The organism is Grimontia kaedaensis (genome assembly GCF_023746615.1).
Classification (GTDB): domain Bacteria; phylum Pseudomonadota; class Gammaproteobacteria; order Enterobacterales; family Vibrionaceae; genus Enterovibrio; species Enterovibrio kaedaensis.
In genome coordinates, this window is the sequence record NZ_CP082275.1 from 3,167,589 (window position 1) to 3,225,259 (window position 57,671).

Below are 57,671 nucleotides of genomic sequence, written 5' to 3' on the forward strand. Positions count from 1 at the left end.
CCTGGCCAGCTCTTGCCAACAACTCGTTAGTCGATGAAAAGTGTTTGCAGCCCAAAAAACCACGATGCGCGGAGAGCGGAGAAGGGTGCGGCGCTTCCAGAACGTGGTGACGGTTGCGATCAATCACCCGCCCTTTCTTGCGGGCATGGGAGCCCCACAGCAGGAACACGACGCCTTCACAATGTTGGTTTACGGCTTCTATCACGCGATCCGTAAAAGTTTCCCAACCTAAGTGGGCATGAGAATGTGCGTTACCTTGCTCGACCGTCAGCACGGTATTAAGGAGCAACACGCCCTGATCCGCCCAGCTTTTGAGGTATCCATGCTGTGGAATGGTGAAACCTGGAATATCCTGAGCCAGCTCTTTATACATGTTCACCAGCGAGGGTGGCGTTTTGATACCGGGCAGGACTGAAAAACAAAGACCATGCGCCTGATTAGGACCGTGGTAAGGGTCTTGCCCCAGGAGCACTACTTTCACATCTGCCAGCTCAGTAAATCGAAAGGCGTTAAACACGTCTTCTTTCGGTGGAAATACCACCGTGCCCTTTTGTCGGGCTTCCGCCACATAAGCCATGGTATGTTTGAAATAGTCCTGTTCCTTTTCCTGGCCAATCACATCGTGCCAGGTCATCGCCTGTGTCATGCCTTCCCCAATCCTCTCTGTTCTGTAACGTTCGCTATTCTACGCAGAAACACGCTCAGATGCTGTGACTTCAAACTGACGCAGCAAACGGATTTCATCAGCCCACGCTTCCGGTTTGATGGTTTCCAGAATCAACGGGATGCCATCGAAGCGATTGTCCTGCATGATGACCTCAAAACACGGCAAACCAATCTCGCCCTCCCCCAGGGCCTGATGACGATCAACCCGGCTACCAAAAGGCGTTTTAGAATCGTTGAGGTGCATACCACGCAGATACTGAAAACCTACTGTGTTATCAAACTCAGTAAAAGTCGCTTCTGCCGCGCTGTGAGTGCGAAGATCATACCCTGCCGCAAAGGCATGGCAGGTATCAATACAGACACCAACACGGGATTTATCTTCCACTTGCGAGACAATCGCCGCCAGTTGCTCAAAAGACCATCCAAGATTGGTCCCCTGACCCGCCGTGTTTTCAATCACAGCAACGACCTCTGGCACGGCTTGATGTGCCAAGTTGATGGATTCAGCAATCAGTAAGAGACAAGCTTCCTCACTGATTTTCTTCAAATGGCTGCCCGGATGGAAATTCAGCAAGGGAAGTCCGAGTGTCTGGCAACGTTCCATTTCATCAATAAAGGCGGCGCGGGATTTCTCCAGCTTTTCTTCTTCAGGTGCACCCAAATTGATGAGGTAAGAATCATGTGGCAACACTGCCTCAGGAACAAAGCCATACTTTTGGCAATTTGACTTAAACGCAGAGACATTTTTCGATTCTAATGGCTTTGCCTGCCATTGTCTTTGATTCTTGGTGAACAGTGCAAAGGCATTTGCACCGATCGCTGCTGCGTTAACTGGGGCATTTTCTACCCCACCGGAAGCGGATACATGTGCTCCGATAAACTTCATCTTCTCTCTCCAGGCCGAAACCGTAACCGAAAACATTTTAAGTTACTCATACCATAAAGTCCGGTTTGGTTTGTCTTTCGTTCTAGCACCCTGAGTCTGTGCCATCACTTGGCTTTTATATAAAAACAGTATGTATTCTGACTCGAAGAACCACTCAAAATGTAGTAATAAAACTACATACGTAATTTGAGCGGAATATCATGCTGATAAAAATATGTTTTAAACCAGATATTTAATATTTTATTGATTCAAGACAAAAAATATCAGCTCGGAATTTCGCATATTTTGATTGTATTTTGACTAAAATCAAAATAACCATATAGAAAGTAAGCTATACAAGTACCTAGCTTATCAATTGATGGAAAATTAAAACCACCAAGCCTATCAAAAGGGGAAGAATTATGATCACTGGTATTCAAATCACTAAAGCGGCAAACGACGACCTGCTGAACTCTATCTGGCTTCTGGACAGTGAAACCAACGAAGCACGTTGCGTTGCAGCAAAAGCAGGTTTCGAAGCGGATCAGGTTATCCCTGCAGCAGATCTGGGCGAGTACGAAAGCCGTGAAATCGCTATCGAAGTACCTGCAAAAATCGAAGGTGGTCAGCACCTGAATGTTAACGTTCTGAAGCGTGAAACACTGGAAGACGCTGCTAAGCACCCAGAAAAATACCCACAGCTGACTATCCGCGTATCTGGCTACGCGGTGCGTTTCAACTCTCTGACTGTTGAACAGCAGCGCGACGTTATCGCACGTACTTTCACTAACACTCTGTAATCCGCTAGTCGAAACATAAAAAAACCGGCCAATTGGCCGGTTTTTTGTTTTCTATCTCATGAGATTAGCCAGCGACCTTCATCAAGTATTCGCGCAGCTGTGCAAAATCTGCATCCTGCTCAACAGACAGCAGTTCCATCGCCGCATGTTTTGCCAAAGGGCCTGGCAGCGGAATGTCCTGACCTAGGATCTCATCGACGGACTCTTTGAACTTCGCCGGATGTGCGGTACACAGGAACAGGCCATGCTCGCCATCCTGCAGTTGCTCGTCCAACACACGGTAAGCAATCGCACCGTGTGGCTCACACAGGTAGCCGCCATCAAACATCGCTTTCAGTGTTTCTGCAGTTTGCTCATCGGTCACTGCACCTGCGCCCAGCTCGTTCAAACCCCAGCCTTGGCGCTGGCAAAGCTCTTCAATGCGTGGCCAGTTGTTTGGCTGACTCACGTCCATCGCATTTGACAGCGTTGGGATAGTCGGCTCTGGCGTCCACTCACCGGTTTGCAGGTAACGTGGCACGGTATCATTCACGTTGGTTGCTGCAATAAAACGTTTGATTGGCAGGCCGATCGCTTTCGCCAGCAGACCTGCAGTCAGGTTACCGAAGTTACCACTTGGCACTGCAACCACAAGGTTTTCGCGTTGTGCTTTGGAAAGCTGCGACGCAGCTTCAAAGTAGTAACAAATTTGCGCCATCAGACGGCTGATATTGATCGAGTTTGCAGAGTTCAGGCCGATCGCAGCGCGAAGCTCTGCATCATCAAATGCGTTTTTCACCATCGCCTGACAATCATCGAAAGTGCCATTGATAGCCACAGTGTGGATGTTGCCACCCAGAGTACAGAAGAGTTTCTCCTGCAGAGGGCTGATCTTGCCTTTCGGGTATAGGATAACCACATTGATGTTTTCCATGCCGTAGAACGCATGGGCAACAGCAGCACCGGTATCACCAGAAGTGGCAGTCAAAATGGTTACTTTACCGCCGTCAGATACTGCTACCAGCGATTGGGCCATAAAACGTCCGCCGAAGTCTTTAAACGCCAGCGTCGGACCATGGAACAGCTCAAGTGCACTGATTTGATCGGTTACTTTCTCGACCGGGGCCGGGAATTGGAAGGCATTTTCCACCATGTCACGCACGGTTTCTGATGACAGTTCGTCACCGATGAATGCAGAAAGAATATCGCTGCTGCGGCTGACAAAATCTTTATCCAGCAGCGCATCAACGTCGTCAAATTTTGGCAGTTCGCTTGGAAAGAACAGGCCCTGATTGCGGCCAAGACCCTGTTTCACGGCTTGACCGAACGATACCTGCTCGTCGTTTTCTTTGATGTTGTAAAGCTTCATAGTTCACTTCCTGTCACTGTCGATCCTTTCACATCCAATCGACAGATGTGGACAAATCCTTCTTCGTTCTGAACGTAATTTTCCTCTAGCCACTTCGCTACGCGCTCTGCCACGGCTTTGTCATCCGTAATGCTAAACAGCGTCGGGCCGGAACCTGAGATACCGGTCGCCAGTGCGCCAGCATCTTCCGCGTAATGTCTAGCTTCGGCGAAGCCTGGCAACAACTTCTCGCGGTAAGGTTCTGCAACCACGTCTTTGATCATGCTCGCAGCAAGTTGTGGCTGGCCAGAATAACAGCCATGGATGAAGCCTGCCAGATGGCGACCGTGATTAATCACATCCTGACGGCGATATTGTGCAGGCAAAATCGCACGCGCTTCAGCCGTCGGTACTTTGATACCCGGATAAGCCATCACCCAGTACCATTCGTCAAAGCAAGGCACTTCCTGGCTGATGATCCCCATTTGCTCTACCATCAGCTGCAGACCGCCAAGGTAACAAGGCGCCACATTGTCATAGTGGAGGCTACCGGAAATCGCCGCTTCCATCTCGCCCATCAGCGCCAGCAAAGTGGTTTCGTCCAACGCTTCATCATGGAACTTATTCAGGGCATCCAGAGCAGCAACGATAGAACAAGCACTGGAACCCAGACCTGAACCAATAGGCATGTTCTTTTCGAGCGTCATGGTGACGTTACGAACAGGCAGTCCCAACTTTTCCATTTCACGGGAGAAGACCACGAAGCTCTGATACACGATGTTTTCTTCCTGCTCTTTCGGCAGCTTATCAACAAAGCTACCAACGCAGTTCAGGGTAAATGGCACATCACCGCCATCTTCCACTTTCACACGATCGCCAAGCAAAGTGCCGTCGATGGGCGACACTGCGGCGCCCAACACATCAAAGCCTACACTGACATTACCGATTGAAGCCGGTGCGTAAACAACAACGCTCATCTTATACTCCCAGTTTCCAGCCAAGTGTGCGCATCAAGTCTGCGAACACACCTGCAGCTGTTACGGCAGTACCTGCACCGTAACCTCGCAGTACCAATGGGATCGGCTGGTAGTAACGGCTATAGAAAGCCAGCGCGTTCTCGCCCTCTTTAATCTTAAACATTGGGTCGTCAGCATCCACGGCCTGAATTTTCACTGAACATTGACCGTTTTCGATGCTACCGACGTAGCGCAACACTTTGCCTTCGGCGCGTGCATCGCTAGCCAATTTCTCGAAGTATGCATCTGCTTCTGGCAGTTTTGCCATGAAGGCTTCCACATCACCTGAGGCGTCAAAACCCGGTGGCAATGCCGGCTCAACTTCAACATCTTCCAGTTCAAGGTGCATACCCGCTTCACGGGCAAGGATAAGAAGCTTACGCGCCACGTCCATACCAGAGAGGTCATCACGTGGATCCGGTTCAGTGAAGCCGCTCTCACGTGCTGCTGTCGTTGCTTCACAGAAGCTTTGGCCTTCGTCGAGTTTACCGAAGATATGAGACAGAGAGCCTGACAGGATACCGGTGAATTTTTCGAGCTCGTCACCTGCTGCAATCAGGTTCTGGAGGTTTTCGATGACTGGCAGACCAGCACCCACCGTGGTGTCATACATGAACTTACGACGGGTCGCACGTGCAGACTTACGTAGCTGCTGGTAGTACGCCATGCCCGCAGTGTTGGCTTTTTTGTTCGGCGTGATGACGTGGAAACCCGCAGACAAGAAATCTGCGTATTGATCCGCAATACCCTGTTCAGAGGTACAGTCGATAAATACAGGGTTGATGATGTGATTTTGCTGAACCAGACGCACCATACGAGGGAGACTAAACGGCTCGTCCGCTTTCGCCAGCTCATCACGCCAGTTGTTCAAGTCGATACCTTTGCTGTTCAGCAACATACCGCGGCTGTTTGCCATGCCGCAGACACGGATGACAATCCCCTGGTCGGCCAGTTTCGCCTGCTGGCGTTTCACTTGCTCAACCAGCTCGCCGCCGACACCACCAACACCGACCACAAACACATCCAGGTAGTGGTTAGAGTTAAAGAGGTTTTCGTGACACGCTTTCACCGCTTCAGACACGCTGTCATCCGGGATAACCGCAGAGATTGAGCGCTCAGAAGAACCCTGCGCAATCGCGACAATATTGACGTTCACTTCGGCCAATGACGTAAAGAACTGAGATGCCACGCCTTTCGAGGTGCGCATCGCGTCACCTACTAGCGAAACAATAGCTACGTTGTCAACGAAGTCTACAGGCTCAAGCAAACCGTCTTTCAGCTCCAGCTCAAAACTTTCCTGAAGAGCACGCTGTGCCATCGGCTTGTCTTCCGCTTCGATACAGAAGCTGATGCTGTATTCAGAAGAAGATTGGGTAATAAGAACAACAGAAACACCCGCTGCTGACATGGCACCAAAGACGCGAGCTGCCATACCGACCATGCCTTTCATGCCAGGACCTGATACGTTGACCATGCTCAGTTTACTCAGGGTGGTGATCCCTTTCACTGCCAGGTTGTCTTCGCCGCTGTCATTGCCGATCAAAGTGCCTGCACCCTGTGGGTTTGCAGTGTTTTTGATCAGACAAGGAATGTGGAAACGTGCGATTGGAAGAATGGTTTTTGGGTGAAGCACTTTGGCGCCAAAGTAAGAAAGCTCCATAGCTTCCTGATAGCTCAGAGACTTAAGCAGGGTCGCATCTGGCACCAAGCGAGGGTCACAGCTGTAAACGCCATCCACATCAGTCCAGATCTCACAACATTCAGCGCGAACACAAGCAGCCAGCACTGCTGCTGAGTAGTCAGAACCATTACGGCCAAGAGTAACCAGTTCACCTTGCTCATTAGACGCAGTGAACCCTGGCATCAAACCGATGTGTGCAGCAGGAATGGGCTCTTTTTTGAAGCGGTCGGAAGAAACTTCGATATCCACCATGGCTTCAAGATAATCACCTTTTGCATGAAGGTATTTTACCGGATCAACTTCAAAAGTGTTGTAACCGCGGGCTTGAAGCAGTGCAGACATGGTCGCAATAGAAAGGCGCTCACCCTTACTGATGATGCGAGCATAGATGTTGTCTGGGCATAAACCCAGCAGCGCAATACCATGGATATATTGCTTCAACTGATTCACAGAGCGCTCTAGTTTGTCATAAAGCGTAGCTTTATCGATGCTTGGCTCCATTTCTTCCAAACCATCAAACAGGGCAGAGAAGATCTTCCTGATCTCGGCAACCTGAATCTCGGCTTCGCCATGTTTAACTGTGTTATCAATCACATCAACCAACAGGTTTGTGATCTTAGCAGGCGCGGATAGTACCGCAGATACCTCACTTTGGCAGGTATTGCTGGTGATGATCTCAGCTGCGCGGCTGAATCTATCAGCATTTGCCAGCGAAGTACCACCAAACTTTAATACTCGCATCCTTTCCTCCAATTCCTTCCAGAACTCGCAAATTCAAAAATAAAGGGGTTAAAAAAAGCCCGTACCTTGTTGGGTACGGGCTTCTTTTTAAAATTCTGTGCATGTCAGCCCGCACCCGCACCAATGGTGTTGGTAATAATGGTGATAATGGTTGTAGTGCCGACTGTTTTAAGCATGGCTTTTTAACCTTCCGTGCTGCGTTTTTATAACCTTTACCGAACAAGGGTATCAAGGTCAACAAAAATTTAAGTTATCCCTCAAAAAAACGCTTCAATTCGCAACTCTTAACTAACGAATTTAAAAGATGAGAAACCGCACCATTTACCAGCATCTTCCTTGCTAAGAGTGGTTAAGGCAGACATAGTTACCTGAATTGGACAGAAAATCAGCAACCGCGAAGGAGGGAACCATGGCAGTTGCGATGGAGGAGTTGGTCGCCCAGACCATCTTACAAGGCTCTGATGCCATGTATGGACGATTTTTGGATGTCACCGCTGGGGCACAGGAAAGGTTTGAAGCGCGCGACTGGAAAAGCGTGCAAAAAGCCTTGAAAACCCGCATTAACTTTTATGACCATCACGTGGGTCTTGTCAGCCAGCAATTGAAAACCATGCTGGGGAGAAAACACGCCACTCGCTCCTTCCTAATGGCGGTCAAAGCGGAATACAGTCGCCTATTGGACGACTATCCTCGCTATGACATCGCGGAAAGCTTCTTTAACTCTGTTTATTGTCGGATGTTCGACCATCGCAATATCCGTCGTGAAAAGCTCTTTGTGAACAGCTCACAGGGCGGCCGTATTCCTAAATACCCAACCCCACTGCTTAAGCGTTATTCATCCAATCAGGATCTTATTCAGACTATCGAGCGCATTCTGAACGATACGCCCTTTACTCTCCCTTGGGTGAATAAAGCGCGCGATGTACACCGTATTGTCGAAGCATTACAAAGAAGGTTAGGACCACAACTGACTGAAGTGACCATCGATATGGTTCGCGAGCCTTTCTATCGTAATAAAGCCGCCTATCTGATAGGACGCATTGATATGGCGAATCAGGTGCGCCCACTGGTATTGCCTTTATTGGTGAATTCGAAAAATGAGCTTTATGTCGACGCCTGTATTGCTGACGCTGATGAACTCAGTGTGATCTTCGGCTTCGCTCGCTCCTATTTCATGGTTTTCGCGCCTGCGCCTGCCGCATTGGTCGATTTTCTCAACCAATTGATGCCCCATAAAACGCCAGCCCAGCTCTACACGGCAATTGGGTGTCAGAAACACGGTAAGACAGAGCTCTACAGGGAATTCCTTCACCATATCGAATCTTCTGACGATCAGTTTGTTATTGCTCCGGGGATCAAAGGCATGGTCATGTCGGTGTTCACCCTGCCTTCTTATGGCTTCGTCTTTAAGATCATCAAAGACAGGTTCGCGCCACAAAAAGACATTACTCACGCCGTCGTCAAAGAAAAATACCGCTTGGTTAAAGAGCATGACCGGGTTGGCCGCATGGCCGATACCCTCGATTATCGCAACTTCATTTTCCCAAGAGAACGTTTTAGCGAAGAGCTCATCGAAGAGTTACTTGAGGTTGCACCATCACTGATCAAACTCACCAAAAATGAAGTCCACATTCGTCACCTATATATGGAACGTCGGATGATCCCACTTAATATCTATCTTGAGCAGGCAGATGACGACGAATTGAGAAATGCTGTTCAAGAATATGGCGACGCAATTAAACAACTTGCCGCCGCAAACATCTTTGCCGGGGATATGCTATTCAAGAACTTTGGTGTGTCGCGCCACAGCCGTGTCATTTTCTACGATTACGATGAGATTTCTTATCTCACGGAAGTGAATTTCCGCAAGATCCCACCACCACGGTTTCCAGAAGACGAAATGGCGGCAGAACCATGGTACAGCGTCGGAGAATACGATGTGTTCCCGGAAGAGTTCCGTACCTTCCTGCTCATCAATCCGAAAATCCGTGCCCTGTTCGAAGAGCTGCACTCCGATCTCTTTGAGGCGGATTATTGGAAAGGGTTACAGGAGAACATTCAGCAAGGCCAATTTAACGATGTGTTCCCTTACAGTGACGACTGTCGATTCACCAATCAATAAAAATGAGACGCTGAGCAATCAGCGTCAATTTTTCATCGCCATTTAGGCACGCCACTTGCTTAAATATTAAACGCCTCATGATGATGGCAGAATTTTGCCACATTCAAAATATCGCGTCGTAAACGTTTGAATTTAAGGGCAAGGTGAGAGAGCAGCCGGAAAACCTGAAACTCTCTTTATCAAAAACAAAACAGGTGAACTAGACTGAAAACTCAGTCTAATAAGAACGAATCGGGGAAGGTGGCATAATGAAAAAAATCCTACTCGCCGTCACCCTGCAATCAGTGGCTCTTTTGGCATTCGCGCAGGGTTCGTTACCGCTGTATGAATATTCCGACGACAACCAGAAACCTTGGTTTTCGAGCTCCATTACAACTGGCAATCAAAGCTATGACAGCTGGACTGTCAGCTCTGGTTATCACTATCCCGTGCTCAAAAACGTGAATGTGTATCTGGGTACCGAAATGACCACGGAAACCGACCACACTGCCAGCAGTAAAGGGTTACTCAGTGGCATCCAATATAACTTCAATGAAAAGCTCAGCATTGGCAGTACTGTGCAAGCTGAACGCGTCAATGCAGAAACCTTTGGTGTGGTAGGAATGAGCAGCAAGTTACGACTGACCGATAAGCTCAACTTGGAAGCCAAGTTCGACTACAACCTGAACCAAACACCTGCAGCCTCCGCCAATTATCAACTCGGCGTGGGTTATCGCTTCTAGAGCTACTGAACGTATTGAGAAAAAACCGCCGATTGGCGGTTTTTTAGTTTTCTGGCTTCACCTTAGATTTACGATGGCTCACCAAATTCAATCGGATGCTGACTGATCATCACGCCATTGAGATCGGCGAAAAGGTAGTTTCCGGGCGAAATAGGTATCCCTTCAATACGTAGCTGCACATCTTCATCACCCAACCCACGTTTTTCCGTTTTGATGGGACACACACCTAACGCTTTCACACCCAAAGCCATTTCGCTCAATGCGCCCGCATCTCGCACCGCGCCAAAAATCACGATGCCTTCCCAGCCATTCTCCACAGCACGTTCAGCGAGCAAATCTCCCAACAGGGCTTTGTTGAGATTACCGTGTCCATCCACCACGAGAACACGGCCAGCACCAGGTTTACCCAAAATGTCGCGCACCTTTGAATTATCTTCGTAGCAACGCAGGGTTTCCACCCGACCGGAAAATACCTTTTTTCCGCCAAAATCGCGCCACTGAACCGGAATCCACGATACCTCATCGCCGTGTGCATCACTGATATCAGGTAGTAAATCTTCCATGCTTCCTCCTATCAAGTCTTGGTATCAAGCTAGCAAGATACGCCCACTTCGCCTCTCCCAAATTCTATAAAGCTGGCATGGCTCACTCAAACTTTGGTGTTAGTGACAAAGCAGGAACACGGAAAGGTCAAATTCGGATGGGCGGACGGCAAGTGGCATAACTGTCAGATATAATACGAAAAAGCATACGTGCAATGATGCGCATTTTCCTCATTTTGAGCAGTGACCCGCCAAGTGCTATCAACAGGAGATAGTTGACCGGTATGCAACAAAATGGTCTGATAAAAGCGTTTTTACACAATATTCACACCTGTGGTAATAGTACGAAAAAGTTAATTCGAGTTTGTAAAATTTAGCGAAGTTTTTGCACTGGAATTCCATCAATTGCGACCACAGAAGGCGAGATTGACGTATATCAATAAAGATTGAAAAAAGTTGCGTTGATTTATTACTAAATATTGTTAGCACGCTGTTAAATGAATACAATCAGCGCTATCCAAAGGATTAGCTGGTCAAAATGAGTTGACCAGTAGTATGCAGGGCGAAAAATCGCAACTGCAACCAGCTTCTCTAGGGATGGCGTTTGTATCAGGAAAGTATGCTCGTAAATCGCATCAATCGGTTTGATATACTTTTCCTGTTTGTAAATTTTCTTCACAGGGTCGATAAGACACTGTGGTTGATTGGGGAGACGCTTTTTCGCTGTCCCCAGTACCAGATTCCTTAAAGAAATTAGGTAACGCCAATGCAAACCCCTCACATTCTGATTGTTGAAGACGAACACGTAACTCGTAATACGCTAAAAAGCATCTTCGAAGCAGAAGGTTATACCGTTCTGGAAGCCAACGATGGCGAAGAAATGCATCAAGTGCTCTCTAACAATCAGGTACACTTGGTCATCATGGACATCAACCTGCCTGGTAAAAACGGTCTTCTGCTCGCTCGTGAACTTCGTGAGCAAGGTGACATGGCGCTGATGTTCCTGACCGGTCGTGACAACGAAGTTGATAAGATCTTGGGTCTGGAAATCGGTGCGGATGATTACATCACTAAGCCATTCAACCCACGCGAACTAACCATCCGTGCTCGCAACCTGCTGACCCGTGCAATGAGCCAAGGCGCACTGCCAGAAGACAAGCGTTCTGTTGACCGCTATGTATTCAATGGATGGACGCTGGATATTAACAGCCGTTCACTGGTTAGCCCTGACAACGAGCAGTACAAACTGCCACGCTCTGAGTTCCGTGCACTGCTGCACTTCTGTGAGAACCCGGGCAAAATCCAAACCCGTGCAGATCTTCTGAAGAAGATGACTGGCCGTGAGCTGAAGCCACACGATCGTACTGTTGACGTAACTATCCGTCGCATCCGTAAGCACTTTGAGTCTTTCGGTGACACCCCGGAAATCATCGCGACTATCCACGGCGAAGGTTACCGCTTCTGTGGTGAGTTGGAAGAAATCTAGTTTCTTCGAAAAGCTTATAAAAAAGGCCTGCAATGCAGGCCTTTTTTGTTATCTGAAAAGTCTTTTATTAAACGCAATTTGGGCTCCTTCTCAGAACTTATGCGCGGCTAAACCTCATTAGAGTAATCCTCAAGCCATTGTTTAAGCACTTCCAGATCCTGAACATAGCCTTCTTTGATTTCATCAACCCAATCAGAAATGTTCTCCCACCAGGCTGGTAACTCCGGTGATTGCGCTTTTTGCGCTACTTTCTGAATGTGTTTCAGGCCGATTGAGCCCGCTGCACCTTTAATTTTGTGCGCTTCGCTGGCGATGCCGTCCTGATCTTTCGCCGTCATATTGCTGTCGAGGATCTGAATATACTCAGGCATCAGCTCTTCAAACATCTTGATGCTTTGGAACACAGGCTCTGGACCGACAATATCCACGTAAGAGGTCAACATTTCCAGATCCAGAAGCTTATCAAGCATCTCATTGCCAGGCTTCTTGCGTTTTTTGACTTCAGCAGCTTCGGTTGCGACCGGGCATTGCAGTGCCAAACGCTCAATCACCTCAGCCACAGCGGAGACACTGATCGGTTTGCTTATTGCGTCATCCATGCCGTTGTTGATGTATTCAGTCTTGTCCTTGATAACATTTGCCGTTAGCGCAACCAGAGGAGGTAGTGCCTCGCCGCTGTCTCTCAGTGTCTTGGTAATATCGAAGCCCGTCATATCCGGCAATTGGATATCGAGCAGCAACAAGTCGTACTCAGATTGTGGGAACATATCCAGCGCTTCTTGACCACTTCGCGCGATATCTACTGAATGACCCAGGCTTTCTAACAGGTTGGTGGCTACCGTGATGTTCAGTTCAATGTCTTCCACCAGCAGAATGCGCAGCGGGCTATGCGCCGATGTCACTCTCTCTTTGTTTAAGACCACTTCGCAAACTGGCACTTCCAACGTCACGGTAAAATTACTACCTTCACCCACTTCGCTGTCTACTGTGATATCTCCATTCATCAAGCGGGCGAGTTTACGGGACACTGCCAGACCAATCCCCGTGCCTACGGCGTGTAGATTGTCTTCTCCTTGCTTCACTTGGTAATACATGGCGAAGATCTTGTCCTGTTCTTCCTGCGGTATACCGACGCCGCTGTCTTCCACATCAAACTGCAGGTGCGCCACATCACCTTCAATATCGCAACTGACTGTGACGTTCACAGCGCCCTGTTTAGTAAATTTCACAGCATTGCCGACCAGATTCCATAGGATCTGGCGGAGGCGAGTAGCGTCTACTTTCACTGCTGGCGGCAAGTCAGTCAGTCTATCCAGTGTGAAGCGAAGGCCGTTTTGCTGTGCCATCAACGCACTGATGTTTTCAATCTCAGAAACAAAATCCGGGAAGTCCAACGGCTGTGGCATAAGCTCCAAACGACTTCGGTCTGACTTATCCAAATCAATGATGTCATTGAAGATATTACCTAGCGTGATCGCACTGACATGAATAGTGCGCAGGTAACCGAGTTGCTCTTCAGAAAGACGGGTTTCAAGCAACATTCGGCTTAAGCCGACAATACCGTTCAGCGGTGTACGCAACTCGTGACTAATCGTAGAAATAAACGCTGTCTTGTCACGGCTCGCCTTCTCAAGGGCGTCTTGATAACGCTTACGCTCAGTGATCTCGCGACCAAAACCTACCAAGCCAAGACGACGGCCATCACGGGAGTAAAACGGCAGTTTACGCAGCTCAAAGTAGGCCTTGCGACCATCCTTATATTCCAGCCACTGCTCGTAAGTCAGGGAAACATTGCTGTCGAAAACTTGCTGATCGGTTTCTACCACCTTACTGGCAATATCCTCGCGGTAAACATCCCAAGGCGTGAGTCCTACCAGCTCTTTTTCTTTCTTACCCGTCAGATCTTCCATCGCACGGTTACAGCCCGAAAACTGGCCTTTCTCATTGCGGTAATAAATCAAGTCCGGTGAAGCATCGATAAACGAACGCAGCAACGCGGTTTGTTCTGCCAATTCCACCTGCGCTTTTTCACGCTGATAGACCTCGTTCTCGAGATCTTGCATGGCTTCTTCGCGCGCTTCTTCTGCACGCTTACGCTCTTCAATCTCCAGGTTCAGTTGGGTGATGTTCTCAGTCAGTTGACGGTTAAGCTCCATGTCACGCGCACGCATTTCTTCAAGCTTGGAAACCAGTTTTGAAAGGCGCTGTCGGGATTCCTCTAGCTGATCCACCACAACAGAAAGGAAATACACCGCCCAAGGCGTGATAAGCAGGCCAAAAAAAACAGAGCGAACGATATCAGCATCATGCACCGTACCATTCAAAACAAGAGTAATGCCTACTTGAACTATTACCGCGAGGGCAACAAGAGCCAGCGCCAGCAGCATACTGAACCGAACCAAGCCAAGCTTGACCAGCAGATCCACGTAGTACTGCGCTAAAAGTTTAATTTGCTTCATTGAACGTCCAGATCAACATAAATAGGGGAAGGCTGAATCAGCCTTGAGTCAGCATAGGAAAATAATAACGCTGGGGACGGAGAAGCTAAAGAAAAAGGGCGCATTACCTGCGCCCAGAGCCAATTTCATTGGAAAGATCAGGCATTCGCCGGTAGCTCAGCCTGCTTCATTGACTGGCTAGTTACCACACGGTTTCTGCCCGCATGCTTAGCACCATACAACGCGCGATCGGCTAAAGAGACCAAATCACCATAATCCTGACCCGCGACGGGATACAAAGTGGCAATGCCCTGACTTAAGGTCAGTCTATCAGCGACTTTGGAAAATGCATGGGGAAGATTAGCTGCTTTCAATTCGTCCGAAATATTCTGCGCCACAACAACAGCGCCTTCTTCCGTTGTGTTAGGCAGGAGAATCGCGAACTCTTCGCCACCATAACGAGCCACTGCGTCCAGCGGTCGTCTGATAACACGTTGGAATACGTCAGCCACGCTGCGCAGCGCTTCATCACCTTGCTGGTGACCATAGTTGTCGTTATATGGCTTAAAGTAATCAATATCGCAGAAGATCAGTGAAAGTGGCTCTTGCTCACGAATGTGGGAGTGCCACATTTTCACCAATTGCTCATCAAAGCTGCGTCGGTTTGCTACCTTGGTGAGGCCATCTACAAAGCTCAGCTCTTCAAGCTCCATGATGGCATCTGCCAGTTGTTGCTGAGTGGCTTTACGCTCTGTGACATCACGGGCTATCACCAACACTCCAATGGTCTCATCCGTTGGGTCACGGAACTGGGTCTTGGTCAGCTCATACCAGACCATAGAGCCATCACGTTTCATCACCAGATCTTCATATTTCACCGTGTCGCCACTTTCAAGCACAGGCACGTCAATCTTACGATGTTGTGCCAGCACTTCAGGCTCCATCAGATCTTCTGCATTTTCGCCTTCCAGTTCATCATGCTGCGCCCCCATGGCTTCAGCAAATGCGGCGTTCCCGCCCAAGAATTCGTAATCTTTGTTGTAAATACCAATCGGATCGACACTGGCTTTGAAGATGGAAGTAAGCACATTGCTGTGTTTTTTCAGTTGTTGTTCAACTTCCTGACGGGCCTCGATCTCCTGCTCCAACGACTGTCGCATCATATGCCAATTAGTCACGTCATGGCTGATGCTTAACGTACCGAAGACATGGTTGTCATCATCCAGCAATACCGTTTGGTTGGACTCAAGCAAGCAGCTGTCGCCGTTTGGGTTTGTCGTCCAGCTCTGCTGCGTTCGTCGACCCCGCGCGTTCTCGTCGGTTGAGAAAATCAGGCCCTCCTGCTCGCGACCTTTCCAGAATCTGTCATAGGCCAGATTGGAGCCCACAATGCGACCTTCTTTATCCTGAAAACAGACGAGTTCAGAAAGGGAGTTGATGACACTTCGGAAAATCTGGCTGTCATTGTCGGCGAAGGGCTCACTGTAGACAGCTTCTGATTTAGGCTCTAGCGAGACAATCCAGACCCGTTGACCACCGCACCAAACAGGAAGCCCAGAGAAGCGTGCATGCCTTGGCGTGCGGTGATCAGAAACGGCGCGAAAATCCCCCGTCATTTCTACAAAGGGGTGTGGCCAACGACGTGATGCCAGCAGAGCCTCAAAAGTCTGCTGCTCCCGCTCACCGCGAATATGATATTTGTGTCCACTCGCTTCGACGTTAAAGAGACGCACGAAACTGCGGTTCGCATATAAAATGCTACCGTCTTTGTGGTTGATTATCGCTTTAGGGGAGTGCAGATTCGCCAGGTAAAGTTGCCAAGTTTTCATCGACATCACACGCCGATAAGATACCCACATCATTCCCATCAAAAAACCTACCAAAAGCACCAACACGGCTAATGGTAACCACTCAATCATCATTCCACCTTCTGCCCGTCATCCTTGAAGAAGCAATTTTTTTGAATAAACATCACGCTTCATCTTGCCATATCGATATGAAAGAGAACGAATGGCCCTCATTTATTTTGCGAGGTATCAAACGTTGGTCACATTATTGTGGAAAATGAAAAGGCCTCCCTGTGAGACTGCCCTGAGCACCTTTCACATTAAGCATACGGGCGATATCTGTCATCGCGAGCCAACGGTTTTCACACCATTCTGGCGCCAGTAACGTTGGTTTTCTCGCGTTAGCTGAAACACGGTGATAAACCAACTCGGCAGGGGTGCGCAAAATCATCTCAGCGGCACTTTCAACGTAATCTTCAAGTGAGATGGCATCAAGGCGTCCGGCCCGCCAAGCTTTTGCCAATACAGAGCCTTCTACAATGTGGAGGGGATGCAGCTTTATGCCGTCTGTACCTGTATCGACTACCTGCTCGATGGTATTGATATGGTCGGCTTTGGTATCTCCAGGCAGGCCTACAATCAGGTGGGTACACACGTTAAGGCCAAGCGCACGTGCTTTTCTGGTCACCGCGTCATAACAAGCAAAGTCGTGACCACGATTGATACGTTTCAACGTGCTGTCATTAGCGGTCTGCAGACCTAACTCCAGCCAAATCTCAAAACCCTGATCTTTGTAATGGGCGAGCAGATCCAGAACGGCATCAGGCACGCAGTCTGGACGTGTCCCCACACACAGGCCAACGATATCTGCACTTTTCAACGCTTCCTCATACATGGCTTTTAGTTTTTCCACTTCCGCATAAGTGCTGGTGTATGCCTGGAAATAAGCAAGGTAGCGCTTAGCGCGGTGTACTTCTGTTGCCCGCTGAGATAGCTGCTTGGTCACAGAAAGTTGCTGCGCAGTTTCGTCAGCAAACGAAGCCACGTTACAGAAGGTACACCCTCCCCTTCCCAGCGTTCCATCCCGGTTGGGACAGCTAAACCCGCCATGCAAAGTAAGTTTGTGAACTTTTTCGCCATACCTGCGTTGTAAATCCTGACCAAAGGTATTCACCAGTTGATGAAGTTCCATCGCTGACCGCCTAAAATATTGGATGAAGGAAAAAAGCGCGCGATCCTAGCATTGGGAAAAAAGAGAAAACCTCGATCAAATCAATGTTAGATTAAGTTTTCATCAACAAACTGAAAGTAAATTACATTTCGTTTACAAGGGGAAAAGTCACGCCCCAAGGCTCTTTCTTATATATTCATCAGATCGACCTCTATTCGAATTTTTATTCATTTGAAATAAAAATCCAGTCTAAGGTAACCGTTTTCATTGCCATTGAAGTGCAACTTTTTATGGTAATTAATTTTCCAAAATTGTAGGATAGCTACAGCTGCGCCCAAATTGTGAGCAATAAAATTCGCCATACAGGACCCCAATTTAGTGGGTTATCTGGCAAATTAAAGAAAGCGCAGCATTTATGCATAGGATTGCAAAAGAAGATGGTTACTGCTTTTAGACAGTAGCCGGGCTTGGTTACCGCGAATTTACACATTTTGTTGATTCAAACTTGGCGACCGCTCAGCTGTGCCCGCAACAGGTACAGCAAGGGAAGACAAATGCTCCCCCTGCATTTGTGTCAACTGGAAGGACGTAAACATGACTGATTCAGTGCTACGCACCGAGGGACTTTATGTGCCCGAAATGGAACACGACGCCTGTGGTATTGGCTTCGTTGCCCACCTGAAGAACAGAAAGTCTCATGCGATTGTTACTCAGGCACTTGATATGCTGGCCCGCATGGAACACCGTGGCGGCCAGGGCTGTGACCCATGTAGTGGTGACGGTGCAGGTATTCTTTTACAAAAACCCCATGAATTCTTACTCGAAGAAACCCGTAAGCTAGGTATTCAACTGCCGGCAGCTGACAAATACGGTGTTGGTGTAATGCTGTTCCCGAAAGACGAGAACAAACGCCAGCAGTGCCGTGAAATCTTCGAGCGTAATGCCAAACGCCTCGATCTCGAAGTGATTGGCTACCGTGTTCTGCCAACCGACAACTCTATGATCGGTGCAGATCCTCTGAGCACAGAACCTCAGTTCGAGCATGCTTTTGTCACAGGCGGTGTCGGCCTGTCTCTTGATGAGCTCGAACGTAAACTGTTTGTACTGCGTAACTACACAGTGCGCGTGTGCCTGGAAAGCGTCTCAAACATTGGCGACGACTTCTATATCAACTCTTTCTCTGCAAAGACACTGGTTTACAAAGGCCAGCTGACCACCGAGCAAGTACCTCAGTACTTCCTCGACCTGCAGAACCCGTCAATGGTAACGGCGCTGGCGCTGGTTCACTCGCGCTTCTCGACCAACACCTTCCCTCGCTGGCGTTTGGCACAACCTTTCCGTTACATCGCACACAACGGTGAAATTAACACCGTTCGCGGTAACCTGAACTGGATGAAAGCGCGTGAAGCCCTGCTGGAATCAGAGCTGTTCACTGACCAAGAGCTGAAAATGCTGCTGCCTGTGTGTCAGGAAGGCGCATCGGATTCTGCAAACTTCGATATGGCGCTGGAACTGCTGGTTCTGAGTGGTCGAAGCCTGCCACACGTACTGATGATGATGGTACCGGAAGCGTGGCAAGAGAATGCGAACCTGGATCCAAAGCTGCGTGCTTTCTATCAGTACCACGCAAACATCATGGAACCGTGGGATGGCCCGGCGTCTGTTTGTTTCACTGATGGTGTGAAAGTAGGTGCGACTCTCGACCGTAACGGTCTGCGTCCAAGCCGCTATACCGTGACCAAAGACGATTACCTCATCATGGCATCTGAGTCAGGTGTGGTAGAGATTGAGCCGGAAAACATTCACTTCCGTGGTCGCCTGCAGCCTGGCCGTATCTTCGTAGCGGATCTTGAGCAAGGCCGCATCATTTCTGATGAAGAAGTGAAGAACGAAATCGCTTCTGCACAGCCATATCAGGAGTGGGTTGAGAAGAACCTGCTGCACATTGATAAGCTGCCAGAAGCTGACACCAAACATCATCAGCCGTCTCCTGAGCGTCTTCTGCATCATCAACAAGCATTCGGTGTGACCTCTGAAGAAGTGAACGAAATCATCGTTCCTATGGCAAAAGACGGCAAAGAAGCACTAGGCGCTATGGGTGCTGACTGGCCACTGGCAGTACTGTCACACCAGTCACAGCATCTATCTAACTACTTCAAGCAGCTGTTTGCGCAGGTCACGAACCCGCCAATCGACCCAATTCGTGAGCGCATGGTGATGTCGCTGAAAACGTATCTGGGTAAAGATCAGAACCTGCTGACCGAATCGCCTATTCACTGCCGCAAAGTTGAGCTGGAATCGCCAGTACTGAGCAATGCTGAACTGGAAAAACTGCGTGCGGTTGACAATGATCACCTGCAAGCGAAAACACTGGATATCGTATTCCGTGCCAGCGGTGAGCCAGGCAAACTTGAACGCGCACTGAAGCGCATCTGTCAATACGCCGAAGATGCCGTAATTGATGGCTACTCCATCATCCTGTTGACTGACCGTGCAGTGAACTCTAACCACGCTGCTATCCCAGCGATGCTGGCTGTCGGTGCGGTTCACCACCACCTGATCCGCAAAGGTCTGCGTGCGAAAGCCGACATCGTAATTGAAACCGGTGACGCGCGTGAAACCCATCACTTCGCCACACTCGTTGGCTACGGTGCGAATGCTGTTAACCCGTACCTCGTCTACGAAACGCTAGTGGATTTGCAGCGTAAGAAGAAGCTGGATCCGGAAGCGGATGTGGATGTGCTGTTTGAACAGTACCGCAAAGCGATCAACGCTGGCCTTTTGAAAATCTTCTCGAAGATGGGTATCTCAACCCTGCAGTCTTACCATGGTGCGCAAATTTTTGAAGCGCTGGGTATCAGCAAAGCAGTGGTCGACAAATACTTCACCGGTACCGTATCCCGTATTCAGGGTCTGTCGATTGACGATATCGCGAAAGAAGTATTGGTTCGTCACCGTCTGGGCTACCCAACGCGTGAAATCCCTGTCCAAATGCTGGACGTAGGTGGTGTTTATCAGTGGAAACAACGTGGTGAGAAGCACCTGTTCAACCCTGAAACTATCCACTTGCTGCAAAACTCTACCCGCAACAAGGACAAAAAGCAGTTTAAAGAATACTGCCATGCAGTAGACAGCCAAGGCGATGATGCAGCAACTCTGCGTAGCCAGTTTGATTTCGTGAAGAACCCTGCTGGCAGCATTCCTCTGGACGAAGTTGAGCCAGTTGAGAACATCCTGAAGCGTTTCGCGACAGGTGCGATGAGCTTTGGTTCTATCTCACATGAGGCGCACTCTACGCTGGCGATTGCCATGAACCGTATCGGCGCTAAGTCGAACTCTGGTGAAGGCGGTGAAGACCCAGTCCGTTTTGACAAGAAAGAAAACGGTGATTGGGAACGTTCTGCTATCAAACAGGTGGCTTCTGGCCGCTTCGGTGTGACCTCTTACTACCTTGCCAATGCTGATGAAATTCAGATCAAGATGGCGCAAGGCGCGAAGCCAGGTGAAGGTGGTCAGCTTCCAGGTCACAAAGTTGATGACTGGATTGGTCGCACCCGTCACTCCACCCCAGGGGTTGGTCTGATTTCGCCACCGCCACACCACGATATCTACTCTATCGAGGACTTGGCACAGCTGATTTACGACCTGAAGAATGCAAACCGTAAAGCACGTGTGAACGTGAAGCTGGTTTCTGAAGCAGGTGTCGGCACCATCGCTTCAGGCGTAGCCAAAGCCAAAGCAGACGTGGTTCTGATTGCTGGTTTCGACGGCGGTACTGGTGCATCACCACTGTCTTCAATCAAGCACGCAGGTCTGCCATGGGAACTGGGTCTGGCTGAAACACACCAGACACTGCTGAAAAATGGTCTGCGTAACCGCATCGTGGTTCAGTCTGACGGCCAGATGAAAACCCCTCGTGACCTCGCAGTAGCGACATTGTTGGGTGCTGAAGAGTGGGGTGTGGCAACAGCAGCTCTGGTTGTTGAAGGCTGTATCATGATGCGTAAGTGTCACCTCAACACCTGTCCTGTTGGTATCGCTACCCAGAACAAAACACTGCGTGAGCGCTTCGATGGCCGCGTAGAAGACATCGTCACCTTCTTCACCTATATGGCTGAAGGTCTGCGTGAAATCATGGCTGAGCTGGGTTACCGCTCTATCAACGAGATGGTTGGTCAATCGCAACACCTGAAAGTTCGCTCTGATGTTGGTCACTGGAAATACCAGAATCTGGATCTCAACGTTGTTCTTTACAAAGAAGAGCCACGTGAAGGCGATGCAATGTACTGCCAGCGCGAGCAAAACCATGGTCTGGAAACCGTGCTTGACCGCCGCCTGATTGAAGCCGCGTCCAGCGCGCTGAAAGAAGGTCGTAAAGTCGATGCCGAGTTCGCGATTGTGAACACCGACCGCAGTGCCGGTACTATGCTGTCGAACGAAATTTCGAAAGTGTACAAAGATCAGGGACTGCCGGAAGTAATGAGCGTGAAGTTCAAAGGTTCTGCAGGTCAAAGCTTCGGTGCCTTCCTCGCGAAAGGCGTGAACTTCACCGTTGAAGGTGATGCGAACGACTACTGGGGTAAAGGTCTGTCTGGCGGTACGCTGGTACTTTACCCAGACGCGAAGAGCGACATCATTGCCGAAGACAACATCGTTGTCGGTAACGTCTGTTTCTATGGTGCAACCTCGGGCGAATCTTTCATCCGCGGTGTAGCCGGTGAGCGTTTCTGTGTACGTAACTCAGGCGCGAAAGTGGTTGTCGAAGGTATCGGTGACCACGGCTGTGAATACATGACAGGCGGTGTTGCCATTGTTCTGGGTCAAACCGGCCGTAACTTCGCTGCGGGTATGAGTGGTGGTGTAGCTTACGTTTGGGATCAGTTCAATGACTTCGAGTCCAAACTCAACCCTGAGCTGGTGGACTTGGATCCGCTGGATGAAGAAGATATCGCACTGCTGAAAGAAATGATCAGCAAGCACCATGCACTGACAGGCAGTACGGTTGCAGAAACATTCCTTGCGAATGTTGAAGAGAACCTCAAGTCTATCGTCAAAGTCATGCCACGCGACTACAAAGCTGTGTTGCAAAAACGCAAAGAAGAAGCCGCTAACAAGGAAGAAGTGGAGGCTGTAAATGGGTAAGCCAACCGGATTTCTAGAATTTGGCCGTGAACTGCCGGCCAAAAAAGACCCTGCCGTTCGTATTCAGGACAACAAGGAATTTGTACTGAACGACGAGTTTGGCGAGAAAATTAACGAGCAATCTTCCCGCTGTATGGACTGTGGTGTGCCTTTCTGTCACAACGGTTGTCCTATCGGGAACATTATTCCAGAGTTTAACGACGCGGTTTACCGCGACAGCTGGGAAGAAGCCTGGAACATCCTGAGCTCAACGAACAACTTCCCAGAGTTCACTGGCCGGGTTTGCCCGGCTCCATGTGAAAGCTCTTGTGTCCTGGGTATTAATCAGGACCCAATCACCATCTGTAACATTGAAAAAACCATCGTGGAAACAGCATACCGCGAAGGTTATGCCAAACCGAAAACCCCGACTGCCCGCACAGGTAAGAAAGTGGCGATCATCGGTTCAGGTCCTGCAGGTCTTGCAGCGGCTGAGCAGCTCAACAGTGCAGGTCACTCTGTGACTGTGTTTGAGCGTGATGAAAAAGTCGGTGGTCTGCTGCGTTTTGGTATCCCAGACTTCAAGCTGGGTATGGACGTGATTGACCGTAAAATCAGCCTGATGGCTGAAGCGGGTATCGAGTTTAAAGTCAACGCCCATGTTGGCGTTGATGTTAACGCTCAGCAAATCCGTCAGGACTACGATGTAGTCCTCCTGACTGGTGGTTCTACTGTGCCACGCAACCTGCCAATCCCGGGCCGTGAGCTCAAAGGCGTGCACTTTGCGATGGAATTTCTGGGTCAGAACAACCGCCGTGCAAACGGTATGGATCTGAAAACCGAAGAAATCCACGCCAAAGGCAAACACGTTGTGGTTATCGGCGGTGGTGATACAGGCTCTGACTGTGTGGGCACATCCAACCGTCATGGTGCGGAAAGCATTACGCAGGTGGAAATCATGCCGATCCCGCCAGAGAAGCGCCCTGCGAACATGCCTTGGCCTCAGTACCCAATGATCCTGCGTACGTCGACTTCTCACGAAGAAGGCTGTGAGCGTCACTGGAACATTCTGACCAAAGAATTTATCAGCGACGAAAACGGCAACGTAAAAGCACTGCGCATGGCTGACATCGTATGGAAAGACGCAGCGCCTGGCGAGCGTCCAACCTTCGAAGAAGTTGCAGGCTCTGAGCGCGAAATCCCTTGTGATCTGGCATTCCTGGCGATGGGCTTCTTGCACCCAGAACCACACGGTGTGCTGGCACAACTTGATGTGGCGCTGGATGACCGCGGCAATGTTGCAACACAGGACTTCCAGACCAACCAGAAAGGTGTATTCGCTGCAGGCGATATGCGCACAGGCCAGTCACTGGTTGTGCGTTGTATCAATGAAGGCCGTGAATGTGCCCGCTCTATCGACGCATATCTGATGGGCGGCACCAACCTCGAGGCCAAAGCGGACTCACTGATGCTCTCCGCATAAAAATAACGAGTGTTATCTTCCAGTTTTGCCAGCCCTCTGCGGCTGGCTTTTTTCGTTTTGAGCCCACATAAAAGCTTCACCGACCAAAAATTGAAAGCTTTCCATAAATAAGCCCCCATATAGACCAAGTTAATCTCTGCGACAGGCTTAAAAAAACCACCATAAAATGCTGCATGTAGGCAGTACTTTCGACATATATAGCTTTTAATTACCAAAGTTAATGTAATGTGACCAAATTTGACCTCTTCATCATTAACGGATAAGTTGATTGGCTCGCATACCCATGTGACCTGACGCAACAAAGTTCAGGCCATATGGGTATACGTAAAATCGAAACTGATTTTTCGGTAAAACACACTCCCAGGAAGGGAGGCCACTGAAAATCAGATGCCAGGACGGCATGAAAAACTGCAGTCGCTGTGTAACGCAGTCGCAAGGGAGAATTGCAATGTCGCTGTATGATCCAATGCTGGAGAAAGACAACTGCGGCTTTGGCCTGATCGCTCATACCGAGGGTGAAGCCAGCCATAAACTTGTCCGAACCGCAATTTCCGCACTGGACCGGATGACCCACCGAGGCGCAATTAACGCTGATGGGAAAACCGGTGACGGTTGCGGCTTATTACTTCAAAAGCCCGATAACTTTTTCCGAATCATCGCTGAAGAGAACAACTGGACCCTCAGTAAGCTCTACGGTGTAGGTATGATTTTTCTGAGCAAAGATCCTGCTAAAGCGAAGCGCGCTAAAGAGATCTTTAAACAGGAAATTGCAGCCGAAACCCTTTCTATCGTGGGCTGGCGTGAAGTGCCAACCAACGAAGACGTGCTGGGTGAAATCGCCGCCAGCTCTGTACCGAACATTGAGCAAGTGTTCATCAATGGCCCCGCAGGTTGGCGTGCCCGCGATTTGGAGCGTCGTCTCTACATCGCCCGTCGTCGCGCAGAGAAAGCACTCGCGGACGACCCGGATTTTTACATCACCAGTCTGTCAACGCGCACCATTGTTTACAAAGGCCTCTGCATGCCAGCAGACCTGCCAAGATTCTATTTAGACTTGGCAGATTTACGTCTTGAAGCATCTATATGTCTGTTCCACCAGCGTTTTTCAACCAACACCACCCCGAAGTGGCCGTTGGCACAGCCTTTCCGTTACCTCGCCCACAACGGCGAAATCAACACCATTGAAGGTAACCGTCAATGGGCTCGCGCCCGTGCCTATAAATTCAATTCACCACTGTTGCCTGATCTGAAACAGGCTGCCCCGTTTGTGAATGAAACAGGTTCTGACAGCTCCAGCCTCGACAACATGTTGGAAGTTTTCCTTGCTGGCGGTATGGATCTCTTCCGCGCGATGCGGATGCTGGTGCCACCTGCATGGCAGAATCACCCGGACATGGACCCGGATCTTCGCGCATTCTACGACTTTAACTCCATGCACATGGAGCCGTGGGATGGTCCTGCAGGCATTGTAATGTCCGACGGACGTTATGCCGCTTGTAACCTCGACCGTAATGGTCTGCGCCCTGCCCGCTATGTGGTGACCAAAGACAAACTCATCACGCTGGCATCCGAAGTCGGTATCTGGGATTACGCCCCTGATGAAGTAGCAGAAAAAGGTCGTGTTGGACCGGGTGAATTACTGGTTATAGACACCTTCGAAGGTGAGATCTGGCATTCTGCCGATATCGATAACGACCTGAAAAGCCGCCACCCCTACAAAGAATGGTTGGACAAAAATGTTAAGCGCCTGACTCCGTTTGAAGAACTGCAAGCAGAAGATTCTTCCGGCCAACGCGGCATGGACGACGATGAGCTGCATGTCTTCCAGAAACTGTTTGGTGTTTCGAGCGAGGAGCAGGATCAGGTACTTCGCGTCCTCGGTGACATCGGTCAGGAAGCCACAGGTTCCATGGGTGACGATACCCCAATGGCAGTGCTTTCTTCGAAAGAACGCCATGTCGCTGACTACTTCCGTCAGAAGTTCGCTCAGGTCACCAACCCACCGATCGATCCACTACGCGAAAATCATGTGATGTCGCTGGCGACTTGTATCGGCCGCGAAATGAACGTGTTTTCAGAAACCGATGGCCACGCGCAACGTGTTGCGTTCAAGAGCCCGGTGCTTCTGTATTCTGATATGGTTCAGCTGCTGGAGCTGGATGACGAGCACTATCGCAACAGCATCATCGACATCAACTTCGATCCAAATGAGAAAGATCTCAAGCAAGCGATTGTCGATCTGTGCGATCAGGTAGAGCGAGTAGTCCGCGACGGCACTGTACTGGTGGTACTGTCCGACCGCGGCATTTCGAAAGGAAAACTACCTATTCCCGCGGCAATGGCAGTGGGCGCAGCTCAGAAACGTCTGGTGGACGCGCAGCTTCGCTGTGATGCCAACATCGTGATTGAAACTGCCTCTGCGCGAGACCCACACCAGTTCGCGGTATTGCTTGGTTTCGGCGCGACAGCGGTATATCCGTACCTCGCTTACGAATCCATTGGCAAGATGGTAGAGAAAGGTGTCATCCAGAAATCCATGGGTGATGCGATGCTGAACTTCAGAAATGGCATCAATAAAGGCCTGTTCAAGATCATGTCGAAGATGGGTATTTCGACCATAGCCTCTTACCGCTGTGCACAGCTGTTTGAAGCTGTAGGCCTGAACAATAATGTGGTTGAGCTTTGCTTTAAAGGCGTCGCCAGCCGCATCCAAGGCGCAGATTTTTCTGACTTCCAGCAGGACTTACACAACCTTGCGCGCAAAGCATGGCTGAAACGTAAGCCCGTCGAGCACGGCGGCTTGCTGAAATACGTCCATGGCGGCGAATACCACGCCTATAACCCGGATGTGGTTAACACACTCCAATCGGCAGTTCGCTCCGGCGAAACGATGGATTACAAAACCTACGCTGAAACTGTTAACAGCCGTCCAGTCTCGTCACTGCGCGATTTGATGAACCTCAAACCTGCCGACAAACCAATTTCTCTTGAGAAAGTGGAAGCGGCAACAGAGCTATTCAAACGTTTTGACTCAGCAGCTATGTCGATTGGCGCCTTGAGCCCCGAAGCGCATGAAGCGCTGGCGATTGCGATGAACCGCCTCGGTGGTAACTCCAATTCCGGTGAAGGTGGTGAAGACCCACGTCGCTTTAACTCAGAGCGTAATTCGCGCATTAAACAAATCGCTTCGGGTCGTTTCGGTGTGACGCCACACTACCTGACTAATGCTGATGTACTGCAAATCAAAGTGGCGCAAGGTGCGAAGCCGGGTGAGGGTGGACAGCTACCAGGCCATAAAGTTACGGCTGAAATCGCGCGTCTTCGCCACTCGGTACAAGGTGTGACCCTGATTTCACCACCACCGCACCATGACATCTACTCGATTGAAGACTTGGCGCAGCTTATTTTCGATTTGAAGCAGGTGAACCCCGATGCACTAGTTTCCGTCAAGCTGGTTTCTGAACCAGGCGTGGGCACTATCGCAGTGGGTGTCGCAAAAGCTTATGCGGACCTTATTACCATCTCAGGTTATGACGGTGGTACCGGCGCAAGCCCACTGACTTCCGTGAAATACGCGGGTAGCCCTTGGGAGCTTGGCCTTGCTGAAACCCAACAGGCATTGGTCACCAATGGCCTTCGCCACAAGATTCGCCTTCAGGTTGATGGCGGTCTGAAAACTGGTCTGGATATCATCAAAGCGACTATTCTGGGGGCTGAAAGCTTCGGCTTTGGTACCGCGCCAATGGTTGCGCTGGGTTGTAAATACCTGCGTATCTGTCACCTCAACAACTGTGCGACCGGTGTAGCAACGCAGGACGATACCCTTCGCCGTGAGTACTTCAAAGGCTTGCCAGAGCAGGTGATGAACTTCTTCAAAGGCCTCGGCGAAGAAGTGCGTGAACTGATGGCAGAGCTTGGCGTTGAGAAACTCACTGACCTGATTGGTCGCACCGACTTGCTCGAAGCAGTCGACGGTTTCACCGCCAAACAGCTCAAACTGGATCTTTCAGACATTCTGGAAAGCCCGCAGCCTAAGCCAGGTAAATCCGTGTTCTGGAGTGAACCAAACGCACCGTTTGATAAAGCGGAACTTAACCAGAAGCTGCTGGAAACCTTTGAAAAGGCGATTGAAGAGCGTCGCTCAGCCAGCGCGTATCTCGACATCCGAAACACCGATCGCTCGGTGGGCGCATCACTCTCCGGAGCCATTGCTAAACGTTATGGCAACCAGGGCATGGCGGCATCACCACTTGAAATCAACCTTCAGGGTACAGCTGGCCAATCCTTCGGTGTTTGGAACGCTGGTGGCGTTAACCTTACCCTGACCGGCGATGCCAACGACTATGTCGGCAAAGGCATGGCAGGCGGTAATATCGTGATCAAGCCGCCAGTTGGTTCAGCCTTCGATTGCCACGCATCTACCATCGTCGGCAACACCTGTCTTTACGGCGCAACGGGCGGCAAGCTCTTTGCCGCAGGTAAAGCGGGTGAGCGTTTTGCGGTGCGTAACTCTGGCGCGCAAGCCGTCGTCGAAGGCGCAGGCGATAACGCCTGTGAATACATGACAGGCGGTATTGTGGCGATTCTTGGCCATACCGGTGTGAACTTTGGCGCAGGTATGACAGGCGGCTTTGCTTATGTGCTTGATGAAGCGGGAGACTTTGCCGGTCGCGTCAACCCAGAACTGGTCGAAGCCTTGTCACTCGACAATTTGGCTATCCATCAGGAACACCTCCGTGGTCTGATTGATCAACACCTCGAACTGACCGGCTCCAGCCGCGCTCAGGAAATTATCGCGGACTTTGAACAATGGATCAGTAAATTCTATCTGGTGAAACCGAAATCAGCGGACGTGCGTTCCCTGCTGGGTCACCAAAGCCGAAGCGCAGCTGAGCTGCGTGTTCAGGCGCAGTAACGGAGGACCCTATGAGCCAGAACGTATACCAGTTTATAGACGTGCAACGTATCGACCCTCGAAAGAAGGCGATCAAAACGCGTAAAACTCAGTTCGTTGAAATCTACGAACCTTTCACACACAAGCAGGCGTCGGCGCAAGCCGACCGCTGTCTGGACTGCGGCAACCCTTACTGTGAGTGGAAGTGCCCGGTGCACAACTACATTCCGCAGTGGCTCAAGCTTGCCCAGGAAGGACGCATTATTGAAGCGGTGGAGCTATCGCACCAGACCAACAGTCTGCCGGAAGTCTGTGGCCGAGTGTGTCCACAGGACAGGCTGTGTGAAGGCTCCTGTACCCTCAACGACGACTTTGGCGCCGTCACCATCGGTAATGTTGAAAAGTACATTACGGATAAAGCTTTCGAGATGGGCTGGAAGCCAGACATGTCAGGCGTCACTTTGACTGACAAGAAAGTCGCCATTATCGGAGCTGGGCCTGCTGGCCTTGCCTGTGCGGATGTCTTGGTCCGTAATGGCGTGAAGCCTGTGGTATTTGACCGCTATCCGGAAATCGGTGGCCTGCTGACCTTCGGTATTCCGTCATTCAAACTCGAAAAAGACGTGATGCGAAACCGCCAGCGCGTCTTTACCGAAATGGGTGTCGAGTTCCGACTCAACACTGAAGTGGGTAAAGATGTCGAGCTGCAGTCTCTGGTTGATGAGTACGATGCCGTGTTCCTTGGCGTCGGCACTTACAAATCCATGCGTGCAGGTTTGGAAAACGAAGATGCGCCGGGTGTATTTGATGCCCTGCCGTTTTTGATTGCTAATACCTACCGCGTGATGGATTTAACGGAAAATCCGCCGGAATACATTGATATGGCAGGCAAGAAAGTGGTTGTTCTTGGTGGTGGTGATACCGCGATGGACTGTGTCCGTACTTCGATTCGCCAGAATGCCAAAAACGTTATCTGTGCTTACCGTCGTGATGAAGCCAATATGCCGGGTAGCCGCCGCGAAGTGAAAAACGCGCGCGAAGAAGGGGTGAACTTTATGTTCAACCTGCAACCGCTGGGTATTGAGCTCGACGCCAGTGGCAATGTGAGCGGCGTGAAAGTGGTGAAAACCGAGTTGGGCGAGCCAGATGAAGCGGGCCGTCGCCGTCCTCAACCTGTTGAAGGCAGCGAGCACGTGCTGGACGCGGATGCTGTGATCATGGCCTTTGGTTTCCAGCCACACAAAATGGCATGGCTGGAACCGTTTGGTGTCGACCTCGACCAATGGGGACGCATCAAAGCACCAGAGCAATCTGATTACGCTTATCAAACGTCTAACGAGAAAATCTTCGCGGGTGGCGATGCCGTCCGTGGCTCTGATCTCGTGGTCACCGCTATCGATGAAGGCCGTAAAGCGGCAGAAGGCATTCTCGATTACCTCGAGGTATAAGCCGACTTCAAAACCGACAGAAAAGTGCCTGCAAAGGCACTTTTTTTTCGCCCCAATTTTCGCCCGTGATACACTCTCGCTATTCCCTGATTATCAAAGAGCAACAAGATGAAAATCGGTATTATCGGTGCCATGGAGCAGGAAGTAACCCTGCTGAAAAGCAAGATCAACAACTGCCAACTGCAAGAGATTGGTGGCAGCAAATTTTATACGGGTGACTTGAATGGCGTAGACGTGGTGCTGCTGCAATCAGGTATTGGTAAAGTAGCGGCGGCAGTGGGCACATCCATCCTGCTGGAGCGTTTCAAACCAACAGCGGTGATCAACACAGGTTCTGCGGGCGGCTTCGATACCAGCCTGAATCTGGGTGACGTAGTGATTTCTACCGATGTGGCTTACCACGATGCTGACGTGACCGCGTTTGGTTACACCATGGGTCAAATGGCAGGCCAACCAGCGACTTTCACCTCTGATGAAAAACTGATGGATGTGGCAGAGCAGGCACTGGCAGCGATGGAGCCAGCACCGCACGCGGTTCGCGGTCTGATTTGTACCGGTGATGCGTTTGTGTGTACTGCTGAGCGTCAAAATTACATCCGTGAACACTTCCCAACTGTGATTGCAGTAGAAATGGAAGCGGCAGCGATTGCTCAGGCGTGTCACCAGTTCAAAGTCCCGTTTGTGGTAGTTCGCGCTATCTCTGACGTTGCTGATAAAGAGTCGCCAATGACATTTGATGAATTCCTGCCGCTGGCAGCGAAAAGCTCAAGCGCCATGGTTGAGAAAATGGTCGAGTTGCTGAAAGCATAATGACCGAGCTCTCCACACCGTTTGAAGCACTGTTAAACCACACCACATTGCTTGCGATGTGGGGAGCCCTTATTTTGCACTGGTTTTTCCCAGTGCCTGCCTATATCAGCCCTGTCACCCTATGGCGTCGTGTTGCCGAAGCCATCTCCGAAAAGGTCAATCACGAAGAAGACTCCACGGAGCAACAGCGCCTTTCCGGCGGTTTAGCGCTCGCTGTGATGTGGCTGACCCTAGCCGTGCTTTTAGTCGCCTTGAAGCAAATTGTCTGGATTGGCTGGTTGTTCGACCTTCTGATGCTTTGGCTGGCATTAAGTTGGAAGCCCCTGACTGAGCTCGCGATGCAGGTTGAACAAGCGCTAATTCGTGACGACAAGCCTGCAGCCAGGACCTTGCTGTCACAAACACTGAACCGCCAAACTCATTCACTCTCTCCAGTTGGTATTGCCAAAGCCAGTTGTGAAACGCTACTGGTGGGGTATGCGCGAGGCCTTGTCTGCGTGCTGTTCTGGTATGCCGTTTTCGGTGGCATTGGTGCGTTTCTTTACACGCTGGCAGCGCAACTTGCCCGTGTCTGGCCACCACGCCGACAGGAATTCTCCCAGTTCGGACTGGCTGCCTCAGGTTTTCTTGCTTTGCTCGATTGGATGCCATCACGCTTATTTGCGCTTCTCATTGCCGCCGGACACCGCTTTGAACCTGCACTCACGGCAATCCGTGAACATGGACAAAGCTGGTCAGTGAACGGCGCGGGCTGGCTTCTTGCCGCATCCGGTGCCAAGCTGCAGCTTTCCCTGGGTGGTCCCGCTATCTATGACAGCGAGAAATGCACTCGCCCCAGCATTGGCGGAAGCGTTGCTGCTTCTCCTATGCACCTAGCACTGCTGAATCAACAGCTGAGGCAAAAGGCCTTGCTCTGGATCCTCATCCAAAGTTTCCTAATGTGGTTTGCCCACGGATTATTATGATGTTCCGTTTTTTACTGGTTTTACTTTTTCTTCCATCTTTATCCTTTGCCGAACCACTTCGCGTTATCAGCCTTTCTCCACATACCACAGAGCTCGCGTTTGAAGCAGGGCTGGGAGATAACCTGATTGCCGTCAGTGCTCACAGCGATTACCCACCAGCAGCATTGGAACTTGAGCAGGTAGCCAACTACCGCGGGATCAATATTGAACGTGTCGTTACGCTTAAACCGGATTTGGTGCTGGCGTGGAAAGGCGGAAATCCAGATAAAGAACTCGCCAAGCTCGAAAGGCTTGGCATTGAAGTGTTCTACTCGAATCCGCACTCTCTTTACGACGCTGCCGATAACATTGAAAAGTTGGGAGAGTGGTCAGAAAACCCGGCGTTAGCCAAAGCTCGCGCTGATGCCGTTCGTGAGGAGCTGGCAAGCATTGAAGCAGCGCAATCGGGAAAGTCCAAGGTATCTTATTTTTACCAACTTAGTGAGTCACCATTGCTCACGAACAACGGCGATCATTGGCCACAACCTTTGTTTTCTCTCTGTGGCGGCAAAAACATCTTCGCAGAAAGTGCCGCGCCTTACCCTCAGATCAGCATGGAGCAGGTTGTAGTGAGAAAACCACTAGCGATTTTTTACCCTGCGGATCGTGAGAAACCTACGGCTGGTTGGCAAAAATGGCAGGACTTTATCCCCGCAGTAAAAAACAGCGCTATCTTTGCAATAACCGGAGACTGGCTAAATCGTCCAACACCAAGAGCACTAAAAGCGGTAAGACAGATATGCCTCGCGATGGATAAGGTAAGAGGCGATCTCGATCACTAATTCAAATAGTGACTTGCAGAAGCTCTATCTGTTGGATTGCCCGCCACCACGTTTCACGTAAAATCGCGCGCGCTTAACCAATCCGTGTTACTGGAACTCCGTGTCACAATAAAAAATAAGACGCAGAGAAACACCAGCGATAGAGGTCGAATTGGATGTTTGATTAAGGGATGAAATAGCGCTTTATGCTTCTGTATATTTTGGACATGTTTGGTACGGCAGTCTTCGCCATATCAGGCGTATTACTTGCCAGTAAGTTAAGAATGGATCCCTTTGGGATGATCGTTCTTGCTATGGTCACCGCAATCGGTGGCGGCACCATTCGTGATATGGCATTAGGCGCAACACCGGTCTTTTGGGTCAACCAGCCGGAATACCTTTGGATGATCCTTGTCACCTGTATTCTTTCCATGTTGCTGATCCGTCAACCGCGTCGCCTGCCATGGTACTTTTTGCCCGTGGCAGATGCCATCGGCCTCGCCGTTTTTGTTGCTATCGGTGTCGATAAAGCGCTGAGCTATGGTGCTTCCCCTATGGTGGCAGTGATCATGGGTGTGATTACTGGTTGTGGCGGTGGTATCATCCGCGACGTACTCGCTCGGGAAATCCCGATGCTTTTCAGAACCGAAGTCTACGCAACCGCCTGTATTGCCGGTGGAATTATCCATACAGTGGCTTTGGCAGCCAACGTGGATGTCGAAATAGCGTCCATTGCCGGTATGATGACTACCTTGTTGATCAGGCTTGCCGCGATACGCTGGCACCTTTCTCTGCCTGTATTCGGTTCAGGAAAGTAACCTTAGTTTCAAGCATTTAGAACGCGCCTCTTGGGCGCGTTTTTTGTTTCTGACCCACCAACACCCTTCTCTCATTCTGTTTCATCGTTTCCGCGCCACAGATCCCGATCTGGCGATCATCTCATCCATCCAAAGCCATTAAATAAACTTTTTACTTTATTTAATGGCAATCCGATTTATTATGTAAACATATAGCTTTACTTAATAACGAGGAGCATCCCATGAGCAGCTATGTCGAACACGCCAATATCACTGTGACCAATCTCGATAACGCTATCCAGTTTTTGCAGACCGCCATGCCGGAGTTCTCAATCCGTGGCTCAGGCCAGAATGATGATTACGGCTGGTGTCATCTGGGTACCGACACCTCTTACATCGCCCTTCAGGAAGTGGTCATCGACAAGGCTGTCGAACGAGTCCCTTACCGCCAACTTGGCATCAATCACATTGGCTTTGTGGTGGACGATGCGGAAGGTACGGCGGAACGTCTGCGTGAAGCGGGCTATCAAGAGGCCTCTTTTGACAAGAGCCATCCAGCCCGCAAGCGTGCGTATTTTTTCGATAGCGATGGTATGGAGTGGGAATTCATCGAATACCTGACCGATTCCATCGAAAGCCGGAACGATTACCTGCTTTAAGAACGAAGAAAGAAGAAAAATAAAGAGAAGCAGACATGTTTAAACCAATAACGTCAGAAGCACTATCACTTATCAGGCATGGACATCGATATTCTCCAGTCTTTGGGCCAAGGCTTTCCAACCACTTGCCCATGGCGCTGATTGCCATGTCCCGGCTAGGTGCCTCATCAAAGGACTTACATGACGAGTTCCAACGGGCAATCCCTCATCTAGAAGCGGAACAAAACCCTGTTACCCCTCAAGCATTAAAGCTTGGGGAGAAAACACACAATGCGGATTTCGTGCTCTATTACAGCAAGGAGCTGGAAACCAAAGGCATTGAAGCAACATTAAAGAAGGCTTTTCCAACCTTACTACCCGGTATCGCGGCAGGTTCTTTCCATGCCTTAATTCGCCTCGCCTATGCGGTGGAAGGTGAAGATTTCACTGAAATCAGTCACGCACTCGCCTACTGGTCATCCGGATTTACGCCGCTAGGGAAGCTGCAATATGCCACGGATAAAGACGCCGTTACCCATCTCAATGAGGCGCTTGGGGTAATGCGGGATCACACCTATCGAGAAGGGATCATCATCGATCATGTCGAAGAGCTAAGGGAACTTGCTAAGTACCACGCTGTTTCCACACAGCCAGCTTCATTGACCAAAGAGTCCGTTGCCATTGTGGTCCTCTCTCAATATTCCGCGAGCAATGATTTCACCTTGCTCCATGGCGTAACCGGTTTTCAGGCTCTGCTATCACTCGCGCCGTTTATCGACAATTTTGATTTCGCTCTCGACTGTTTCTGGCAAGCCTATGTCGGTGCAGCATGCACTGCTGAATACCGTGAGCCAGCCACTCTCGAGTGCAGAAATATCCAACTGGATTGGAAGCTTTGGTTTAAACAGGCACTGGCAACACAAGACGATCACACCATCAAACTTATCTACAGCTGCGCCCGAATTTATAACGAATTACAACTGGACGAAGCGCTATTCGCAATCAACGTCAGGCTAAAAGGATCTTTATGAAAAAAATCGCGATTGTTTATTTCTCACAAACCGGTACTACGGATGCACTGGCTAAAGCCGTGGCATGCGGCGCAGAAACGCACGGGGCACAGGTTTTTGCTTACCGCATATTAGGTTCAGACATCGTTGAAGGACGCTTCAAAAACGACGCGTTATTCGAAGAGCTCAGTGACATGGATTCCATCATCTTCGGCTCACCAACATACATGGGTGGCCCGACAGCACAGTTCAAAGCTTTTGCTGATGCGAGCAGTGAAAGTTGGTCCAAGCAGCGATGGAAGAACAAGCTCGCCGCAGGGTTTACCGTTGGCGGCAGCCCTTGTGGCGAGGTACAAAGCACGGTGGAATATTTCAACATACTGGCGTCCCAACACAGTATGCTTTGGGTGGGCATTGATGCGCCGCAAGGCGCACTCAGTAAAGACTTTAACCGCCTCAATGCTTCTCTTGGCGTAGTAGCACTGGCTGATACAGAGAGTGGTCTTCATCCGGTGGATGCAAAAACTGCGGTGCGATTAGGTGAGCGAGTGGCGGAGCTGATTCGATAGATGCTAATTTGGATAACAAAAAGGCGCCGTTTGGCGCCTTTTTCGTGATTATGCCAGCGTGATACGGGCAAATTTGCGTTTACCGACCTGGTAAACGGCAGTGCCTGCTTCAGGTACCAGCTTGGTATCATCCAACTTCTCGCCATCGATTTTCACCGCACCCTGGCGAATCATACGCATTGCGTCTGAGGTTGAGCCTACCAGAGCTGCATCTTTCAGCAGGTTAGCGATAGCCACACCTTGCTCGAAAGAAAACTCTGGCATTTCGTCAGGCATCGCGCCTTTCTGGAAACGGTTGATGAACTCAGCCTCTGCCGCTTCTGCATCCGCTTCAGAATGGAAACGAGCAATGATTTCTTTCGCCAGCAGGATCTTCACGTCACGTGGGTTGCGGCCGTTAGCAATTTCTTCTTTAAGGCCCGCAATCTCTTCCAATGGGCGGAACGACAACAGTTCGTAGTAGTTCCACATCAAATCGTCAGAGATAGACATGATTTTGCCGAACATTTCGGTCGGTACATCGCTGATACCGATGTAGTTGTTCGCCGACTTCGACATTTTCTTCACGCCGTCCAGACCCACCAGCAGAGGCATGGTGATCACGACTTGCTGTGATTGGCCGTTTTGCTTTTGCAGCTCACGACCCATCAGCAGGTTGAACTTCTGGTCAGTGCCACCCAGTTCAACATCAGCTTCCAGCGCCACTGAGTCATAACCTTGCAGGAGCGGATAAATGAACTCATGGATCGCGATTGGCTGGTTGTTGCTGTAACGCTTTTTGAAATCGTCACGCTCAAGCATACGCGCAACGGTAGAGCTTGCTGCCAGACGGATCATGCCATCCGTACCCAGCTCACTCAGCCAGCTCGAGTTGAACTCAATGCGGGTTTTCTCTGGATCCAGAATTTTGAAGATCTGCTCTTTGTAAGTCTCAGCATTGCTCAGAACTTGCTCACGCGTCAGCGGTGGACGCGTTGCGTTCTTACCGCTTGGGTCACCTACCATCGCGGTATAATCACCGATCAGGAAGATAACTTCATGGCCCAGCTCCTGGAAGGCACGCAGTTTGTTCATGATCACAGTGTGACCAAGGTGAATATCTGGTGCAGTTGGATCCGCGCCCAACTTGATACGAAGAGGACGGTTCTCTTTCAGTTTTGCAATGAGTCCCTCTTCAGGAATCAACTCCTCAACACCACGCTTAATTTCAGCTAGCGCGGCTTCAATGCTCGCCATATTTTATCGCTCCCACAGAATCGGCATTTTTTCGTAAGCCGACATACTACTTGAATAGCGATGGTTTTTGAAACCAGTTAGACTTGAAGCAAGCAAAAAGGGATTAACGCGCCATTCTGATTTTTAGAGGGAGTTGGCACATCCCAACTAAATTCATTTTCTTAACGACTGTTTTTTAATGCCTGTTAAACATATTGCTGCGCTACCTAGGCTTCACCAAGTCTCAATTATGGCTCTCAGTGCCTTTGTGGTACTGCTGATTTTGCTCCCCACTGAAACCCCAGCTTCACACCCGGACGCCAAATTTGAAGTGGGTAAACAATATTCCATTCCCTTAGATACCGTCTCATTGCTTCCACCGGAAAATGAACAACTACCCGTGGTGGCCTATGCGCCGCTCGAATGGCATAAGTTCAAGGTAAAAGCTGGCGACAGTCTGGCTGTAATTTTTGACCGTGTTGGCATAAGCCCAACGACCCTTTATCGCCTGATCAACAGTGACAAGGGCACCAAATCGCTGGCTTCGCTGAAAGTGGGCGATGAAATCCACCTTGGCTTTGACGAAAACGGCTTATTCACTCAGCTCGTGCAGCCGAAAAATGCCAATGAGAAACTGGTCGTCACCCGCATAGGTGATGAGTTCTTCTCCAAAACAGAGTCCAAGCAAATTGATACTCAGGTGAACTTTGCTTCGGCAACCATCACCTCCAGTTTCTGGAATGCAGGCGTCGCAGCAGGACTCAACGCCAACCAAATCATGGAGCTGGCAGGGATTTTTGGCTGGGACATCGACTTTGCCCTCGATATCCGTCAAGGCGACAAGTTTTCGGTGTTGTTTGAAGAGCAATTGGTAGAAGGCGAAATGATTGGTCGTGGTAATATCCTAGCCGCGACCTTTACCAACCAGGGCGAAACTTTCACTGCCATACGATCTGAGTCGGGTAAGTATTACGATGAGAAAGGCCGCGCAATGAGGAAAGCCTTCCTGCGTTCACCTGTTAACTTCCGATACGTAAGCTCGAACTTCAACCCTCGTCGACTGCACCCTGTAACGGGCCGGGTTAAGGCACACCGAGGCACAGATTATGTAGCACCTGTTGGTACACCGATTTGGGCGGCGGGCGATGGCGTGGTGATGAAATCGGCCTATAACAAGTTTAACGGCCATTACGTTTTCATCCGCCACAGCTCAACTTATATCACCAAGTATCTTCACCTCACAAAGCGCAAAGTGAAGACCGGACAGCGTGTTAAACAAGGGCAGACCATTGGTACTCTTGGCGGTACAGGCCGTGTTACCGGCCCTCACCTTCACTATGAATTTCTGGTAAACGGTGTTCACAAGAACCCAAGAACAGTGAAGTTACCGCAATCAAAGTCACTGGCGGGTAAGGAAAAAACCGCTTTTATCGAACTGGCTAAAGACCGCATGGCGCAGCTTAATAAGTTCGAGCAACTGTTAGCGTCCATCCGCACCCTTGAACGCGTTTCTTCATAGGGTCTGTTGACCTTTGGTTTGGTACAAAATAAAAAGCAGCGCTTGTGCGCTGCTTTTTTTGTGCATGGAAATTCAGCCTCAAAGCTGAGGCTCAGCTGCCCTTTGTGCCTTTGGGTGTGGCGCTTCCTTCTCTTCGGTTTGCCAAACCAAGTTAGTTTCTTTCTTCACGCCTTTAGGCTCACGCGCCAGCATCAGAAGACAGGGCGTCAAGACCAGCGTTAGCACAGTAGAAAAAGCCAGACCACCCGCTACAGCAGTTGCAAGCTGAGACCACCACTGGGTGCTCGGCGCACCAAACTCAATACCGCGGTTGACCAAATCAACGTTCATTTCCAGAACCATAGGTAACAGGCCTAGAATCGTTGTCACGGTCGTCAGTAGTACAGGACGTAAACGCTGGGCGCCGGTTCTCAGGATGGCGTCGATCTTTTCAAGGCCACTGCGACGCAACACGTTATAAGTATCAATCAGTACAATATTGTTGTTCACCACGATACCCGCCAGTGTAATCACCCCAACACCTGACATGATAACCCCAAACGGACGCTGGAATACCAGAAGGCCAAGGAATACACCCACTGTAGAAAACAAGACTGCACTCAAAATCAGAAACGCCTGATAGAAGCTATTGAATTGAGTGATGAGGATTAACGCCATCGCCGCCAATGCCGCCAGAAAGGCTGTCATCAGGAAGGCTGAGCTCTCATCTTGCTCCTCATTTTGTCCACGCAAAGTCACTATCACTTCTGGTGACAAGCCCAGTTTTTCAATCTGTTCGTTGAGTCCAGGTAGCGACAAACTGAGGTTATAACCTTCCGTCATGTCAGCCATCACTTTCACAACACGTCTGCCGTCAACACGGTCAATATTGCCTTGCTTTGGCTCTGGCTTAATTTGGGCAAAATTGGTGATAGGTACCAATCCATAAGCAGTTTTAACACGAAGCTCATCAAAACGGCCGATATCGCGCTTTTCTTCCGGATAACGCACCAGAATATCAACTTCCTCAGTAGCGTCATCTGGCAGGTAATCACCAATTTTAAGACCGTTGGTCACGAACTGTACTGTGTTACCCACCAGTAAAGCATCAGCCCCGTAACGTGCAGCATCTTCGCGGTTGATATCAATTGACCAATCAATACCCGGTTTAGTCAGAGTATCGCTGTAGTTGGTGAACGCAGGATCCTGCTCGAGCAGATCGCGGATTTGTTTCGCAGCGGGGGCGATCAGCCTATGGTCTGCAGCGCTGATTTCAATCGACAGGTCATGATCGCTTGGCGGCCCTGCATCGGGCTTTTTGAACTCCAGCTCAAGGCCGGACAAGTCAGAGGTTTTCTCGCGCAGCTCCTCGATGATCTCCTTCACCTTACGACGCTCTTGCCAATCGACAGGCTTCATCTGGATAACACCAATTTCGTCCTGACCGCCGGTTTTGGTGTAGACAGATTCGATCTCATCCATTCCCATCACACGATCTTCAACTTCAGCCATCAAGGCATCTTTTTCAAAGATCGACAAATCACCATGGGAACGTACTTTGATGTTAAAGAATGCAGGATCCACATCAGGGAAGAATTCGGAACCAAGACCTGACTTGCCGTACGAAAAGATAACACCAGCAGCCACAATCACCGCTGCAATCAGAATCTTAATGGGATGCTTGATTGCAACAGAAAGCGTGTTGATGTAGGCGCGTGTAATGCCACGGGCTTGGGAGAAATCCCCCTGCTCGAGTGCATGAGTACCAGCCTGTTGCTCCGCTGTCAAAGGCAGTGGCTTACCCACCATGCTCCCCAGAACAGGTACAAACAGGAGCGCCATTGCCAGCGATGCAGCAAGTGTTGCAATCAGCGTCAGTGGCATATAGCCCATGAACTCACCGGTGATCCCCGGCCAGAACAGAAGCGGCGCAAAAGCGGCAAGTGTAGTGGCTGTCGATGCAATGATCGGCCACGCCATACGGTGCGCCGCTTCGCGGTAAGCCATTTTACGATCTACACCTTCGCGCATACGACGATCGGCGTATTCGGTCACTACGATCGCGCCATCTACCAACAGGCCGACAGCCATGATGAGAGAGAACAACACGACGATATTGACCGTCAGTCCGGCCAATGACAGCACCACCAGACCCGTCAAGAAGGAGCCAGGAATCGAAACGCCCACCAGCAGCGCAGTACGCGCGCCCAGAATCGCGATGATAACAATCACCACCAGCAAGATAGCGGAAAGGATGTTGTTCTGGAGATCAGTCAACATCGAGCGCACATCTTCAGAGCCATCCCAAGTGTATTTCACCTGAAGTGCTCCCGGCCAAAGCGGAGACTTCTGCGCTTCGTTCATGACGGCTTTCGCCAGCTCAACGGTCTCGATAATGTTCTCACCGGCCCGCTTTTTCACATCAAGCACGACTGCTGGCTTACCGTCCAGACGGGCAAAACTTTCTGGGTCTTTAAATGCACGGCGAACGGTCGCGACATCACTCACCGTGACCACTTGATTACCTTCAATCTTGATCGGCAAAGTCAGAACATCGTTTGCAGTTTCAAAGACTGATGGGACTTTGACAGAAAAGCGGCCATACCCAGTATCCACATAACCCGCCGCGACAACGCGGTTATTACGTGAAACCAGATTAAAGATGTCCTGCTGATCCAGCCCATAGCTTTCAAGCAGCAAAGGCTCAACGATGATTTCTACGACATCATCACGATCGCCTGCGATATCCACTTCCAGAATTTGTTTGAAACCTTCCAACTTTTCCTGAAGTTCACGGGCAATTTTCACAATCGCTCGTTCAGAAACATCACCATACAAGGCAATGGAAAGCACAGGTTGCATATTGGCGAAGGTGACTTCGTTGACGGTCGGTTCGTCGCTGTCATCCGGCAAGCGTGGCTTCACCAAATCCACAGCTTCACGAACATCAGCCATGGCTTCATTAAGATCAACACCAACGTTAAATTCCAGCGTCACAGAAGCGTGGCCTTCGGTCGCCGTTGCCGTCATCTCCTTGATGCCTTCAATCGAGCGAAGTTCTTGCTCAACCGGACGCACCAGCAGACGCTCCGCATCTTCTGGGGAAATACCTTCGTGGCTGACAGAGACATAAATCACCGGAATGGTGATGTCAGGATCAGACTCTTTCGGAATGGTTTGGTAGGTGTAAAAGCCCGCGATCAATAGCACCAACAACAAGGTGACCATGGTACGGGTACGAGCCAGTGACGCATCAATCAATGTTCTCATGTGATGCTCCCCTTATTGTGCCGACGCTTGACGTACCGCCTCAACAGCATCACCGTCACGCACAAAGCCCTGCCCTTTGGTGATCACATCGACTTCATCACCTAACCCTGCCAGCCAAATGCCATTTTGCTCAGCTTTAACAATATTCGCAGAAACGAAGGCGACCTTGTCACCCTGCAAGGTTTTGACACCCAAATTACCTTTTTCATCCAGAGCCAACATTGAAGGACTTAACTTCACTGCACTCTGCTGCTCTAAAGCGAGATCCACTTCGGCGCTGATACCTGCCGGCAGTTTTTGCTCGGGATTAGGAATTTCAAGTTCAATAGTGAAAGTGTTGGTTGCGGGGGATGAAATACTGGATTGATAACGCAAACGCCCTTCTTTCATTGCACCATTAACCAGCAGCACATTAGCTGGTAAAGCGACATCAATGTGACTGATATGCTTCTCACTGACATCTGCGGTCACAATCAAAGGGTCCAGATCCAGAATAGTGGCCATAGGATCACCTATGCCGAGGTAGTCACCCACTTCGACATTCATGTCATCAACAATCCCATCAAATGGCGCACGAACTTCAGTGTGAGAGAGAGCAAGTTCGAGGTTCTCAACCGTTGCACGGGCTTCAACCAAGTTGGCCTGAGCAAGGGAAAACGCAACTTCACCCTGAAGCCCTTTTTTCTTCAGCGATTTCGCTGCGTTGTATTCTTTTTCACGAACCAACAACAGCGCTTTCGCACGCTCAAGTTGAGCTTCACGATCGCCACGGTCTATGAAGATCAGCAACTCCCCCTTCTTCACTGAAGCGCCCTTACGAACATTTACTTTGGTCACACGACCTGCAGCTTCTGCCGAAATCGTGGCATCTCTGTCAGGTGCAGTTCGGCCGTACAGGGAGATCGAACGTGTAACGGGTTCCGCATAGAAAGTTTCAATCGCAACGCGGGTCAGAGGAGCTGACGCCTTTTCCTCTGCGGATTCAGATTTTTCGTTACTATGACCGCTTCCGACCCAAAATACCAAGCCACAAAGAAGCACCAAAGAAATGACCCAGGGACGCTGGGAAAGGAAAGACGTTTTCGCGCCTGCATTCGTCATAATCGTTCCATCCTGACGTAGTTACTGCAGTGAAAGAAAATGGACGCAGACCCTACTGGTCCATTGAAAAAAACGCGGCAGCTCTGTTAAGAACTGCCGCGTCTTAAAGAGTGTCTTATAGTTTATACACTGAAAGAGGCACCACAACCACAGGTAGTCGTTGCGTTAGGGTTATTAACGAAGAAACGTGAGCCTTCTAACCCTTCTGTGTAATCGACGACGCCGCCGATCAAATACTGCAGGCTCATTGGGTCAACAACCAAGGTGACACCACTTTTCTCGATGGTCATATCGCCATCGTTGACGCTTTCATCAAACGTGAAGCCGTACTGGAATCCACTACAGCCACCACCAGTGATATACACACGTAGCTTCAGGTTTGGGTTTTCCTCTTCCTGAATCAGTGTTTTTACCTTATTCGCTGCGGTTTCAGAAAACTGCAGTGGCAAAGCGGCATCACTCATTGTTACCTCACATTAACTCTTTATATTCTGACCGCATTATCTAATACCTGACTAATTCGTTCAAGTATTGCTCTTCGCACGGAAACTTACTCAGCAATATACACCAAGTCTAAGCCGGATGTGATGCTTACCTCATCATCCATCTCGCACCCTTTCAACGTATCCCGTACAATACGCATTGACAGTGAATTAATGATCAAATAGTCCAGGGTCTGTTGACCTTTGGTGATCATTTTTGCGGCGCTTGTGGGGACTTTATACAAGGCAGAGGCTTCGACGTGTAGCTGGCCTACACGAGAAGCCGATAACGCGGGAGAAAGCCCCCACAAACGCCGCCCGAAAGGTTCAGCTAAAAGCGCTTTATGCTTTGTTGAGCTGTATTTACTTAGAATGCTAAGCGTCATAAAGCTCGCCGCGCCTAAAACGCTTTTCTCAAGAACAAAATTTAACCACCAAAGGCCAACAGACCCTAGGAAAGAACCATGACAAAATCAGCCGAGCTATTCCAACAAGCCCGTAAAACCATCCCAGGTGGTGTGAACTCTCCGGTTCGCGCTTTCGCGGGTGTAGGTGGTGACCCAATTTTTATCGAACGTGCTGACGGCGCGTACATCTATGATGCAGATGGCAAAGCCTACATCGACTATGTTGGCTCTTGGGGCCCTATGATCCTGGGGCACAATCACCCAAGTATTCGAGATGCCGTGATCACCGCAGCGCAAAATGGCCTGAGCTTCGGCGCACCAACTGCCCGCGAAATCACGCTAGCTGAGCTAGTTAGCAAACTGGTGCCTTCCATGGAAATGGTGCGTATGGTGAGCTCTGGCACCGAAGCCACCATGAGTGCAATCCGTCTTGCACGTGGTTTTACCCGCCGCGACAAATTCATCAAGTTTGAAGGCTGCTACCATGGCCACGCAGACTGCCTGCTGGTGAAAGCCGGTTCTGGTGCACTGACACTGGGCGAGCCTACCTCTCCGGGCGTGCCTGCAGATTTCGCCAAACACACCCTTACTTGTACCTTCAACGATCTGGACTCAGTGCGTGCAGCTTTCGAGCAATACCCTGAAGAGATTTCCTGCATCATCGTTGAGCCGGTTGCAGGCAACATGAACTGTATTCCACCGCAGGAAGGTTTCCTAGAAGGTCTTCGCGCGCTGTGTGATGAGTTTGGTGCACTGTTGATTTTCGATGAAGTGATGACAGGTTTCCGCGTTGCTCTGGGTGGTGCGCAGGCACATTACAATATCAAGCCGGATCTAACGACTCTGGGTAAAGTTATCGGTGGCGGTATGCCTGTCGGTGCATTCGGTGGCCGTCGTGACGTGATGGAATACATCGCACCAACTGGCCCGGTTTATCAGGCGGGTACGCTTTCTGGTAACCCTGTTGCCATGGCTGCTGGTGAAGCCGCTCTGACCGAGCTTTCAAAAGAAGGCAATGAGGCCCACCTTGCCGAGCTAACCAAGCGTTTGGCTGAAGGTTTCAAAGCCACTGCTGACAGACACGGTGTTGCTCTGGCGATAAACCAAGTTGGCGGTATGTTCGGTTTCTTCTTTACTGATAAAGACACCGTCGGCTGCTTTGCTGACGTTCAACAGTGTGATATTGAGAAGTTCAAACGCTTCTTCCACCTCATGCTGGATGAAGGTGTGTATCTGGCACCGTCTGCTTTTGAAGCAAGCTTCACTTCTTTGGCACATGGTGAGAAAGAGCTGGAAGCGACGCTGGCGGCAGCTGACCGCGCGTTTGCCAAACTCGCTGCAGAATAATTGATAAGAATCGAATGGAAAAACGGAGCTTTGGCTCCGTTTTTTATTGCCAGTTAATCACGGCAAGCACCACAAGGGCGACAGCACAAAGCAACGGCAAGCTCAATTTGCGTCGTTTTTTGGACTCGCAGTTGCCTTCACAACACGGCATGATTTTTGTCCTTTCTCGTTGAATTATCACAACGTATCATATCTTCCTAACTACACTCATCTCCAACACCGCTGAGAGAAAATAAGGAGCCCGCCCGTGGCATCATTCAAGGCCGAACCGAGACACTGGACACTAATAGGCGCGTTGCTCCTCGCAGCATACGCCTGTTATATGTTGATCGCCCCCTACATTGGCTCCATCGTGTTGGCATTTATTGTCTCCCTACTTTTCTTCCCTCTGCATGAGAAGATTGAAAACAAACTACCATCACACCCAAACGTTGCTGCAGCGCTTTCCTGCACCCTGCTGACAGTGATAATTATCATTCCAATGATTTTCGTCGCAGCAGCCATACTGAGCCAGGGAGTGACATTTTTTACCGGTGCATATGAATGGCTGACCCAAGGCGGCGCAAAAGAGATTCTGGCTGCGCCGATTGTGAAAACTGGCCTGGCTTTGGTAGATAAATGGCTACCAACAGACTCTATTAACCCGCAGGAGTTGGTTGCCAAAGCAGCGTCAACGCTTTCTTCTATGAGCTCTCAAATGCTGGGAATGAGCTCCAAAATACTCGGTGATGTGACGGGCGTTTTCGTTAATTTCCTGCTGATGCTATTCGTGTTGTTCTTCCTGCTTCGCGACCACGACAAGATCATCAATATGCTCCGTCATGTCAGTCCGCTTTCGCGCAGTCAAGAAGACACCTTGCTCGATGAAGCAGAAAAAGTGGCTAAATCTGCGGTACTCGGTTCATTCCTGACTGCGCTGGCGCAGGGCGTTGTAGGCGGTTTTGCCATGTGGCTGGCAGGGTTTGCGGGTTTATTCTGGGGCACCATGATGGCATTTGCCTCTTTTATTCCTGTTGTTGGTACTGCGCTGATCTGGATGCCCGCCGCGGCTTATCTACTTCTTATTGGCCAATGGGAATGGGCGGCATTTCTGGCTGGTTGGGGCGTTATTGTCGTCGGTTCGGTAGATAACATCCTTCGCCCACTACTGATGCAGGGCAACTCGGGAATGAACACCTTGCTGATTTTCTTCTCCCTAATTGGGGGTCTGCATGTGTATGGTCTGATGGGATTGATTTATGGCCCCATCATTTTCTCACTCACACTGGTACTGTTTCGCATGTACGAAACAGAATTCCATAGCTTCCTTGAGAAGCAAGATAATTGCTGATGCTAGGGGCTGTTGAGCTTAGGTACCTAAGGCGCGGGATATTCCCTCAAAGGTGACTTTGTGGGAAAATCCGCGCCTCTTTGTTTGATAGCCCCGAGGTATCCATGTCCTACACTGCTCCTAGCCAAATTGCAGCTCGCCAGCTCGAGTATTTCGAAGGCAAACACGTTCTACTTGCCGGTGAACTGGAAGACACCTTTGCCACGGAGCTTGAAGGCACTGCTGCCAGTGTAAACATCTTTACAACCAATCTTGCATACGCCAACCAAATGCGTCGTTATGAAAACATCAATGTGCAGTTTGGTGAGAGTTATCAGGCAACACCTGGCGTTGACATGGTTTTGCTGTACTGGCCAAAAGCCAAGGCTGAAGCCGAGTTTCTTCTGGCTATGCTGATGGCGCAACTTGGTACAGGTACAGAAATTGCGGTCGTAGGCGAAAACCGTAGCGGTGTGAAAAGCATAGAAAAGATGTTCGCTCCTTACGGCCGCGTCACCAAGTTTGATTCAGCCCGCCGCTGCAGTTTTTATTGCGGTGAATGCGATAACCAACCGGCTTCTTTCTCTTTAGAGGACTGGTACAAGAGCTATCCTATCAATGTCGGTGAGCAGTCACTGACTATCCGCTCTCTTCCGGGTGTTTTTAGCCACGGTGAGCTGGACGCAGGAACACAACTGCTTCTGGACAACCTGCCAACATTGAAAGGCGAGGTTCTCGATTTTGGATGTGGTGCTGGCGTCATTGGATCAGTGATCAAATTGCGTCACCCGAATACACAAATTACTATGGTAGATATCAGTGCACTGGCCGTGGCTTCTGCACGAGAAACTCTGTGTTTTAACAATCTCAGCGGAGAGGTTTATGCCTCTGATGTTTATAGTAATATTGAACGGCAATTCGATCATATCGTGAGTAACCCGCCATTCCATGCAGGGCTTAAAACACATTATGCCGCAACGGAAACTTTGCTTGAGCGAGCGCCTGAATACCTCAATCGTGAGGGCGGCCTGACCATTGTGGCCAATAGTTTCCTTCGTTATTCACCATTTATTGAGAAAGCGTTTGGACATTTCGAGACGCCAGCAAAAAGTAATAAATTCGCAATCTATCACGCATCAAAGTGACCACGAAAACACGCCAAAAACGAGGGAACCAAGTTGGTTTCCTTCTTATTTCCCATCAGGCTCAAATCTCGTCAAAAACGTTAATTTTGCGCACTGACACGGAGTTCATTGATAACTTACTTGCCAATAAAAATTAAGTCAGTATAAGGGCTGAAGGTGGATTTATTTCATATGTGCCCTTTTTAGCCACCGTCAAATTCGACAATTTTAGGTTAAGTAAAGCGCCTTTTGATTTCCAATTTCTCAGGCAGAGACATGCAAAAAAAACAGAAATTCAAACGACTTCAGCATACGCTGATGTTGGCTTTTCTGGTGCTGAGTATCACGCCTCTCACCCTGTTGGCGATTTTCTTCCTTGAATCTCACAGCAGCGATCTTGAACAACAAAGCACCACACACCTTTCTTTTCTACGTGACAACAAAAAAGAGCAAATAATCAGCTACTTTGATGCCCGTCACTCAGAGGTCAAATCCTTTAGCCGCTCAGAACTTGCGACCGCCAGTGGCGGGCGCTTCTACGGTTTAATCGCAGCATTCCAACAGCTAGGCGACACAGAAGAAATGGCCCGCAACGTTGCCCGGGAACGCTATGGTGCCGATTCAAACGCCACGCTACCACCCGGCGCTAACGACAGCAATTTCATTGGCAGCGAGCGATATCGCCTGCTGCATAAGCGCTATGACTGGGCCTATAAAGAACACCTGAAGCGTTCTGATTTTTCAGATATTTTGCTGGTCGATATTCATGGCAACGTGGTTTATTCTACGTTAAAAGATGACGCTTTTGGCTCAAACCTGCTTTCTGAAAAGTGGCGTGAAACCGCTGTCGGTAAAACGTTCTCGGACATCAGAGAGGCGGTCGATTCCCCACTGACAGATAGTGAAAATACACCGATCGCTTTTACCGACTACACCCAACAAGCCGATGGTGAAATGGTGGCGTGGTTTGCCGCACCTATCATGCAGCAGGGCTACCTGCACAGCTATGTGCTGTTCAAATTGCCAAACAATGCGTTGGATAAAATGCTCAACTCAACCCCCCAGGAGAAGGGCTACATTAGTACCCTGTTGGTGGGCAATGACCTTATCCCTCGTAATCTGGTGACGACAGAGATACTGGCACCGATTAACAGTACCGCGATTGAAGCGGCTCTCGCAGGTCTTCGTGATGTCGGCAGTTTCCTGAGTCCGGAGAATCACCGCGTATTGGGTGCCTATGCGCCAGTTGATATTCCGGGTACTTCCTGGGCGATCGTCCTCGAACTGCCGGAAGAGGAAGCATTCGCCCGCATCTACCAATTGGAGAAAATCTTCATTGCGGTCATGGTCATTGCCATTTTGTTGGTAGTGATTGCTTCACACATGCTGTCTAACTCTATCACGGCACCTTTGCTCAAACTGACCTGGGCCGCTGAGCAAGTTTCTGCCGGCGATTTGGAACAAAAAATTAACAGTACAGACCGTGACGATGAGATTGGTAGACTGGCTGTCAGTTTTGCGCGCATGCAACGCTCAATTCGAGACAAGCTGGCCCTTATCCGCGAACAAAATAAAGAGCTCGAACAAAACATTCAGGTCATCAAGCAAAAGAATGAAGAGCTTCAACAAGCCGACCGCATGAAAGATGACTTTCTGGCGACAACCTCTCATGAGCTGCGTACACCGCTCCACGGCATGGTGGGGATTGCCGAGTCCATACTTGCTGGCGCTGAAGGCCCGCTGCCAGAACGCCAAAAACATCAGCTCCAAATGATCATTAACAGTGGCGAGCGTCTCTCAAATCTGGTGGATGATTTGCTTGATTACCACAAGATGCGTTACGGCGAACTTGAAATCTCTCCACAGGCTGTCGACACCGCCAATGCGGTGAGACTGGTTATCGAGCTCTCCAGTCACCTTTTAGGTGGAAAACCCGTGCGCATTATTAACCAGGTGCCTATCGACTTACCGTTGGTTCGTGCCGATGAACAACGTCTGGAGCAGGTTCTGTATAACCTTATTGGTAATGCAATCAAATACACCGACGAAGGCAAAATCATTATTTCTGCCACCGTATTAGAAGGTCAGCTTCGCATTCAGGTGGTAGATACTGGTCAGGGAATCCCATCCGACCAACTCGAGTACATCTTCGAACCTTTGACCCAAGCAAGTGGCAACGCTGCACAATACCGGCAGGGCGCAGGCCTTGGGTTATCTATCAGCCGCCAGCTAATCGACATTATGGGGGGCCAGCTCTACGTATCCAGTCAACCAATGGTAGGCACTACGTTCAGCTTCACTTTGCCGTTGGCCACTGAAGAAGACAAAGCGAAAACGCGCCTTGCCAATAATGCGCACTTCGCCGTACCTCGTGTAGAGCTGGATCAGACAGATTACACCCAGTTACCGGAAAACCCCGATGGACCGTTGATCTTGGTAGTAGACGATGAACCGGTAAATCTGCAGGTACTCAATAACTTCCTGCGCCTTGAAGGTTATCGGGTAAAAGCCGTCGAAAATGGCCGTCAGGCGATTGAGTCCGTCACTATGGAAAAGCCAGCCCTGATGCTGCTGGATGTCATGATGCCGGAGCTCAGTGGCTATGAAGTATGTACTCACCTGCGAGAGCGATACGGTCGGGCTGATCTGCCTATTATTATGCTTTCGGCGTTAGGTCAGGTGCAGGATAAAGTGAAGGGGTTTGATGCCGGTGCCAACGATTACCTGACAAAACCCTTCAACAAAGACGAACTCAGTGCTCGTATACGAGCTTACATCAATGCATCGCTGACTGAGCAGGAGCGCGAGCACAACCGCACTCTGCAGAAAGAAATTCATTTTCGTGAGCAAGTTGAAGCTGGTCTTCGAGAAGTACAGAACAAACTGCTTGGCATGCTGGATAGCGCCTCTGAAGGTATTATCTGTGTGCAGGATAATGGACGGATCAGTTACGCCAATGATGCATGCAGCGAAATATTCCGCCTTAGTGCCGAACAAATTGAGCGCCACCAGCTTGAAGATTTCTTAGCGATGGCATTGCCTGAACCAGAGTCCGCTCGAGGTCATTACAGCGGCCAATTCAGGTTTAAAGTCGATGGGGACATCGTTGATATTGATACGGATTTAATCACCCTACCCGAATCATCTGGTCTGCAGATGATGCTAATCCTCAACACAGGGAAGAGAGCTTCTTCGCATCGGGTACAGCTTTTGGAAAACGCCGTATCTGCACTATCAGACTATGCCTATGATGGCGATATGGAAAAACTTCAGCAGCTCCGTGAGCTTGGCGGAGAGTTCACCAGAATGGCTGACCGTTTCTCAGGTAGTAAGCCCGACAAAGCTGACATACTGAGAGATACGCTGGTCAAAGTGATGAGTGCTACCTTAAACTTTTGGCAAAACTCCACAGGTAAAACCAAGTTTGATCTTGCAGAGGAGAGCGGACTTTGGCGAGTCTATCTTGACCGAAGTACCTTGCAAACACGAACGCTCGACAAATACCTCCATGTCGAAACCGTTCCAAAATCTCCGCGCTGGCGAACAGTCATTAGTACCATCGATTTTGTCCTTGAGCGCTGCATAGAAGAAAACAAAGAAAGAAACGAGCTTGAAGTGCTCAGAGAAAGGCTTCAGACGTTGATTTCAAAATAATCCAGTCATACCAATAAGCCCCGCTCAGGGGCTTTTTTCGACATCAACTCCCTCACGCTCAATGCCGAAAAAAGATAAGCCTGGGTCTACGCTTGCTCCACTAATGACAAAATACATTCCTACCTTAGTCTTTCTCTCACGCGCTAGATGCTGTCCGGAATCGTCTTATCTAAGCCTTCGCCAAGGTGCCTAAAAGCCCCTTCATGAGAGCGAAGCCAGTGCTTGTAAATCACTGTGTAGAGCGACAGCTCAACTTATTTTTCGACGTAAAATCTATAACTCAACATACCTTGCATAGGGTGATTTGTTAGTAAAACACCCCATTAAAAGTGTTCTATTTTTAACCTCAACATATAAGTGCGAGACTATTCTTCCGTTTATGAGAAGAAAATCACAACAAAGTTAGCCTCCAAATTTTCAGCAAAAAATTAACGACTCAGACAAACGGAGATCGAGATCACTCAATATTTCAATCTCGTTAAAGACTATATTTGAAAAGGGATAAATGGTTAGCAATTACTAACAATGAGTGGTTAAAAGTCATGAATCAGGACATTTTTTGACCTCAGTCAAATGTGGTAAAGCCTTGTCAAAATCGTCAATATTGACGGTTTTGACAAGAGGTCGGTTTCTTTTAACGTTTTTAACGGGCAGCCCAATTGACCAAAAAACAGAACAGGAGTTTCCTTACATTGCACTGAGCCTGCACGGCCATGTGGATGACCAAGTTCACTTGAGTGGTTATCCATAGCGGGTTCCGGCCTGACCAAATTGATTACGGTCAGAACCAAGTGGAACAAAGCAACTAGTAAGGAACAGCTATGCTTGCCAATCTAAAGAAAACAAAACTTGCAGTAGCCGTCGTTGCGGCCGCAGCGTCGGTACTGACAGCTCCTGTTGTCAGCGCTGCTGATAGAGTAGAACTAACTATCGTACCTGATTTCTACCCACAACTTACTCGTAACTTCAACCCGTTCTTGCAGAACAACTTAAGAACAACTCTGGACTTCGTCTACGAGCCACTGGTTATCTTCAACCAGCTGGACGGTAACACTCCAGTAATGCGTCTGGCGAAGGATTACACTGTTTCAGATGACCTGAAAAAAGTAACTTTCGAAATCCGTGAAGGCGTTAAATGGTCTGACGGCACACCTTTCACTGCAGAGGACGTGGCATTTACTTACAACCTGATCCGTGAAAACGCAGCGCTTGACCTTGCAGGTAACGCAGCTCTGATCAGCGACGTTGAAGTAAAAGGCAACAGCGTTGAAATTTCGCTGAACGAAGCTAACTCTTCAGCACCTTTCAAACTGGTTCAAACGCATCCTGTTCCTAAGCATATTTGGAGCAAGGTCGACAAGCCAGAAGCTTTCGCGAACGAAACTCCAGTTGGTACTGGCCCGTTCACCGAAGTTGATACCTTCACCAGCAACCTGTACGTACAGTGTGAAAACCCTAACTACTGGGATGCTGACAGCGTAGCTATCGACTGTCTGCGTATGCCTCTGATCAACAACAACGACGGTCTGCTGTCTAAGATTGTTGCTTCTGAGCTGGACTGGACTTCTTCGTTCATCCCAGATATCGACGCAGTTTACGCATCAGTGAACAAGAACCACAAATACTGGCCAGCACCAGTAGGTTCTTCTGTTAACCTGCTAGTTAACTTCGAGCACCCAGAAGCAGCTAAGAACGAAGCACTGACTAACGTTGACTTCCGTCGCGCAATGTCTACTGCTATCGACCGTCAATCAATCATTGACATCGCGTTCTACGGTGCAGGTTCTCCAAACCACTCTGCAGCAGGTATCGCGGCGCTTTACCAAAGCTGGTCTGATCCTGCAACTTATGATGCAGCGAAGAAATTCAACTCATACAACGTTGAGTTTTCTAAAGAGCTGCTGAAGAAAGCAGGCTTCAAAGACATCAATGGTGACGGCTTCGTAGAAACTCCATCAGGTAAGAGCTTTGAACTGGCAATCCAGACTCCTTCTGGCTGGACTGACTGGAACAACACTTCACAACTGGCAGCAGAAAACCTGGCAGATGTGGGTATCAAAGCGAAAGCTGTAACCCCTGACTTCTCTGTTTACAACGAAGCAATGGCTGGTGGTACGTTCGACGTAGCTCTGACTAACTACTTCACAGGTCCAGATCCACACCAGACTTGGGATACTGGCTTCCACTCTCGCTTCATGGCGAAAGAAGGTAACCCACGCTTCGCGATGCACCGCTTCAAGAGCGCGGAAGTAGACGAGCTGCTGGAGAAATTCTACTCAACAGCTGACCGTGCAGAGCAAGTGGAAATGGCTCACAAGATTGAAAAGATCCTGTCTGACAATCAAGTTGTGATTCCAGTTCTGTCTGCGGCTTCTACTTACCAGTTCAACGAATCACGCTTCACTGGCTGGTGGAGTGCGGACAATGCCAAAGGCCGTCCAATGATTTGGCAAGGTATCAATGAGCGTCTGCTGCACATTCTTGACCTTAAGCCAAAAGCTTAATCTCTAAATCTGGCGGCGCATCCGCGCCGCCTCTTTCCAAAGATAAACAATCGGTACTTTTGACCTTTGAGCTTTAATTCTTTGGTCACGGCTTCGTCGTGCCACTTAAGGTGTGAGTTATGGGATTTTTTCTTAATAGATTAATGTTTTATTTTGGCGCATTGCTTATCGCAATCACGCTGAATTTTATTTTACCACGTGCAATGCCCGGCGACCCGGTGACCATGATGTTTGCCAACGCGAGTGTACAGGTAACCCCTGAACGTATCGCGGCAATGAAAGCACTTTTGGGTTTCGTTGATGGCCCTATCCACGTTCAGTTCCTGACTTACGTGAAAAGTATTTTCACTTGGGAGCTTGGCGTATCAACCCAATTCTATCCAATGACTGTTAACGAGCTGATTGCTAAGTCTCTCGGTTGGACTCTGTTCCTTGCAGGTACTTCCGTAGTGATGGCGTTTTGTATCGGTTCAGTGGTTGGTATCTTCGCGGCATGGCGCCGTGGCAGTCGCTTCGACTCATTCGTATCTCCAGGTTTTATGGCCTTACAGGCAATTCCACCTGTTGTTATCGGCATGCTTATCCTTTTCATATTCGGTATTACACTCAAGTGGTTCCCGACATCTTACGGCATGCCAGAGGGCGCAATCCTCGACTTTACCAGCTGGGAGACTTACAGCGGCATTCTCTACCACGCTTTCCTTCCTCTGTTCTGTGCGACCATCGCACAAATCGGTGGCTTCCTGATCAACATGCGTAACAACATGATCAACTTGTTGGCGGAAGACTACATCACCATGGCTAAAGGTAAGGGCCTTTCAGAGAACCGCGTTGTCTTCAACTACGCCGCTCGTAACGCTCTGTTGCCAACTGTGACTGCGCTTTCTATGGCCCTGGGTATGGCGGTGGCTGGTCAGCTGGTTGTAGAAATGATTTTCCAATACCCAGGTTTGGGTACTGCGATGCTCAATGCCGTTAACGGCCGTGACTACCAAGTACTGCAAGGCCTGCTGATCATCCTGACCATCGTTATGCTGTGCTTCAACTTCATCGCTGATGTTCTCATCGTTTTGCTTGACCCACGTCTGCGTAAGGGAGGCAAATAATCATGAAAGATTTTCTTAATATTATTCGCGGTAATACAAAAGCTCTGGTAGGCGTCATTTTGATTCTGATGTTTATCATCGCGGCTGTGTTTGCACCATTTCTTTCTCAGTACGACCCGCACAAGCGCACGGGTGCACCACATGAATACCCTGGTTTTGTTGTCAAAATGGCACAGGCTAATCCAGATGGATGGGTAGCTGAGAACCTGGCAGATAACCAACGTCGTCTGCGCATGTCAAAAGACGCTGAGCACGTTCTGGGTACTACCCGTCTTGGCCGCGACATCTGGTCTCAGGTAGTTCATGGTGCTCGAACTTCACTGTTCGTTGGCTTCACTGCCGGTATCTTCGTGTGTGTGGTTGCCACCATCATGGGTATCTCAGCAGGTTACTTTGGCGGACGTGTAGACAACGTACTGTCGGGTGCGATGAACGTCATGTTGGTTATGCCTCAGCTTCCAATCGTGATGGTCGTAGCAGCATTCGTCGGACAGGCAGGTCCGCTCACCATCGCCTTGGTAATAGCCTTAACCTCCTGGGCATGGGGCGCCAGGGTAATCCGCTCCCAGACACTGGCAATTCGTGAGAAAGAATTCGTTAAAGCCGCAGAAGTACTTGGCGAATCCCGCACTCGCATTCTGTTTGTTGAAATCCTGCCAAACCTTATCCCTCTGGTAGGTGCAAGCTTCATCGGCTCTGTGATGTACGCCATCCTGACTGAGTCTGTGCTCTCGTTCATCGGTATGGGCGATCCGAGCGCAGTGAGCTGGGGTTCAATGCTGTACAACGTACGTACCTCTTCAGCAATGCAACTGGGTATCTGGTGGGAAGTACTGGCTCCGTGTTTGGCGCTGAGCTTGCTGTCTCTTGCACTGGCACTGGTTAACTTCGCAGTCGATGAAATCGCTAACCCGCAGTTGCGTGCACAAAAAGGCCTTAAGCGCTGGAAGAAGATGCAAGAAGCAGAAACTCAGTCACGTGCAGAAACTGAGCTGACTCCACAAGTAGCAATGAGCGGAGAGAAATAATGAGCGACGCACAACTACAAATCCGCAACCTATGTGTTGACTACATTACTGACGCGGGCGATGTCCGCGCAGTAAACAACGTAAGCTTTGATATTGGTAAAGGCGAAGTCTTCGGTCTGGCCGGTGAGTCTGGCTGTGGTAAATCCACCGTTGCATTCTCGCTGATGCGTCTTCATAAGCCGCCTGCATTCATCAGCGGCGGTGAAGTACTCTTCAACGGTGAAGACATCATGAAATACAGCGATGAGCGCATGAGTCGCTTCCGCTGGAAAGAAATCTCCATGGTGTTCCAGTCAGCGATGAACGCCCTGAACCCAGTGCTTACCATGGAAGAGCAGTTCTGTGACGTTATCATGCGCCACACCAACATGACCCGCGAACAGGCAAAGCGTCGCGCAGAAGGTCTGTTGGAAATCGTTGATATCCACCCAAGCCGTTTGACCGACTACCCGCACCAGTTCTCTGGTGGTATGCGTCAGCGTCTGGTTATCGCGATTGCACTGGCTCTGAACCCGAAAATGATCATCATGGACGAGCCGACAACGGCATTGGACGTGGTGGTTCAGCGCGAGATCCTGCAAAAGATCCACGCACTGAAAGAAGAGTTTGGTTTCTCGATTCTGTTCATCACCCACGACCTGTCACTGATGGTCGAGTTCACTGACCGTATCGGCATCATGTATGCCGGCCAGTTGATTGAGGTGGCACCATCGAAAGAAATCCTCAAAAACCCTTATCACCCTTACACCGAAGGTCTGGCTAGCTCATTCCCTCCACTGACGGGTCCAAAAACACACCTTTCCGGTATTCCAGGCAACCCATTGAACCTGCTTGAAATCCCACAAGGTTGTCGTTTCCAGGCTCGTTGCGGAAAGACCAAAGATACCTGTTTCAAAGTGGCTAACACGCTGACTCAGGTAGAGCCAAACCGTTTCACCAACTGCCACCTGTTTACAGGCAAGTAATTGGCTTTAGCGACTTGTAGGAGTGAGCAATGACTAAAGAATTAGGCCAACCGATTGTTGAAGGCAAAAATCTAGTAAAAGATTTCCCTATCAGCAGTAATGCGCTGAACAAGCCAATGATGCGCGCACTGAATGACGTGTCATTCAAACTGTATAAGAGCCGCGGTCTGTCGGTAGTAGGTGAATCTGGTTCAGGTAAATCTACCTCAGCAAAAATGATCGCCAAGATGTATGCACCAACCTCTGGCTCTATTGAGTACAAAGGCCGCGACATCGCGACTATCACCAAGAAAAACGATCTGATGACCTATCGCGAAGGTGTTCAGATGGTATGGCAAGACCCGTTCGGTTCTCTGAACCCAACACACACCATTTTCCACCACATCGCGCGTCCGCTGCACATTCACAAGAAAGCGAGCAGCAATCCGAAAGAACTGGAAGAACAAGTGTATGACCTGCTGAATCAGGTTGGTCTGACACCACCAAAAGAAACCGCACGGAAGTACCCTCACCAGCTTTCTGGTGGTCAGCGCCAACGCGTTAACTTGGCGCGTAACATCGCTGTGGGTGCTGAAGTTGTGCTGGCTGACGAGCCAACCTCCATGCTCGACGTGTCTATCCGTGCAGGTGTATTGAACCTGATGGAAGAGATGAAGTTCGAAAAGGAAATGGCGCTGCTGTACATCACGCACGACATCGCAACTGCACGTTATATCGCAGAGGATCTGGCGGTAATGTACGTTGGCCACATGGTGGAATGGG

General features: G+C 49.7%; 39 protein-coding genes and 1 other annotated feature (2 of these 40 cut by a window edge). Of the genes, 25 read left to right on the plus strand and 14 right to left on the minus strand.

The annotated features are described in order from the left end of the window. Window positions 1-646 carry the 5' portion of a uracil-DNA glycosylase gene (gene ung / locus K6Q96_RS14300; RefSeq protein ID WP_251876559.1) on the minus strand. It extends 32 nt beyond the left edge of the window, so only the first 646 of its 678 coding nucleotides appear in the window; its start codon is at window positions 644-646; its stop codon lies off the left edge, out of view. Between the two features lie 39 nt (window positions 647-685). Beyond that, a complete protein-coding gene (gene nfo, locus K6Q96_RS14305) occupies window positions 686-1,552 on the minus strand; it encodes a deoxyribonuclease IV (RefSeq protein ID WP_251876560.1) in 867 nt (288 codons plus the stop codon). Window positions 1,553-1,953: 401 nt separating this feature from the next. Between nfo and grcA the strand changes: the two genes are divergently transcribed. Next, window positions 1,954-2,331: an autonomous glycyl radical cofactor GrcA gene (gene grcA / locus K6Q96_RS14310; RefSeq protein WP_002540405.1), complete on the plus strand. Its 378-nt coding sequence runs from the start codon at window positions 1,954-1,956 to the stop codon at window positions 2,329-2,331. A gap of 64 nt (window positions 2,332-2,395) precedes the next feature. Here grcA and thrC read toward each other — a convergent pair whose 3' ends face one another. From thrC to thrA, 3 genes are read right to left on the minus strand one after another with little or no spacing between them, the layout of a single operon-like run. Continuing rightward, window positions 2,396-3,679 carry a threonine synthase gene (thrC, locus tag K6Q96_RS14315; protein ID WP_251876561.1) on the minus strand — a complete coding sequence of 428 codons (1,284 nt, stop codon included), beginning with the start codon at window positions 3,677-3,679 and terminating at the stop codon, window positions 2,396-2,398. Then, the gene (thrB, locus tag K6Q96_RS14320) at window positions 3,676-4,635 is read right to left on the minus strand and encodes a homoserine kinase (protein ID WP_251876562.1); all 960 of its coding nucleotides are present in this window, start codon (window positions 4,633-4,635) and stop codon (window positions 3,676-3,678) included. The genes thrC and thrB overlap by 4 nt, the downstream gene beginning before the upstream one ends. 1 nt (window position 4,636) lies before the next feature. Beyond that, window positions 4,637-7,096: a bifunctional aspartate kinase/homoserine dehydrogenase I gene (gene thrA / locus K6Q96_RS14325; RefSeq protein ID WP_251876563.1), complete on the minus strand. Its 2,460-nt coding sequence runs from the start codon at window positions 7,094-7,096 to the stop codon at window positions 4,637-4,639. A 48-nt stretch (window positions 7,097-7,144) separates the two neighbouring features. Then, window positions 7,145-7,262: a sequence feature (Thr leader region), on the minus strand. 243 nt (window positions 7,263-7,505) lie between these two features. Between thrA and aceK the strand changes: the two genes are divergently transcribed. Continuing rightward, window positions 7,506-9,218 carry a bifunctional isocitrate dehydrogenase kinase/phosphatase gene (gene aceK / locus K6Q96_RS14330; RefSeq protein WP_251876564.1) on the plus strand — a complete coding sequence of 571 codons (1,713 nt, stop codon included), beginning with the start codon at window positions 7,506-7,508 and terminating at the stop codon, window positions 9,216-9,218. Window positions 9,219-9,466: 248 nt separating this feature from the next. Then, window positions 9,467-9,940, plus strand: coding sequence for a hypothetical protein (locus K6Q96_RS14335; protein ID WP_251876565.1), 474 nt, complete (start codon window positions 9,467-9,469; stop codon window positions 9,938-9,940). Window positions 9,941-10,008: 68 nt separating this feature from the next. Here K6Q96_RS14335 and K6Q96_RS14340 read toward each other — a convergent pair whose 3' ends face one another. Next, on the minus strand, window positions 10,009-10,503 hold the full coding sequence (locus K6Q96_RS14340) for a putative 4-hydroxy-4-methyl-2-oxoglutarate aldolase (protein ID WP_062667207.1): 495 nt from the start codon (window positions 10,501-10,503) through the stop codon (window positions 10,009-10,011). 745 nt (window positions 10,504-11,248) lie between these two features. Between K6Q96_RS14340 and arcA the strand changes: the two genes are divergently transcribed. After that, on the plus strand, window positions 11,249-11,968 hold the full coding sequence (gene arcA, locus K6Q96_RS14345) for a two-component system response regulator ArcA (protein ID WP_251876566.1): 720 nt from the start codon (window positions 11,249-11,251) through the stop codon (window positions 11,966-11,968). Between the two features lie 107 nt (window positions 11,969-12,075). Here the strand turns inward: arcA and arcB are convergent, their stop codons facing one another. The 3 genes from arcB to mnmL all read right to left on the minus strand — a co-directional run bounded on the left by arcB (window position 12,076) and on the right by mnmL (window position 17,385). Beyond that, the gene (arcB, locus tag K6Q96_RS14350) at window positions 12,076-14,427 is read right to left on the minus strand and encodes an aerobic respiration two-component sensor histidine kinase ArcB (RefSeq protein WP_251876567.1); all 2,352 of its coding nucleotides are present in this window, start codon (window positions 14,425-14,427) and stop codon (window positions 12,076-12,078) included. Window positions 14,428-14,564: 137 nt separating this feature from the next. Further along, window positions 14,565-16,325 (minus strand): diguanylate cyclase domain-containing protein, encoded by a 1,761-nt coding sequence (locus K6Q96_RS14355; protein WP_251876568.1) that lies wholly within the window; start codon window positions 16,323-16,325, stop codon window positions 14,565-14,567. A 133-nt stretch (window positions 16,326-16,458) separates the two neighbouring features. Further along, window positions 16,459-17,385 carry a tRNA modification radical SAM protein MnmL/YtqA gene (gene mnmL / locus K6Q96_RS14360; RefSeq protein WP_251876569.1) on the minus strand — a complete coding sequence of 309 codons (927 nt, stop codon included), beginning with the start codon at window positions 17,383-17,385 and terminating at the stop codon, window positions 16,459-16,461. A 573-nt stretch (window positions 17,386-17,958) separates the two neighbouring features. On the opposite strand from mnmL, the gene gltB (K6Q96_RS14365) reads away from it, so the two are divergent. The 11 genes from gltB (K6Q96_RS14365) (at window position 17,959) to K6Q96_RS14415 (ending at window position 35,899) form a co-directional block, all read left to right on the plus strand. Beyond that, the gene (gltB, locus tag K6Q96_RS14365) at window positions 17,959-22,506 is read left to right on the plus strand and encodes a glutamate synthase large subunit (protein ID WP_251876570.1); all 4,548 of its coding nucleotides are present in this window, start codon (window positions 17,959-17,961) and stop codon (window positions 22,504-22,506) included. After that, window positions 22,499-23,968: a glutamate synthase subunit beta gene (locus K6Q96_RS14370; protein ID WP_251876571.1), complete on the plus strand. Its 1,470-nt coding sequence runs from the start codon at window positions 22,499-22,501 to the stop codon at window positions 23,966-23,968. Before gltB (K6Q96_RS14365) ends, K6Q96_RS14370 begins: the two co-directional genes overlap by 8 nt. Window positions 23,969-24,416: 448 nt before the next feature. After that, entirely contained in the window at window positions 24,417-28,883 is a 4,467-nt protein-coding gene (gltB, locus tag K6Q96_RS14375) for a glutamate synthase large subunit (protein ID WP_251876572.1), read from the plus strand. An 11-nt stretch (window positions 28,884-28,894) separates the two neighbouring features. After that, entirely contained in the window at window positions 28,895-30,310 is a 1,416-nt protein-coding gene (locus K6Q96_RS14380) for an FAD-dependent oxidoreductase (RefSeq protein WP_002540424.1), read from the plus strand. Between the two features lie 108 nt (window positions 30,311-30,418). Beyond that, window positions 30,419-31,120, plus strand: a complete 702-nt coding sequence (gene mtnN, locus K6Q96_RS14385; protein WP_251876573.1) for a 5'-methylthioadenosine/S-adenosylhomocysteine nucleosidase — start codon at window positions 30,419-30,421, stop codon at window positions 31,118-31,120. Next, complete coding sequence (locus K6Q96_RS14390) at window positions 31,120-32,085, plus strand: cobalamin biosynthesis family protein (RefSeq protein ID WP_251876574.1); 966 nt, start codon at window positions 31,120-31,122, stop codon at window positions 32,083-32,085. The genes mtnN and K6Q96_RS14390 overlap by 1 nt, the downstream gene beginning before the upstream one ends. Further along, on the plus strand, window positions 32,085-32,906 hold the full coding sequence (gene btuF, locus K6Q96_RS14395; protein ID WP_251879651.1) for a vitamin B12 ABC transporter substrate-binding protein BtuF: 822 nt from the start codon (window positions 32,085-32,087) through the stop codon (window positions 32,904-32,906). The genes K6Q96_RS14390 and btuF overlap by 1 nt, the downstream gene beginning before the upstream one ends. A gap of 185 nt (window positions 32,907-33,091) precedes the next feature. Next, window positions 33,092-33,703 carry a TRIC cation channel family protein gene (locus tag K6Q96_RS14400; protein WP_251876575.1) on the plus strand — a complete coding sequence of 204 codons (612 nt, stop codon included), beginning with the start codon at window positions 33,092-33,094 and terminating at the stop codon, window positions 33,701-33,703. Between the two features lie 221 nt (window positions 33,704-33,924). Then, entirely contained in the window at window positions 33,925-34,341 is a 417-nt protein-coding gene (locus K6Q96_RS14405; protein WP_251876576.1) for a VOC family protein, read from the plus strand. A 35-nt stretch (window positions 34,342-34,376) separates the two neighbouring features. Next, on the plus strand, window positions 34,377-35,351 hold the full coding sequence (locus K6Q96_RS14410; protein ID WP_251876577.1) for a questin oxidase family protein: 975 nt from the start codon (window positions 34,377-34,379) through the stop codon (window positions 35,349-35,351). After that, window positions 35,348-35,899, plus strand: a complete 552-nt coding sequence (locus K6Q96_RS14415) for a flavodoxin family protein (protein WP_251876578.1) — start codon at window positions 35,348-35,350, stop codon at window positions 35,897-35,899. The genes K6Q96_RS14410 and K6Q96_RS14415 overlap by 4 nt, the downstream gene beginning before the upstream one ends. Before the next feature lie 48 nt (window positions 35,900-35,947). Here the strand turns inward: K6Q96_RS14415 and tyrS are convergent, their stop codons facing one another. Next, the gene (gene tyrS, locus K6Q96_RS14420) at window positions 35,948-37,135 is read right to left on the minus strand and encodes a tyrosine--tRNA ligase (protein ID WP_046303925.1); all 1,188 of its coding nucleotides are present in this window, start codon (window positions 37,133-37,135) and stop codon (window positions 35,948-35,950) included. Window positions 37,136-37,313: 178 nt separating this feature from the next. Here tyrS and shyC point away from each other — a divergent pair, with 178 nt between their 5' ends. Further along, window positions 37,314-38,633: a peptidoglycan DD-endopeptidase ShyC gene (gene shyC, locus K6Q96_RS14425; RefSeq protein WP_251876579.1), complete on the plus strand. Its 1,320-nt coding sequence runs from the start codon at window positions 37,314-37,316 to the stop codon at window positions 38,631-38,633. A gap of 78 nt (window positions 38,634-38,711) precedes the next feature. Here shyC and K6Q96_RS14430 read toward each other — a convergent pair whose 3' ends face one another. The 4 genes from K6Q96_RS14430 to K6Q96_RS14445 form a co-directional block, all read right to left on the minus strand. Beyond that, window positions 38,712-41,882, minus strand: a complete 3,171-nt coding sequence (locus K6Q96_RS14430; RefSeq protein ID WP_251876580.1) for an efflux RND transporter permease subunit — start codon at window positions 41,880-41,882, stop codon at window positions 38,712-38,714. A gap of 12 nt (window positions 41,883-41,894) precedes the next feature. Continuing rightward, window positions 41,895-42,983 (minus strand): efflux RND transporter periplasmic adaptor subunit, encoded by a 1,089-nt coding sequence (locus K6Q96_RS14435; RefSeq protein WP_251876581.1) that lies wholly within the window; start codon window positions 42,981-42,983, stop codon window positions 41,895-41,897. A gap of 122 nt (window positions 42,984-43,105) precedes the next feature. After that, window positions 43,106-43,447, minus strand: a complete 342-nt coding sequence (erpA, locus tag K6Q96_RS14440) for an iron-sulfur cluster insertion protein ErpA (protein WP_165017150.1) — start codon at window positions 43,445-43,447, stop codon at window positions 43,106-43,108. An 86-nt stretch (window positions 43,448-43,533) separates the two neighbouring features. Further along, window positions 43,534-43,851: a hypothetical protein gene (locus K6Q96_RS14445; protein ID WP_251876582.1), complete on the minus strand. Its 318-nt coding sequence runs from the start codon at window positions 43,849-43,851 to the stop codon at window positions 43,534-43,536. A gap of 78 nt (window positions 43,852-43,929) precedes the next feature. Here K6Q96_RS14445 and hemL point away from each other — a divergent pair, with 78 nt between their 5' ends. The 9 genes from hemL to K6Q96_RS14490 all read left to right on the plus strand — a co-directional run. Continuing rightward, window positions 43,930-45,219 (plus strand): glutamate-1-semialdehyde 2,1-aminomutase, encoded by a 1,290-nt coding sequence (gene hemL, locus K6Q96_RS14450; protein WP_251876583.1) that lies wholly within the window; start codon window positions 43,930-43,932, stop codon window positions 45,217-45,219. A gap of 247 nt (window positions 45,220-45,466) precedes the next feature. Beyond that, entirely contained in the window at window positions 45,467-46,549 is a 1,083-nt protein-coding gene (locus K6Q96_RS14455) for an AI-2E family transporter (RefSeq protein ID WP_251876584.1), read from the plus strand. Window positions 46,550-46,653: 104 nt separating this feature from the next. Then, a complete protein-coding gene (gene rsmC, locus K6Q96_RS14460) occupies window positions 46,654-47,673 on the plus strand; it encodes a 16S rRNA (guanine(1207)-N(2))-methyltransferase RsmC (protein ID WP_251876585.1) in 1,020 nt (339 codons plus the stop codon). A gap of 255 nt (window positions 47,674-47,928) precedes the next feature. Further along, a complete protein-coding gene (locus K6Q96_RS14465) occupies window positions 47,929-51,306 on the plus strand; it encodes a hybrid sensor histidine kinase/response regulator (RefSeq protein WP_251876586.1) in 3,378 nt (1,125 codons plus the stop codon). Between the two features lie 821 nt (window positions 51,307-52,127). Next, window positions 52,128-53,810, plus strand: coding sequence for an ABC transporter substrate-binding protein (locus tag K6Q96_RS14470; RefSeq protein ID WP_251876587.1), 1,683 nt, complete (start codon window positions 52,128-52,130; stop codon window positions 53,808-53,810). A 119-nt stretch (window positions 53,811-53,929) separates the two neighbouring features. Further along, window positions 53,930-54,916, plus strand: a complete 987-nt coding sequence (locus K6Q96_RS14475) for an ABC transporter permease (RefSeq protein ID WP_002540447.1) — start codon at window positions 53,930-53,932, stop codon at window positions 54,914-54,916. Window positions 54,917-54,918: 2 nt separating this feature from the next. After that, window positions 54,919-55,944 (plus strand): ABC transporter permease, encoded by a 1,026-nt coding sequence (locus K6Q96_RS14480; RefSeq protein WP_251876588.1) that lies wholly within the window; start codon window positions 54,919-54,921, stop codon window positions 55,942-55,944. After that, a complete protein-coding gene (locus tag K6Q96_RS14485) occupies window positions 55,944-56,909 on the plus strand; it encodes an ABC transporter ATP-binding protein (protein WP_002540449.1) in 966 nt (321 codons plus the stop codon). The genes K6Q96_RS14480 and K6Q96_RS14485 overlap by 1 nt, the downstream gene beginning before the upstream one ends. Before the next feature lie 29 nt (window positions 56,910-56,938). Continuing rightward, window positions 56,939-57,671 carry the 5' portion of an ABC transporter ATP-binding protein gene (locus tag K6Q96_RS14490; RefSeq protein ID WP_251876589.1) on the plus strand. The gene runs 257 nt beyond the window's last position, so only the first 733 of its 990 coding nucleotides appear in the window; its start codon is at window positions 56,939-56,941; its stop codon lies beyond the right edge, outside the window.

Coding starts and splice junctions, on each gene's coding strand:
- nfo (WP_251876560.1), bottom strand. CDS start 1,552: ATGAAGTTTATCGGAGCACATGTATCCGCTTCCGGTGGGGTAGAAAAT.
- grcA (WP_002540405.1), top strand. CDS start 1,954: ATGATCACTGGTATTCAAATCACTAAAGCGGCAAACGACGACCTGCTG.
- thrC (WP_251876561.1), bottom strand. CDS start 3,679: ATGAAGCTTTACAACATCAAAGAAAACGACGAGCAGGTATCGTTCGGT.
- thrB (WP_251876562.1), bottom strand. CDS start 4,635: ATGAGCGTTGTTGTTTACGCACCGGCTTCAATCGGTAATGTCAGTGTA.
- thrA (WP_251876563.1), bottom strand. CDS start 7,096: ATGCGAGTATTAAAGTTTGGTGGTACTTCGCTGGCAAATGCTGATAGA.
- aceK (WP_251876564.1), top strand. CDS start 7,506: ATGGCAGTTGCGATGGAGGAGTTGGTCGCCCAGACCATCTTACAAGGC.
- K6Q96_RS14335 (WP_251876565.1), top strand. CDS start 9,467: ATGAAAAAAATCCTACTCGCCGTCACCCTGCAATCAGTGGCTCTTTTG.
- K6Q96_RS14340 (WP_062667207.1), bottom strand. CDS start 10,503: ATGGAAGATTTACTACCTGATATCAGTGATGCACACGGCGATGAGGTA.
- arcA (WP_251876566.1), top strand. CDS start 11,249: ATGCAAACCCCTCACATTCTGATTGTTGAAGACGAACACGTAACTCGT.
- arcB (WP_251876567.1), bottom strand. CDS start 14,427: ATGAAGCAAATTAAACTTTTAGCGCAGTACTACGTGGATCTGCTGGTC.
- K6Q96_RS14355 (WP_251876568.1), bottom strand. CDS start 16,325: ATGATTGAGTGGTTACCATTAGCCGTGTTGGTGCTTTTGGTAGGTTTT.
- mnmL (WP_251876569.1), bottom strand. CDS start 17,385: ATGGAACTTCATCAACTGGTGAATACCTTTGGTCAGGATTTACAACGC.
- gltB (WP_251876570.1), top strand. CDS start 17,959: ATGACTGATTCAGTGCTACGCACCGAGGGACTTTATGTGCCCGAAATG.
- K6Q96_RS14370 (WP_251876571.1), top strand. CDS start 22,499: ATGGGTAAGCCAACCGGATTTCTAGAATTTGGCCGTGAACTGCCGGCC.
- gltB (WP_251876572.1), top strand. CDS start 24,417: ATGTCGCTGTATGATCCAATGCTGGAGAAAGACAACTGCGGCTTTGGC.
- K6Q96_RS14380 (WP_002540424.1), top strand. CDS start 28,895: ATGAGCCAGAACGTATACCAGTTTATAGACGTGCAACGTATCGACCCT.
- mtnN (WP_251876573.1), top strand. CDS start 30,419: ATGAAAATCGGTATTATCGGTGCCATGGAGCAGGAAGTAACCCTGCTG.
- K6Q96_RS14390 (WP_251876574.1), top strand. CDS start 31,120: ATGACCGAGCTCTCCACACCGTTTGAAGCACTGTTAAACCACACCACA.
- btuF (WP_251879651.1), top strand. CDS start 32,085: ATGTTCCGTTTTTTACTGGTTTTACTTTTTCTTCCATCTTTATCCTTT.
- K6Q96_RS14400 (WP_251876575.1), top strand. CDS start 33,092: ATGCTTCTGTATATTTTGGACATGTTTGGTACGGCAGTCTTCGCCATA.
- K6Q96_RS14405 (WP_251876576.1), top strand. CDS start 33,925: ATGAGCAGCTATGTCGAACACGCCAATATCACTGTGACCAATCTCGAT.
- K6Q96_RS14410 (WP_251876577.1), top strand. CDS start 34,377: ATGTTTAAACCAATAACGTCAGAAGCACTATCACTTATCAGGCATGGA.
- K6Q96_RS14415 (WP_251876578.1), top strand. CDS start 35,348: ATGAAAAAAATCGCGATTGTTTATTTCTCACAAACCGGTACTACGGAT.
- tyrS (WP_046303925.1), bottom strand. CDS start 37,135: ATGGCGAGCATTGAAGCCGCGCTAGCTGAAATTAAGCGTGGTGTTGAG.
- shyC (WP_251876579.1), top strand. CDS start 37,314: ATGCCTGTTAAACATATTGCTGCGCTACCTAGGCTTCACCAAGTCTCA.
- K6Q96_RS14430 (WP_251876580.1), bottom strand. CDS start 41,882: ATGAGAACATTGATTGATGCGTCACTGGCTCGTACCCGTACCATGGTC.
- K6Q96_RS14435 (WP_251876581.1), bottom strand. CDS start 42,983: ATGACGAATGCAGGCGCGAAAACGTCTTTCCTTTCCCAGCGTCCCTGG.
- erpA (WP_165017150.1), bottom strand. CDS start 43,447: ATGAGTGATGCCGCTTTGCCACTGCAGTTTTCTGAAACCGCAGCGAAT.
- K6Q96_RS14445 (WP_251876582.1), bottom strand. CDS start 43,851: ATGACGCTTAGCATTCTAAGTAAATACAGCTCAACAAAGCATAAAGCG.
- hemL (WP_251876583.1), top strand. CDS start 43,930: ATGACAAAATCAGCCGAGCTATTCCAACAAGCCCGTAAAACCATCCCA.
- rsmC (WP_251876585.1), top strand. CDS start 46,654: ATGTCCTACACTGCTCCTAGCCAAATTGCAGCTCGCCAGCTCGAGTAT.
- K6Q96_RS14465 (WP_251876586.1), top strand. CDS start 47,929: ATGCAAAAAAAACAGAAATTCAAACGACTTCAGCATACGCTGATGTTG.
- K6Q96_RS14470 (WP_251876587.1), top strand. CDS start 52,128: ATGCTTGCCAATCTAAAGAAAACAAAACTTGCAGTAGCCGTCGTTGCG.
- K6Q96_RS14475 (WP_002540447.1), top strand. CDS start 53,930: ATGGGATTTTTTCTTAATAGATTAATGTTTTATTTTGGCGCATTGCTT.
- K6Q96_RS14480 (WP_251876588.1), top strand. CDS start 54,919: ATGAAAGATTTTCTTAATATTATTCGCGGTAATACAAAAGCTCTGGTA.
- K6Q96_RS14485 (WP_002540449.1), top strand. CDS start 55,944: ATGAGCGACGCACAACTACAAATCCGCAACCTATGTGTTGACTACATT.